This is a genomic window from Amycolatopsis panacis, assembly GCF_003600245.1.
GTDB lineage: Bacteria > Actinomycetota > Actinomycetes > Mycobacteriales > Pseudonocardiaceae > Amycolatopsis > Amycolatopsis sulphurea.
In genome coordinates, this window is record NZ_QZFV01000070.1 from 1 (window position 1) to 54862 (window position 54862).

58 protein-coding genes and 1 pseudogene (1 of these 59 cut by a window edge) are annotated in these 54862 nt (G+C 70.2%); 28 read left to right on the top strand and 31 right to left on the bottom strand.

Translation table 11 applies throughout. The features are described 5' to 3' along the window. Window positions 1–272: 272 nt before the first annotated feature. From D5S19_RS10145 to D5S19_RS10165, 5 genes are all read right to left on the bottom strand, one after another. Window positions 273–905, bottom strand: coding sequence for a PIN domain-containing protein (locus D5S19_RS10145; protein ID WP_120023096.1), 633 nt, complete (start codon window positions 903–905; stop codon window positions 273–275). Then, complete coding sequence (locus D5S19_RS10150) at window positions 902–1765, bottom strand: ImmA/IrrE family metallo-endopeptidase (protein WP_120023177.1); 864 nt, start codon at window positions 1763–1765, stop codon at window positions 902–904. Before D5S19_RS10150 ends, D5S19_RS10145 begins: the two co-directional genes overlap by 4 nt. A gap of 14 nt (window positions 1766–1779) precedes the next feature. Next, window positions 1780–2118: a helix-turn-helix domain-containing protein gene (locus D5S19_RS10155; RefSeq protein ID WP_120023097.1), complete on the bottom strand. Its 339-nt coding sequence runs from the start codon at window positions 2116–2118 to the stop codon at window positions 1780–1782. 112 nt (window positions 2119–2230) lie between these two features. Beyond that, the gene (locus D5S19_RS10160) at window positions 2231–2740 is read right to left on the bottom strand and encodes a putative immunity protein (protein ID WP_120023098.1); all 510 of its coding nucleotides are present in this window, start codon (window positions 2738–2740) and stop codon (window positions 2231–2233) included. Between the two features lie 6 nt (window positions 2741–2746). Then, window positions 2747–4984: a helicase-associated domain-containing protein gene (locus D5S19_RS10165; RefSeq protein WP_120023099.1), complete on the bottom strand. Its 2238-nt coding sequence runs from the start codon at window positions 4982–4984 to the stop codon at window positions 2747–2749. Between the two features lie 90 nt (window positions 4985–5074). Between D5S19_RS10165 and D5S19_RS10170 the strand changes: the two genes are divergently transcribed. The 4 genes from D5S19_RS10170 to D5S19_RS10185 all read left to right on the top strand — a co-directional run bounded on the left by D5S19_RS10170 (window position 5075) and on the right by D5S19_RS10185 (window position 8305). Further along, complete coding sequence (locus tag D5S19_RS10170; protein ID WP_120023100.1) at window positions 5075–5260, top strand: hypothetical protein; 186 nt, start codon at window positions 5075–5077, stop codon at window positions 5258–5260. Between the two features lie 106 nt (window positions 5261–5366). After that, window positions 5367–6761: an NAD-dependent malic enzyme gene (locus D5S19_RS10175; RefSeq protein ID WP_120023101.1), complete on the top strand. Its 1395-nt coding sequence runs from the start codon at window positions 5367–5369 to the stop codon at window positions 6759–6761. A 10-nt stretch (window positions 6762–6771) separates the two neighbouring features. Next, window positions 6772–7245: a cyclic pyranopterin monophosphate synthase MoaC gene (gene moaC / locus D5S19_RS10180; protein ID WP_120023102.1), complete on the top strand. Its 474-nt coding sequence runs from the start codon at window positions 6772–6774 to the stop codon at window positions 7243–7245. Between the two features lie 142 nt (window positions 7246–7387). After that, on the top strand, window positions 7388–8305 hold the full coding sequence (locus tag D5S19_RS10185; protein WP_120023103.1) for a molybdenum cofactor biosynthesis protein MoaE: 918 nt from the start codon (window positions 7388–7390) through the stop codon (window positions 8303–8305). A 116-nt stretch (window positions 8306–8421) separates the two neighbouring features. Here D5S19_RS10185 and D5S19_RS10190 read toward each other — a convergent pair whose 3' ends face one another. The 3 genes from D5S19_RS10190 to moaA all read right to left on the bottom strand — a co-directional run bounded on the left by D5S19_RS10190 (window position 8422) and on the right by moaA (window position 11114). Then, window positions 8422–9081 (bottom strand): transglycosylase family protein, encoded by a 660-nt coding sequence (locus tag D5S19_RS10190; protein WP_120023104.1) that lies wholly within the window; start codon window positions 9079–9081, stop codon window positions 8422–8424. Window positions 9082–9747: 666 nt separating this feature from the next. After that, window positions 9748–10053: a MoaD/ThiS family protein gene (locus tag D5S19_RS10195; protein WP_120023105.1), complete on the bottom strand. Its 306-nt coding sequence runs from the start codon at window positions 10051–10053 to the stop codon at window positions 9748–9750. Beyond that, the gene (gene moaA / locus D5S19_RS10200; protein ID WP_120023106.1) at window positions 10050–11114 is read right to left on the bottom strand and encodes a GTP 3',8-cyclase MoaA; all 1065 of its coding nucleotides are present in this window, start codon (window positions 11112–11114) and stop codon (window positions 10050–10052) included. Before moaA ends, D5S19_RS10195 begins: the two co-directional genes overlap by 4 nt. 224 nt (window positions 11115–11338) lie before the next feature. On the opposite strand from moaA, the gene D5S19_RS10205 reads away from it, so the two are divergent. The 7 genes and pseudogenes from D5S19_RS10205 to D5S19_RS10230 all read left to right on the top strand — a co-directional run bounded on the left by D5S19_RS10205 (window position 11339) and on the right by D5S19_RS10230 (window position 16188). Beyond that, the gene (locus tag D5S19_RS10205; protein WP_120023107.1) at window positions 11339–11743 is read left to right on the top strand and encodes a TOBE domain-containing protein; all 405 of its coding nucleotides are present in this window, start codon (window positions 11339–11341) and stop codon (window positions 11741–11743) included. Then, complete coding sequence (gene modA, locus D5S19_RS10210; RefSeq protein ID WP_120023108.1) at window positions 11740–12603, top strand: molybdate ABC transporter substrate-binding protein; 864 nt, start codon at window positions 11740–11742, stop codon at window positions 12601–12603. The genes D5S19_RS10205 and modA overlap by 4 nt, the downstream gene beginning before the upstream one ends. A 55-nt stretch (window positions 12604–12658) precedes the next feature. Further along, window positions 12659–13426 (top strand): ABC transporter permease, encoded by a 768-nt coding sequence (locus D5S19_RS10215; protein WP_120023109.1) that lies wholly within the window; start codon window positions 12659–12661, stop codon window positions 13424–13426. Beyond that, window positions 13423–13926 (top strand): annotated as a pseudogene (locus D5S19_RS34110) (sulfate/molybdate ABC transporter ATP-binding protein); the annotation flags it as partial. The gene D5S19_RS10215 and the pseudogene D5S19_RS34110, both read left to right, overlap by 4 nt. Window positions 13927–14268: 342 nt before the next feature. Then, window positions 14269–14511, top strand: coding sequence for a TOBE domain-containing protein (locus D5S19_RS34115; protein ID WP_407641740.1), 243 nt, complete (start codon window positions 14269–14271; stop codon window positions 14509–14511). Between the two features lie 50 nt (window positions 14512–14561). Continuing rightward, complete coding sequence (locus tag D5S19_RS10225; protein ID WP_120023110.1) at window positions 14562–15356, top strand: HAD-IIA family hydrolase; 795 nt, start codon at window positions 14562–14564, stop codon at window positions 15354–15356. Between the two features lie 37 nt (window positions 15357–15393). Continuing rightward, complete coding sequence (locus D5S19_RS10230; RefSeq protein ID WP_120023111.1) at window positions 15394–16188, top strand: metallophosphoesterase; 795 nt, start codon at window positions 15394–15396, stop codon at window positions 16186–16188. A 20-nt stretch (window positions 16189–16208) separates the two neighbouring features. Here D5S19_RS10230 and D5S19_RS10235 read toward each other — a convergent pair whose 3' ends face one another. From D5S19_RS10235 to D5S19_RS10245, 3 genes are all read right to left on the bottom strand, one after another. After that, the gene (locus D5S19_RS10235; protein ID WP_120023112.1) at window positions 16209–16583 is read right to left on the bottom strand and encodes a YccF domain-containing protein; all 375 of its coding nucleotides are present in this window, start codon (window positions 16581–16583) and stop codon (window positions 16209–16211) included. Continuing rightward, window positions 16583–17341 carry a PhzF family phenazine biosynthesis protein gene (locus D5S19_RS10240; protein WP_120023113.1) on the bottom strand — a complete coding sequence of 253 codons (759 nt, stop codon included), beginning with the start codon at window positions 17339–17341 and terminating at the stop codon, window positions 16583–16585. The genes D5S19_RS10235 and D5S19_RS10240 overlap by 1 nt, the downstream gene beginning before the upstream one ends. Window positions 17342–17406: 65 nt before the next feature. Further along, entirely contained in the window at window positions 17407–18159 is a 753-nt protein-coding gene (locus D5S19_RS10245; RefSeq protein ID WP_120023114.1) for an ESX secretion-associated protein EspG, read from the bottom strand. A 568-nt stretch (window positions 18160–18727) separates the two neighbouring features. Here D5S19_RS10245 and D5S19_RS10250 point away from each other — a divergent pair. Next, the gene (locus D5S19_RS10250; protein ID WP_120023115.1) at window positions 18728–19033 is read left to right on the top strand and encodes a hypothetical protein; all 306 of its coding nucleotides are present in this window, start codon (window positions 18728–18730) and stop codon (window positions 19031–19033) included. A 38-nt stretch (window positions 19034–19071) separates the two neighbouring features. Then, the gene (locus tag D5S19_RS10255) at window positions 19072–20730 is read left to right on the top strand and encodes an AMP-binding protein (protein WP_120023116.1); all 1659 of its coding nucleotides are present in this window, start codon (window positions 19072–19074) and stop codon (window positions 20728–20730) included. A 46-nt stretch (window positions 20731–20776) separates the two neighbouring features. Here the strand turns inward: D5S19_RS10255 and D5S19_RS10260 are convergent, their stop codons facing one another. Next, window positions 20777–21748, bottom strand: a complete 972-nt coding sequence (locus D5S19_RS10260; RefSeq protein ID WP_120023117.1) for a R2-like ligand-binding oxidase — start codon at window positions 21746–21748, stop codon at window positions 20777–20779. Next, complete coding sequence (locus tag D5S19_RS10265) at window positions 21745–22356, bottom strand: TetR family transcriptional regulator (RefSeq protein ID WP_120023118.1); 612 nt, start codon at window positions 22354–22356, stop codon at window positions 21745–21747. Before D5S19_RS10265 ends, D5S19_RS10260 begins: the two co-directional genes overlap by 4 nt. A 105-nt stretch (window positions 22357–22461) precedes the next feature. On the opposite strand from D5S19_RS10265, the gene D5S19_RS10270 reads away from it, so the two are divergent. Further along, window positions 22462–23082: an HAD family hydrolase gene (locus D5S19_RS10270; protein WP_120023179.1), complete on the top strand. Its 621-nt coding sequence runs from the start codon at window positions 22462–22464 to the stop codon at window positions 23080–23082. 44 nt (window positions 23083–23126) lie between these two features. On the opposite strand, the gene D5S19_RS10275 is transcribed toward D5S19_RS10270, so the two are convergent. Next, a complete protein-coding gene (locus tag D5S19_RS10275; protein ID WP_120023119.1) occupies window positions 23127–23372 on the bottom strand; it encodes a hypothetical protein in 246 nt (81 codons plus the stop codon). Window positions 23373–23505: 133 nt separating this feature from the next. On the opposite strand from D5S19_RS10275, the gene D5S19_RS10280 reads away from it, so the two are divergent. After that, window positions 23506–23892 (top strand): cold-shock protein, encoded by a 387-nt coding sequence (locus D5S19_RS10280; RefSeq protein WP_098515037.1) that lies wholly within the window; start codon window positions 23506–23508, stop codon window positions 23890–23892. A 242-nt stretch (window positions 23893–24134) separates the two neighbouring features. On the opposite strand, the gene D5S19_RS10285 is transcribed toward D5S19_RS10280, so the two are convergent. From D5S19_RS10285 to D5S19_RS10295, 3 genes are all read right to left on the bottom strand, one after another. After that, window positions 24135–24611 (bottom strand): DUF2771 family protein, encoded by a 477-nt coding sequence (locus D5S19_RS10285; RefSeq protein ID WP_233573811.1) that lies wholly within the window; start codon window positions 24609–24611, stop codon window positions 24135–24137. 10 nt (window positions 24612–24621) lie between these two features. After that, entirely contained in the window at window positions 24622–26391 is a 1770-nt protein-coding gene (locus tag D5S19_RS10290; protein WP_120023181.1) for an MFS transporter, read from the bottom strand. A 372-nt stretch (window positions 26392–26763) separates the two neighbouring features. Next, the gene (locus tag D5S19_RS10295; protein ID WP_120023182.1) at window positions 26764–27498 is read right to left on the bottom strand and encodes a glutaminyl-peptide cyclotransferase; all 735 of its coding nucleotides are present in this window, start codon (window positions 27496–27498) and stop codon (window positions 26764–26766) included. A gap of 90 nt (window positions 27499–27588) precedes the next feature. On the opposite strand from D5S19_RS10295, the gene D5S19_RS32995 reads away from it, so the two are divergent. Continuing rightward, window positions 27589–29442: a DUF3027 domain-containing protein gene (locus D5S19_RS32995; RefSeq protein WP_233573813.1), complete on the top strand. Its 1854-nt coding sequence runs from the start codon at window positions 27589–27591 to the stop codon at window positions 29440–29442. Further along, on the top strand, window positions 29439–32231 hold the full coding sequence (locus D5S19_RS10305; protein WP_120023120.1) for a sacsin N-terminal ATP-binding-like domain-containing protein: 2793 nt from the start codon (window positions 29439–29441) through the stop codon (window positions 32229–32231). The genes D5S19_RS32995 and D5S19_RS10305 overlap by 4 nt, the downstream gene beginning before the upstream one ends. Window positions 32232–32318: 87 nt before the next feature. Here D5S19_RS10305 and D5S19_RS10310 read toward each other — a convergent pair whose 3' ends face one another. Then, a complete protein-coding gene (locus D5S19_RS10310) occupies window positions 32319–32546 on the bottom strand; it encodes a DUF2530 domain-containing protein (protein WP_120023183.1) in 228 nt (75 codons plus the stop codon). Between the two features lie 260 nt (window positions 32547–32806). Here D5S19_RS10310 and D5S19_RS10315 point away from each other — a divergent pair, with 260 nt between their 5' ends. Both D5S19_RS10315 and D5S19_RS10320 read left to right on the top strand, forming a co-directional pair. Beyond that, window positions 32807–33238, top strand: coding sequence for a MarR family winged helix-turn-helix transcriptional regulator (locus D5S19_RS10315; protein ID WP_120023121.1), 432 nt, complete (start codon window positions 32807–32809; stop codon window positions 33236–33238). 131 nt (window positions 33239–33369) lie between these two features. Beyond that, a complete protein-coding gene (locus tag D5S19_RS10320) occupies window positions 33370–34566 on the top strand; it encodes an MFS transporter (RefSeq protein WP_120023122.1) in 1197 nt (398 codons plus the stop codon). A gap of 211 nt (window positions 34567–34777) precedes the next feature. On the opposite strand, the gene D5S19_RS10325 is transcribed toward D5S19_RS10320, so the two are convergent. The 5 genes from D5S19_RS10325 to D5S19_RS10345 all read right to left on the bottom strand — a co-directional run bounded on the left by D5S19_RS10325 (window position 34778) and on the right by D5S19_RS10345 (window position 39389). Beyond that, a complete protein-coding gene (locus tag D5S19_RS10325) occupies window positions 34778–35590 on the bottom strand; it encodes an arylamine N-acetyltransferase family protein (RefSeq protein ID WP_120023123.1) in 813 nt (270 codons plus the stop codon). 98 nt (window positions 35591–35688) lie between these two features. Beyond that, window positions 35689–36312: a superoxide dismutase gene (locus D5S19_RS10330; protein ID WP_120023124.1), complete on the bottom strand. Its 624-nt coding sequence runs from the start codon at window positions 36310–36312 to the stop codon at window positions 35689–35691. Window positions 36313–36487: 175 nt separating this feature from the next. Further along, window positions 36488–37153: a biliverdin-producing heme oxygenase gene (locus D5S19_RS10335; RefSeq protein WP_120023125.1), complete on the bottom strand. Its 666-nt coding sequence runs from the start codon at window positions 37151–37153 to the stop codon at window positions 36488–36490. 84 nt (window positions 37154–37237) lie between these two features. After that, window positions 37238–37843 (bottom strand): TetR/AcrR family transcriptional regulator, encoded by a 606-nt coding sequence (locus tag D5S19_RS10340; RefSeq protein WP_120023126.1) that lies wholly within the window; start codon window positions 37841–37843, stop codon window positions 37238–37240. Window positions 37844–37892: 49 nt separating this feature from the next. Beyond that, window positions 37893–39389, bottom strand: coding sequence for a glutamate-cysteine ligase family protein (locus D5S19_RS10345; protein ID WP_120023127.1), 1497 nt, complete (start codon window positions 39387–39389; stop codon window positions 37893–37895). Between the two features lie 216 nt (window positions 39390–39605). On the opposite strand from D5S19_RS10345, the gene D5S19_RS10350 reads away from it, so the two are divergent. The 3 genes from D5S19_RS10350 (at window position 39606) to D5S19_RS10360 (ending at window position 41590) form a co-directional block, all read left to right on the top strand. Continuing rightward, on the top strand, window positions 39606–40412 hold the full coding sequence (locus D5S19_RS10350) for a TrmH family RNA methyltransferase (RefSeq protein WP_120023128.1): 807 nt from the start codon (window positions 39606–39608) through the stop codon (window positions 40410–40412). A gap of 215 nt (window positions 40413–40627) precedes the next feature. Then, a complete protein-coding gene (locus D5S19_RS10355; protein WP_120023129.1) occupies window positions 40628–41218 on the top strand; it encodes a DUF2537 domain-containing protein in 591 nt (196 codons plus the stop codon). An 18-nt stretch (window positions 41219–41236) separates the two neighbouring features. Continuing rightward, entirely contained in the window at window positions 41237–41590 is a 354-nt protein-coding gene (locus D5S19_RS10360) for an MmcQ/YjbR family DNA-binding protein (protein WP_098513003.1), read from the top strand. 3 nt (window positions 41591–41593) lie between these two features. Here the strand turns inward: D5S19_RS10360 and sepH are convergent, their stop codons facing one another. Together sepH and serC are read right to left on the bottom strand one after the other, a co-directional pair. Beyond that, on the bottom strand, window positions 41594–42430 hold the full coding sequence (sepH, locus tag D5S19_RS10365; protein ID WP_120023130.1) for a septation protein SepH: 837 nt from the start codon (window positions 42428–42430) through the stop codon (window positions 41594–41596). A gap of 241 nt (window positions 42431–42671) precedes the next feature. Further along, complete coding sequence (gene serC, locus D5S19_RS10370; protein WP_120023131.1) at window positions 42672–43796, bottom strand: phosphoserine transaminase; 1125 nt, start codon at window positions 43794–43796, stop codon at window positions 42672–42674. A 66-nt stretch (window positions 43797–43862) separates the two neighbouring features. Between serC and D5S19_RS10375 the strand changes: the two genes are divergently transcribed. Beyond that, a complete protein-coding gene (locus D5S19_RS10375) occupies window positions 43863–45125 on the top strand; it encodes a hypothetical protein (RefSeq protein ID WP_120023132.1) in 1263 nt (420 codons plus the stop codon). On the opposite strand, the gene D5S19_RS10380 is transcribed toward D5S19_RS10375, so the two are convergent. From D5S19_RS10380 to D5S19_RS10400, 5 genes are read right to left on the bottom strand one after another with little or no spacing between them, the layout of a single operon-like run. Next, window positions 45071–46417 (bottom strand): serine hydrolase domain-containing protein, encoded by a 1347-nt coding sequence (locus D5S19_RS10380; RefSeq protein WP_120023133.1) that lies wholly within the window; start codon window positions 46415–46417, stop codon window positions 45071–45073. The genes D5S19_RS10375 and D5S19_RS10380 overlap by 55 nt on opposite strands. 22 nt (window positions 46418–46439) lie before the next feature. Further along, window positions 46440–47063, bottom strand: a complete 624-nt coding sequence (locus D5S19_RS10385) for a response regulator (RefSeq protein WP_120023134.1) — start codon at window positions 47061–47063, stop codon at window positions 46440–46442. Continuing rightward, entirely contained in the window at window positions 47060–48250 is a 1191-nt protein-coding gene (locus D5S19_RS10390) for a sensor histidine kinase (protein WP_120023135.1), read from the bottom strand. The genes D5S19_RS10385 and D5S19_RS10390 overlap by 4 nt, the downstream gene beginning before the upstream one ends. After that, complete coding sequence (locus tag D5S19_RS10395; RefSeq protein WP_407641739.1) at window positions 48229–49041, bottom strand: ABC transporter permease; 813 nt, start codon at window positions 49039–49041, stop codon at window positions 48229–48231. Before D5S19_RS10395 ends, D5S19_RS10390 begins: the two co-directional genes overlap by 22 nt. Next, entirely contained in the window at window positions 49038–49877 is an 840-nt protein-coding gene (locus tag D5S19_RS10400; RefSeq protein ID WP_120023136.1) for an ABC transporter ATP-binding protein, read from the bottom strand. Before D5S19_RS10400 ends, D5S19_RS10395 begins: the two co-directional genes overlap by 4 nt. A 226-nt stretch (window positions 49878–50103) precedes the next feature. Between D5S19_RS10400 and D5S19_RS10405 the strand changes: the two genes are divergently transcribed. Continuing rightward, a complete protein-coding gene (locus tag D5S19_RS10405) occupies window positions 50104–51828 on the top strand; it encodes an SDR family oxidoreductase (RefSeq protein ID WP_120023137.1) in 1725 nt (574 codons plus the stop codon). A 14-nt stretch (window positions 51829–51842) separates the two neighbouring features. Further along, window positions 51843–52415, top strand: a complete 573-nt coding sequence (locus tag D5S19_RS10410) for a TetR/AcrR family transcriptional regulator (protein ID WP_120023138.1) — start codon at window positions 51843–51845, stop codon at window positions 52413–52415. Window positions 52416–52482: 67 nt separating this feature from the next. Here the strand turns inward: D5S19_RS10410 and D5S19_RS10415 are convergent, their stop codons facing one another. Continuing rightward, on the bottom strand, window positions 52483–53622 hold the full coding sequence (locus D5S19_RS10415; protein WP_120023139.1) for a citrate synthase 2: 1140 nt from the start codon (window positions 53620–53622) through the stop codon (window positions 52483–52485). A 339-nt stretch (window positions 53623–53961) separates the two neighbouring features. Here D5S19_RS10415 and D5S19_RS10420 point away from each other — a divergent pair, with 339 nt between their 5' ends. The 3 genes in view from D5S19_RS10420 to D5S19_RS10430 are tightly spaced (at most 11 nt apart) and all read left to right on the top strand, a layout consistent with a single transcriptional unit that may run on beyond the window. Next, window positions 53962–54264: an urease subunit gamma gene (locus D5S19_RS10420; protein WP_120023185.1), complete on the top strand. Its 303-nt coding sequence runs from the start codon at window positions 53962–53964 to the stop codon at window positions 54262–54264. Window positions 54265–54275: 11 nt separating this feature from the next. Next, window positions 54276–54572, top strand: a complete 297-nt coding sequence (locus tag D5S19_RS10425; RefSeq protein WP_120023140.1) for an urease subunit beta — start codon at window positions 54276–54278, stop codon at window positions 54570–54572. Further along, on the top strand, window positions 54572–54862 hold the 5' end (the start) of the coding sequence (locus D5S19_RS10430; RefSeq protein ID WP_120023141.1) for an urease subunit alpha. The gene runs 1431 nt beyond the window's last position; 291 of the gene's 1722 nt are visible here — the first part of the coding sequence; the start codon lies at window positions 54572–54574; the stop codon falls past the right edge of the window. The genes D5S19_RS10425 and D5S19_RS10430 overlap by 1 nt, the downstream gene beginning before the upstream one ends.

The following is a 54862-nucleotide window of genomic DNA, read 5'->3' on the forward strand; positions in this document are numbered from 1 at the left end:
AGCCGTGGCTGCCCGACCGGTTTCGGGTCCGTGAGGGTGCCCCTGACGGACTCAGAGTCCGTGAAGGGGCCCTTCACAGCCCTCCGCAGCTGCGCAGGGCCCTCCACACCGACTTTGCCGACGCCCTGGACTCAGAGTCCGTGAAGGGTCCCTTCACGGACCTCTACACCGACTTTGCCGACACCCTGGCCTCAGCGTCCGTGAAGACATCCCTTCACGGCCTTCCCTCTCAGCGGACGCGGTGGAGACTGCCTGCGGGAGCGGCAAGGCGGTCAGGGTTGCAGCGAAGGCTGTGTCCACAGTGTCTTGGACAGCAGTCGCGTGCGCTCGACGGGCGGCAGGCCATCGTCCACGTCGCGCATGCGGCGATAGAGGTCGCGCATCGCGGCACGGTCGCTCACCAGTCCTTTTCGAGCGGCGAGTTCGAAAACGGTCAGCGTGCTCACCAGTTCGATCCTGCCGACGGGTTTTCCCTGACGCCGCAGGCGGTCGAGCCTGCCTGCCTCGGCGGTGGCGAGCTGCGCACCCCGCCCGTCGTCGATCAGAACCCGCATGGTCTTTCCGGACTCCGCGCCGACAACGGCATGCGCGACGACCATGAGTTCCCCCAAGTCCTGGGACTGCTGCATCCGCTGCGGCAGCGGAAGCCGCGTGATCCGCTCGATCACGGCCGCGAGATCGGGAGTGGGGTCGTCGGACAGCACCTGCAGCCATTTCGGCGTGAGTCTCCGCCATGTCGGTTCGACAGTGCGGAATCGACGGTCCTGCGCGGATTTCCGGAGCACCTCGTCCTCGACGGTCTCCGGTACCGAGAGCCGGCCCAGGACACCGATGAGCAAGCGCTGCTGGTTGATCGACAGGAAGGTGAGGCTGGGGCCGGCGTCGATGATCGGCCGCTCGGTCATCGGCCCTCGCGATCCCGCGTGCGGTTCCCATCCGCTCCATCCGGTGCGCCGAGGTCATGGTCCAGCTCGGCCAGGTCCACGTCGACGTCGGGCAGGTCGTCGGCATCGGTCCAGGAAATCCGCTGCGTGGGCGCAGCGATGCCGGCTGCGCGCAGTTCGGCTTCGGCTTGCCCGGCCGGGATGCCGCGCAGCGTGGCAATGGTCTGAACCGACACGACCGATTCCGCATAGCCGGCGACCGCACGAGCGAGCAGCCGTTGCGGTGCGCGGGTGTGGTCGGACTCGGCCTGCAATGACGCGTACTGGTCGCTCCAGCCGAATCGGGCCGCCAGTTGCGGTGTCGTCGACTCCCTCCAGTGATCCTTGGTGGCGGCATCGATGTGCCCGCCTTCGCACAGCTGGATCGCGGCCATAGCAGGCGAGGCGAGGAACCGCTGGACGATGTTCGACAGCGTGGCAGGCGTGACCGGCTGATCCGCGACGAACTGAGCGACCCCGTCCACCGGAAGCAGGAGGTGGCGGGCGAACGCATCGGCTCGCCGCTCGGCGTGCGTTCTTTCCGACCAGTCCCCGTCGTGGTCGTCGGCCCAGTCGCCGAAGAGAACGTGCGCGAGTTCATGGGCGAGGGTGCTGCGCTGCCGCATCGGATTGCGGGTGCGCGCGACGCCGATGAACACCGCGTCGCGCGCAGGGTCCCGCATGGTCAGGCCGTGCTGGTCCAGCCCGGCCTCGAGGACTGCGACGTCGACTCCTGTGGTCTGCTCGATGAGCGCGGCCAGATCCCCCAGAGGCTGTATCCCCAGGCGATAGCCGGTCCGGAACTCTTCGGCCGCGCCGCGGCCCTCGGTTTCTGCGGTCATCTCCGTGTCCGCGCTCACACCGTGGCCGGCACGGCCTGGTCATCCAGGTAGGCGTCCAGTTCCAGGTAGTGCAGCAGGGTCGCACGCATCTGCGACAGGTCCGAGCCATTTGTTGCCCGCGCGGCGCACTGCACCCGGGCGGCCACGGTCGGGGAACCGGTCAGCTCGGCGACCGTTGTCCCGGTGACGTGCGCGATCGCGGCGATCTCCGGAAGCTTCGCCGTACGAGCGCCCGAAACGATCCGCGACAGCGTGGACTGCGAGATGCCCGTCGCCGCCTCGAGGGCACGCTGAGTCAGCTTGGCCGTGTCGATGGCACGGGCGATCCGCGTGCCCGTGTGGTGTGGATGCATGGACCCTCCCTTCGGACTGAATCAAAGTCCATCCGACTGATTCAGTGTAGCCGACGCCTGCCCGTCACGCACCCCACAAGCCGCCATGACGAGGCATGCAGGGCATGACCTGTCAGCCGGAGAAGACCGACCAGCAGATGTCGTTGCGCCGAACCTGATCTTCGAGCACAAGCGCGCGTACCGGCGCGGGAAGCCGGTCCCGCTGCCAGTCACGCTCGGCACGGCCCGCCAGGGGATCGTCCGGCCGCGCGTTCGCCGCGGCCTTGATCGCGTAAGCCGCCGCCCCGAGGTCGTGTTCGGCGACGTGTCCTACGCACGCGGCCTGTCCGGCGGCGTAGGCGGCGAAGCGGGCCGCCCCGGCGAGCGGCCGGGCGGCGCCCATCGCATGTCCGCCCAGGGCGCGTGCCTGCATCATCGGCAGTTCGCCGCCTGCCCAGGCGCGGGCGGCGGCGATCGCTTCCCGGGGGCGCGGGTCGTGGGGCTGCTCGCGTTCGAAGCAATCCAGGACATGCTCCGCGCACGCCGCCGCCCACTCCGCGAGCAGCCGGTGATCCTCGTCGGTCAGCGAGCCGCCCCGGCGGATGGTCACCATGCGGGGGTCGCGCACCCTCGGCAGGATCATCGCCGGCTAGTCCTCCACCAGCGCGGCAGAAGTGATGCGGTGCAACGGATATCGCTCGTGATCCGCGCCTTCCAGCACACCGCCGCCCACGCGCAGGGGGCGTACGACGCGCTGGCTCGCCGTGCCGCGGGAGTCGACGAAGCCGATCCACACCTCACGGTGTTCCAGCGTCGCGCGGGACAGCAGATCCAGCGTTGCCGTCGTGTCCGCGCCGCCGCCTCGGGGCGCTTGGACCGTGGAGCCGCGCCGCCGTGCCGTCGCCTGGTCTCCGGCCCGGAGGTTGGACACGATGCGGGCAGCCTGTTCGTCGGTCAGCACCGCCTGTTCGCCCGCCCGCGCCCGCGCGGCCCGTGCGCGGCCGGGCACCCGGCGGCCGCTCGGGCGCAGGTCGACCACCCGGCCGTCCGGCCCCTCGGCGGCTGGGGCGAAACCCGCGCCCCGCAACGCTTCCAGCACTTCACCGAGTGGGGCGGTGCTGATCAGCACGGTCGGCGCGATCAGCCGCAGGTCGTACCCGGCGGCGACCGGGTGCGCCAGCACCTCGGCGAGCAGCGCCTCGTCGTCGCAGCGCAGGAACGATCCGGCCGCGCCGCCGCGGAGCCTGCCGTGGCGGCGGGCCACGTCGTCGATCAGGTAGGTGAGGCCCTGCGGCACCGGCGTCGCCGATTTGGCGCGGAACATCGCGTGCAACTCGTCAGCGGTACGGCCGGTGTCCAGCGCCCGGCGCACGGTGTTCTCGGTGACCCGGTAGACCGTGGCGTGCCCGGCCGATTCGACGTCGGCGACCGCGGCCATGTCGGCGGCAAGTTCCGGTTCCAGCGGACCCGGCGCGACCACGGTCAGATCCGCCTGCACGAGCACGTGGTCCACCGGGTCGGGCAACGCGTCGTGCATGGCTTCGACGGCGCCGACACGGTCGTCGGCCAGCAGCAGCCGGGTGCCGGTGGTCAGTGCGCCGAGGCCGATCAGCCCGAGCGCCGTCGCCTCTGCCATCGCCCACCGCACGGTCTCGTCACGCAGCCGCCCACCGCGCCGCGGCGCCCGCCAGGCCAGTACGCGCACCAGTTCGTCGACGCTCCGCACGCCCGCGCCGCCGGGCAGCGCGGCCAGCGCGGTGAGCACCCGCCGCCGTCCGACCGGCGCGAGTGGCCGCCGCAGGTCTTCGGACAGCGGCGCGATCGGCTTGTCCTTCGCGTCCCGTCCGCCGGCGAGGCCGGGCAGCCGCGGCAATTCCAGCCACGCCTGGGCGAGCGTCATCCAGCGCTGTACCGAAGGGGACGCGAGCCAGCTGTCGGTGAGCGTGGTGGGCACCCACTCCGGTGCGGTGTTCTCGCTGTCGGCGACCAGACCGGCGCCCACCACCAGCTCCGCCAGCAGCGTCGCGCGTGTCTCGTCCACCTCCAGGTCCTTGGCCAGCTTCTTCAGCTCGCGCACGCCGAGCCCGCCCGACTTCAGCACCGGCGGTGGCTGCTGCGACCACGCCCGCAGCAGGGATTCCACCTGCCGCAACAGTTCCATCGCCTCGCCGGCCGCGGTTTCGTCCACAGTGTCCGTCTGATGTGGATGGACGGGCAGCTCCGGCTCGGTCAGCGCGGCCGGCTCGAACGCGACCCCGCCCCGCAGCAGCAGGCCCAGCTCGCGGGGCAGCTCCACGGTCTGGTCGTCGCGGCGCAGCAGCAGCCCGCGGGCGAGCAGCTTCTGCACCGGGGTCTGGGCGTCGGCCAGCGCCAGATCGAGCCCCGCGTCCCGGGTGCGCCCGATCGGCGGACCGGCGGCGAGCGCGGTGAGCACCGCCCGTTCGTCCGCACCGACCTCGGCCAGCCGGGCCTCGGCGTCGGTGGCCAGCGCGGGTGCCGGGGCGCCGAGCCCGGCCGGGAACGGGCCGAGCGCGTCCCTGGCCGCGGGCGGCACGCGGAGGGCGTCGTCCCCGCCCCACGCGAGGATCCGCGCGCGAAGCCGGCCGAGCGCGTCCGTGACGTCGCGGCCGACCAGCGCGGTCACCTCGCCGATCGGCACGGCTGCCGTGTCGGCACCCGCGAGCAGCAGCGCGTCGAGCACCGCGAGCGTGAACGTGTCGAGGTCTTCGCAGGCCCGCGCGACCGACCCCGGCGTGCCGGCGCGGGTGGCGAGCACGGTGGTGTCGGACGGGGGTGGCGTGGACAGATCACGCCGCGTGCGCAGTAGCTCGGCGAGTGCCTCGTCGGGCTCCGCACGCAGCCAGTCCGCCAGGGAGGTCGCGGGCATAGAGGCCCAGGATACCGGGCGGGTGCGCGGGCGCAGGCGGTGTTCGGGCAGACTGTGTACCAGTAGTCGGACGAGGGCCTGGAGGAAACAGTGGCCAACGGTGCGCAGCGCAAGAGCGGCAAGGGCGTCGACCCGACCTGGCCGGGGGAACCGGGCGAGCACCCGGTCACCGAACTCTCCTCCGACCGGCAGGGCGCGCTGTCGCCCTTCGGCGACCTGACCTTCCCGCTGGACTCGGTGCCTTACGTGCACCCGGAGACCAAGATCAACCGCTGACCTCGCGGAGGTTACCGGCCAGTCACCCGGTTGGCCTCGGGTGGCGGCGATCACGGGACTAAATTCGGCACTGTCCTACCTGAACACACCAGCGGGGAGAAGTGCCATGCCGGTTCCCGGTCCCGGGTATTCCATCACCGTCCGGGTCGAGGCCCCGGCGTCGTCCAGCGCCGCCGGTGATCTCACCACCGCCGTCGGCCGGGTCGGCGGGGTGCTCACGGCGTTCGACGTGGTCGAATCGCACGCCGACACCATCGTGATCGACATCAGCGCCAACGCGTTGTCGGAGAATCACGCGCAGGACATCACCCAGGCGCTCGACTCGCTGCCGGGCGTGCGCGTGCGGAAGGTCTCCGACCGGACCTTCCTGATCCACCTCGGTGGCAAGATCGAGGTCAGCCCCAAGGTCGCGCTCCGCAACCGGGACGACCTCTCCCGTGCCTACACCCCGGGCGTGGCCCGCGTATGCCAGGCGATCGCGGCGAACCCCGAGGACGCGCGCCGGCTGACCATCAAGCGCAACACCGTCGCGGTGCTCACCGACGGCTCCGCCGTGCTCGGCCTCGGCAACATCGGCCCGGCCGCCGCGCTGCCGGTGATGGAAGGCAAGGCGGCGCTGTTCAAGAAGTTCGCCGACGTCGACGCCTGGCCGGTGTGCCTGGACACCCAGGACACCGAGGAGATCATCATGATCGCCAAGGCGCTCGCCCCGGTGTACGCCGGGATCAACCTGGAGGACATCGCCGCGCCGCGGTGCTTCGAGATCGAGAAGCGGCTGCGGGAGCAGCTGGACATCCCGGTGTTCCACGACGACCAGCACGGCACCGCGATCGTGGTGGTGGCCGCGCTGCGCAACGCACTGCGCGTGGTCGGCAAGAACATGGCGGACTGCAAGATCGTGGTCAGCGGGGTCGGCGCGGCCGGGTCCGCGATCATCCGGCTGCTGCTGCGCCGCGACCCGGGTGACATCGTCGCCGCGGACATCGACGGCATCGTGCATCCGGACCGCGGCAACCTGGACGAGAACCTCACCTGGATCGCGGAGCACACGAACCGGCACAAGCAGTCCGGCACGCTGCACGAGGCGCTCGTCGGCGCGGACGTGTTCATCGGCGTGTCCGCGCCGAACCTGTTCGGCGCCGAGCAGGTGGCCACGATGAACCCCGGCGCGGTGGTCTTCGCGCTGGCCAACCCGGACCCGGAAGTCGACCCGCTGGAGGCGCAGAAGCACGCCGCGGTGGTGGCCACCGGGCGCAGCGACTTCCCCAACCAGATCAACAACGTGCTGGCCTTCCCGGGGGTGTTCCGCGGTCTGCTCGACGCCGCCGCGAACAACATCGACGACACCATGCTGCTGGCCGCCGCGGACGCGATCTCGGACGTGGTGGACAACGGCAAGCTCAACGCGTCGTTCATCGTGCCCAGCGTGTTCGACAACGCGGTCGCCCCGGCGGTCGCGGAAGCGGTGCGTAACGCGGTGCGTGCGGAGAAAGCGCACTAACCTTTGCGGTGTGAGTGAATTCAGCCACGTCGACGAGACCGGGGCCGCCCGGATGGTCGACGTCTCGGGTAAGACGGCGACCGCGCGCACGGCGTTGGCCGGCGGCACGGTGCACACCACTGCGGAAGTGGTGGACCTGCTCTCGGCCGACGGCCTGCCGAAGGGCGACGCGCTGGCGACCGCGCGGATCGCCGGGATCATGGCGGCCAAGCGGGTGCCGGAGCTGATCCCGTTGTGCCACCAGATCGCGCTTTCCGGGGTCACCGTGGAATTCGAGCTGGCCGGTGTGGCGGTGCATATTTCCGCGACGGCCAAGACCACCGATGTCACCGGCGTCGAAATGGAGGCGTTGACCGCGGTCGCCGTTGCCGGGCTCACCCTGCACGACATGATCAAGGCCGTCGATCCGGCGGCGACGCTCGACGCGGTGCGGCTGATCCGCAAGGACGGTGGCAAGACCGGCACCTGGGAACGGCCGAAATGAGCCCCGATTTCTCCTGCGGAGGCGGCATGAACACCGCGGACGTACTCTTTTCCGCGGAGGCGGCCGTAAACCCCGCCGACGTACTTTTCCCGCGGAGGCGGAGATTGAACCCCGCTGACGCGCTTTTTCCCGCGGAGGCGGCATGAAAACGGCACGAGTGATCGTCGCGTCGAATCGCGCGGCCCGAGGCGTCTACGCGGACAAGACCGGTCCGGTCATGGTGGCGTGGCTGCGCGAGCGAGGGTACGAGGTGCCCGATCCGGTCGTCGTCGAGGACGGCGATCCGGTGGGCGTGGCCCTGCGGGAGGCGGTCGCCGAACCGGTCGCGGTGGTCTTGACCACCGGGGGCACCGGGATCTCCCCGACCGACCGGACCCCGGACGTGACGCGCGGGGTGCTGGACTACGAGCTGCCCGGGGTCGCGGACCTGATCCGGGCGGCCGGGTTGCCGAAGGTGCCCACGGCCGTGCTCTCGCGTGGGGTGGCCGGGGTGGCCGGTCGCACGCTGGTGGTGAACCTGCCGGGATCCAGCGGCGGGGTGAAGGACGGCCTGCGGGTGCTCGCGGACATCCTCGACCACGCCGTGGACCAGCTCGCCGGGGGCGACCATCCGCGGTCGCCGACGTCCGCCGCGCCTGCGCGCGTGCTGCGCGCCGAGGTGAGCGACCAGCCGCTGGACGTGGACGAGCATGCCCGGCTCGTGTCGGACGACGCGGCGGGCGCTGTGGTCACCTTTGCCGGGGTGGTCCGTGACCACGACGGCGGCAAGGGCGTGCGGGACCTGACCTACGAAGGACATCCCACCGCGCGGGACGTGCTCGCCGAGGTGGTCGCCGAACTGGCCGGCCGGTGGACCGGGGTCCGCGCGGTCGCGGTGAGCCATCGCGTCGGCCCGCTGACCATCGGCGACGTCGCGCTGGCCTGCGCGGTCGCCGCCGATCACCGCCGGGCCGCGTTCACCGCCTGCGCCGAACTCGTGGACGAGGTCAAGGCCCGGCTGCCGGTGTGGAAGCACCAGCACTTCACCGATGGCACGAACGAGTGGGTGAACTCGCCCTGAGTTCGCCGGCACGCCGCGAAGGGCCCCACCGCCAGGGGATTTAGGACGCGGTGGGGCCCTTCGCGTGAGTGGCCGCGGCTACGCCGTGGAACCGGCCTCCGCGCGGGAGGCCCGGATCACTTGGTGGCGAGCTTCTGGCCGACGGTGATCAGGTCGGCGTTCGGCACGTACTTCTCGTTCAGGTCCTGCAGCTTCTCGTAGCCGCCCTTGACGCCGAACTTCTGCGCGATCTTCGAGAGCGTGTCGCCCGCCACGACGGTGTAGTCACCGTTCGGGTTGGAGCTGCCCACCGCGGCGGCCGGAGCGGCCGGGACGACCTTCTTCGGCGCGGTGCTCTTCTTGGGGGCAGGGTTGGCCGACTTGGTGCTCTGCTTGGCCGTCGACTTCTTGGTGCTCTGCTTGGTGGACTGGTGCGAGGAGGACGACGCGCTGCCGGCCTTCTTGCTGCACACCGGCCATGCGCCGGGGCCCTGCCCCTGCATGACCCGCTCGGCCACGGCGATCTGCTGGTCACGCGACGCGCCCTGCGGGCTGCCGGTGCCGCCGTATGCCTTCCAGGTGCTCTGCGTGAACTGGAGGCCACCGTAGTAGCCGTTTCCGGTGTTGGTGCTCCAGTTGCCGCCGCTCTCACACTGCGCAATAGCGTCCCAGTTCGTCGCCGACGCGGGGGTCGCGGCGATCGCGAGGGGCGCGCCGACCGCGATGCCCGCGACAGCGACGCGGGCAATGGTGCGGGTGGCAGCGGACATCTTGCGGTGCTTGCCTCGGTACGACATTTCGAAACATCTCGGTTTCCTACGCCTACGAGCTGGTCGCTGCGGGTCGGGTTGGGAGCCCGTCCGCCCGTTGCCGGGCGGCAGACGCGGACGGCGCACGACGCGTCGTCTTCGTCCCCTCGTCCCTGTCCGGAAATGCTTTCGCTCGGGGTTGGGTCCGGGTATCCGCTGGACAGGGCTGGGCGCTACGGATTCCCGGTCGTGCATGGTCGGTCGGGGCCAACCGAAAAGCGACGGTACGTAACTACGGCCGTGATCGGAAATCATTCGACGTGTGACCTACGTCACAGTAACAAGCGCAACCTTCCCTCGATTCGGATATTTGCGCAGGTCAGCGGGCCGTTATCGGTCCGTTTTCTGGCCGAGATATTTCACAGATCGTGAGGCTTGGGTCACGTCGATATGGCGCCAAAGGGCCATTCGTATCGGTGAAAGGGGCAAGTACCTTAACGATTGCCGGACCGGCGCGCCAGTGCCGTCGGAGTGGTTTCGCGCAAACCCCGAATACGCCGTGAGCGAACTGCTTCGGAGAGTAGGGATAAGCGGAAATGGCTGCTGAGTGCGTCTGCGCCGCCGTTTGCCGCGATCCGGACCGAATGGCCGGATGATCGGGCTCGGCCGTCCTGTGTGCCACTCAGCCGGGTGAGCGGTGCTTCGCCGGGCGGCTCAGCCCCCGGCGAACGGGGGGAGGACATCCAGCCGGGATCCGTCGCCGAGGGTGCGGGACCGATCGCGGACCGCGATCTCGTTCACCAGGAAGCCCGCCGCGTCCAATACCCGCGCCAGCGGTCCGGGATGCCGGGCCCGGACGATCTCGATGGCGCCGGCCACCGTGGTGCCGGTGGACAGCTCGATCTTCTCCTCGTCCAGCCCGGCGGCGGCCCGCGCGGCGGCGAAATACCGGACGACGACCGTCACGAGCTCCGCGGAGCCGGTCTCCGGGGTGGCGCGCTGAGGAGCTGACATGGTCATCCGCCGATCGCACTCATCGGCCGGATCGGCTGCGCGAAGCCGGCCTCGTTGATTTCGTGGCCCGCGAGCTTGCCCCACATCGTGGCTCGCCAGGCGTCCGCCACCTCTTCATCACGCGCGCCCCCGCGCACCAGGGCACGCAGGTCCGTCTCGTCGTTGGAGAACAGGCAGGAGCGGACCGCGCCGTCGGCGGTCAGCCGGGTGCGCTCGCAGGCGGCGCAGAACGGTCTGGTCACCGAGGCGATCACGCCCACGTCGCCGGGGCCGCCGTCGACCAGCCAGCGTTCCGCCGGGGCGCCACCGCGGGCGGCCGGGAACGGCGACAGCGTGAACGCCTCGCCCAGCTTTTCCAGGATCTCCGCGGCGGTGATCATGTCCGCGCGGCTCCAGCCGTGCTGCGCGTCCAGTGGCATCTGCTCGATGAACCGCAAGTGGTAGCCCTCGTCGAGACAGAAGCGCAGCAACGGCGCCGCCTCGTCCTCGTTCAGCCCGCGCATCAGCACCGCGTTGACCTTCACCGGGCTCAGTCCCGCGTCGCGGGCGGCGGCGAGCCCGGCCAGTACGTGCGGCAGCCGGTCGCGGCGGGTCAGCTCGGCGAACCGCGCGCGGTCGATGGTGTCGAGCGAGACGTTGATCCGGTCCAGGCCGGCCGCGGCGAGCCCGGCCGCGCGTTTGGCCAGCCCGATTCCGTTGGTGGTCATCGATACCCGCGGCCGCGGCTGCAGCGCGGTGACCCGCCCGACGATGTCCTCCAGCCCCGCCCGCAGCAGTGGTTCACCGCCGGTGAGCCGGATGTCGGTGATGCCCAGCTGTTCGACCGCGATCCGCATCAGCCGCACCAGCTCGTCGTCGGTGAGCACCTGCTCGCCGGGCAGCCAGTCGAGCCCTTCGGCGGGCATGCAGTATGTACAGCGCAGGTTGCACCGGTCGGTGAGGGAGACTCGCAGGTCGGTCGCGACGCGGCCGAAGGAATCCAGCAGGCCGGGGTGCTCCGGGCGGGGCGCGCCGGTCTGACCTCGTGTACCGGGGACGCGAGGAAACCCGAGATCTACTGCGGTCATTGCGTTCAGGATAGCCCGGCCGGAGAGGAAAAGCAGAGGCCGGCCGTGGCGCAGGTCACCAGGGTTGCCGCGGGTGGTCCGCCACTTCGTGGAGCCGGGCCGGATTCCCTTGTGCCAGGCCGGTTCCCGCGGGCGTCGCGGGGTTACCGGCAATAGCCGAAGCGTTACCTGGAAAATTCGCACCCACATGGCTTTTCCGCATCTGCGGGGATAATGTTCCGGCCATGCCGCAATTTCGGTTGTCCGAGGCCGCCCGGCTGCTCGGCGTCAGTGACGACACGGTCCGCCGGTGGGTCCGGGCCGGTCAGCTGACCGCGTCCGAGGACGCCGTCGGCCGCAAAGTGGTGGACGGTGCGCAGCTGGCCGGGTTCGCCAGGGCGCAGGCCTCCGGCCCGGAGGATCCGTCCGCGGTCGGGCGCTCCGCGCGCAACCGGTTCGTGGGGCTGGTCACCGAGGTCGTCGCCGACAAGGTGATGGCCCAGGTCGAGCTCCAGTGCGGGGCACACCGAGTGGTGTCACTCATGAGCACCGAGGCCGTCCGTGAACTCGGGCTGCGCCCGGGTGTGCTCGCGGTGGCCGTGGTGAAAGCGACCACCGTCGTGGTGGAAACCCCAGAAGGAAGCAGATGAAGAAGCTCTCCCTGCGCTGGGTCCGTGAAGGGAACCTTCACAGCGCCCCCGTCGCCAAGGCGAAGGTCTCCTTCGTCGTCGCTGGGACAGCGGCGCTTGCCCTGTTCGCGGGTGCGTGCAGTTCGGGCGACGAACCCAGCACCGCGACCGGTTCGGGCCCCAGCGCGGCGCCCGCACCGGGCGGCGGCACGTTGACCGTCTTCGCCGCGGCCTCGCTGACCGAGTCGTTCAACGCGCTCGGCAAGCAGTTCGAGGCCGCGCACCCGGGCGTCAAGGTGTCCTTCGACTACGAGGGTTCCTCGGCGTTGGTGCAGAAGCTGGACAACGGCGCCAAGGCGGACGTGTTCGCCTCGGCGGACGAGGCCACCATGACCAAGGCCACCCAGGGCGGGGTGATCGACGGCCAGCCGACGGTGTTCGCCACCAACAAACTGGCCATCGCGGTGGCCAAGGGCAATCCGAAGGGCGTCAAGACCTTCGCCGATCTGGCCAAGCCCGGCCTGACCGTGGTGGTCTGCGCGAAGCAGGTGCCCTGCGGTTCGGTCACGCAGAAGGTGGAGAAGAACACCGGCACCACGCTCCAGCCCGCCAGCGAGGAGACCGATGTCAAGCAGGTGCTGGCCAAGGTCCAGTCCGGGGACGCGGACGCCGGGCTGGTGTATGTCACCGACGCCACCTCGGCCGCGGGCAAAGTGGACAAGGTCGACTTCCCGGAGTCCGCGGACGCGGTGAACAAGTACCCGATCGCGGTGGTCAAGGACGCGCCGCAGGCCGCGCTGGCCAAGGAGTTCACCGACTTCGTGCTCGGCGCGCAGGGCAAGGCCGAGCTGACCAAGATCGGATTTGGCCCGGCCGAGTAGGGGCGGCTCGAATGCGGTGGCCGGGGTTCGGCCACCGCATTCGCGGTTACCCCTCGTGCTCTGGTTCCCGGCAGTGCTCGCCCTCGCGCTGGTGGTGCTGCCGGTCGTCGGCCTGCTGATACGTACCGATCTCACCAGGTTTCCGTCGCTGCTGGTGACTTCCTCGTCACTGCAGGCGCTGAAGCTGTCCCTGATCACCGCCACACTGTCCACTGTGGCCTGTGTGCTGCTCGGCGTGCCGCTGGCGGTGGTGCTGGCCCGATCCCGGGTCCCCGGGATCCGGCTGCTGCGTTCGGTGGTGCTGCTCCCGCTCGTGCTGCCGCCGGTGGTCGGCGGGCTGGCGCTGCTGTATCTACTGGGCCGCAAGGGTTTTCTCGGGCAGCTGGTGGACTGGCTGACCGGTCAGCAGGTGCCGTTCACCACTGCCGCGGTGGTGATCGCGCAGACTTTCGTGGCGATGCCGTTCCTGGTGGTCGGCCTGGAGGGTGCGCTGCGTGGTTCGGGGGACCGCTACGAGCAGGTGGCGGCGACGCTCGGGGCGCGCCCGTGGACGGTGTTCCGCCGGGTCACGCTGCCGCTGCTGCTGCCCGCGCTCGGCTCCGGGATGGTGCTGAGCTTCGCCCGCGCGCTCGGCGAATTCGGCGCGACCATCACCTTCGCCGGGAGCCTGGAAGGGGTCACACGGACGTTGCCGCTGGAGGTCTATTCGCAGGCCGAAGTGGACATCGACAGCGCGGTGGCCCTTTCGTTGCTGCTCATCGTGGTGGCCATTCTCGTGATCGCGGTGGCGCGGCCGCGTTCGTGGGAAGGCGGCCTGCGGTGACCGGGGGGCCACTGTCCGCGCGGCTCGCGCTTTCCCGCGGCGCCTTCGCCCTCGACGTCGAGTTCACCGTGCCCGCCGGGACCGTGCTCGCCCTGCTGGGTCCCAACGGTTCCGGGAAGTCCACTGTGCTCGGCAGCCTGGCCGGGCTGCTGCCGGTGCGGACCGCCGAGGTGACCGTGGCCGGGCGGGAGCTGGTCGGCCACGGCGTCGATCTGCCCCCGCATGAACGCCGGATCGGCCTGCTGTCACAGGACTCGCTGCTTTTCCCGCATCTGTCCGTTGTGGACAATGTCGCGTTCGCCCCGCGCTCGACGGGAAAGAATCGGGTGCAGGCAAGGGAAATCGCGTTGGAGTGGCTGTCCGAAGTGGGCGCGGCGGAGTTCGCGAAACGGCGGCCGGGGCAGCTTTCCGGCGGACAGCAGCAGCGGGTCGCGATCGCGCGCGCGCTGGCTTCGTCGCCGGATCTGTTGCTGCTGGACGAACCGTTCGCCGCGCTCGACGTCGACTCGGCCCCGGCGATCCGCGGGCTGTTGCGGCGGGTGCTGCGCGACGGGCCGACGACGGTGCTGGTCACCCACGATCCGCTGGACGCGCTGGCACTGGCCGATCACGTCGCGGTGCTGTCCGAGGGCCGGATCGTGGAGCGCGGTCCGACCCGCGAAGTGCTCGGCGCGCCGCGTACCGCGTTCACCGCGCGGATCGCCGGGCTGAACCTGGTCGCCGGGGTGGCCACCGCGGACGGGCTGCGCACCGGATCCGGCGAAGTCCTCGCCGGGCTGCTCACGTCGGACGCGGTGGTCGGTGAAGCCGCGGTCGCGGTGTTCGAGCCGAGCGCCGTCTCGGTGTATCCGCACGACGGCGAGCACCACGGCAGCCCACGCAACACCGTGAGTGCCACGGTCGCCGGGCTGGAGCCACACGGGCCGGTGATCCGGCTGCGCGTGACCGGCGGGCCGCCGTGGGCGTCCGGGCTGTCGGCCGACCTCACCCCGGCCGCGGTCGCGGACCTGGCCTTGGAGCCTGGCTCGCCGGTCATGTTGTCGATCAAGGCCGCGACTGTGGCTGTGCACCCGGCGGCGGGCTGATACGGTGCGGAAAGCCGCGCTGGCGTGATCGAGAAAGAGGGCACGCGAAGGTGACCGAACGCCGCTGGACCTATCTGAGCGACATGGACGGGGTGCTGGTGCGCGAGGAGCACCTGGTGCCCCGCGCCGACGAGTTCCTGGCCGAGTTACGGGACAACGGCATCGACTTCCTGGTGCTCACCAACAACTCGATCTACACCCCGCGGGACCTGCGGGCCCGGCTGCTGCGCACCGGTCTGGACATCCCCGAGGAGTCGATCTGGACCTCGGCGCTGGCCACCGCGAAGTTCCTCGATTCCCAGCGGCCGAACGGCACCGCCTTCGTGATCGGCGAGGCCGGGCTGACCACCGCCCTGCACGAAGTGGGCTACGTGCTCACCGAACGCGACCCGGACTACGTGGTGCTCGGCGAGACCCGCACGTACAGCTTCAGCGCGATCACCAACGCGATCCGGCTGATCGAGCGCGGGGCGAAGTTCATCGCCACCAACCCGGACGCCACCGGCCCCAGCGTCGAGGGCTCGATGCCGGCCACCGGCTCGATCGCCGCGCTGATCGAGAAGGCCACCGGGCGCTCGCCCTACTTCGTGGGCAAGCCGAACCCGCTGATGATGCGGTCCGCGCTGCGCAGGCTGGGCGCGCATTCGGAGTCCACGCTGATGATCGGCGACCGGATGGACACCGACGTGCACTCCGGCATCGAGGCCGGGCTGCAGACCATCCTCGTGCTCACCGGCATCTCTGCCGCGGATTCGGTGGACCGCTACCCGTACCGTCCGACCATGGTGCTCGATTCGGTGGCCGACCTGATCGGGCGAACCGCTGATCCGTTCGGCCAAGGCTGACCACCACGAGGTCGGGAATAGGGCCTATCGTCGAACGATGAGCTTGTACGTGGTGGGGGACGTCCACGGACACCGTGACGCGCTCCTCGACGCGCTGCGCGCCGAGGAGCTCGTCGACGGCGAGGGCGCGTGGACCGGCGAGCAGGACCGGCTGTGGTTCCTCGGGGACTTCACCGACCGCGGGCCGGACGGGGTCGGCGTCATCGATCTGGTCCGGGATCTGCAGCAGCAAGCCGCCGATGCGGGCGGATCAGTGGAGATGCTGCTCGGCAACCACGAGATCCTGCTGCTGGGTATGTACCACTTCGGGGACCGCCCGGTGCCGTCCGACTTCGGCCCGCGCAGCTTCGCCCGCAGCTGGGAGATCAACGGCGGGCTGCTCTCGGATCAGGACCGGCTCACCCCCGAGCACATCGCCTGGCTCACCGAACGCCCGCTGGTGGCGCTGGCCGAGGACCACCTGCTGATGCACTCCGACACGCTGGAGTACCTCGACTGGGGGACCGACCTGGCCGCGGTCAACGCCGCCGTGCACGAGATCCTCACCGGCAGCGACCTGGCCGCCTGGTGGGACGTGTGGCGCCGGATGACCACCCGCTACGCCTTCCGCGGCCCGGAAGGCGAGGACCACGCACAGCGTCTGCTCGACGCCTTCGGCGGTTCGCGGATCGTGCACGGTCACAGCGTGATCGCCGACCAGCTGGGCATCCACCCGACCCAGATCGAGGCGCCGTACCTGTACGCCGGCGGCAAGGCGCTGGGGATCGACGGCGGCCTGTTCGTCGGCGGCCCGTGCCTGGTGGTGCAGCTGCCCTTCGTGCCGGTGGACTGATCGGCCGCGGCCAGTCGATATCAGTGGATGTCGACGATCTCCTTGCCCAGCGGCATCAGCGACACCGGGATCAGCTTGAAGTTCGCCACCCCGAGCGGGATCCCGATGATCGTGAGGCACAGCAGTGCGCCGGTCACGAGGTGCACGAGGGTGAGCCACCAGCCGGCGAACACCAGCCAGATGATGTTCCCGAGCAGTGAGCCGAGCCCGGCGTCCCGCCGGTCGACCACGGTTCGCCCGAACGGCCACAGCGCATAGGCCGCGATCCGGAACGAGGCGAGACCGAACGGGATGGTGACGATCAGGACGCAGCAGATCACGCCGGCCACCAGGTGACCGATCGCCATCCACAACCCGGCCAGCACGAACCAGATCAGGTTCAGCAGCAAACGCATCAGACGTGCAACTCCCCGCTCACGACGGTGACCGCCTGGCCCCGCAACCGCACCCGGTCGCCGTCGACGACCGCCGCGACAACGCCGCCTCGCCGGGAGACCTGTGCGCCGACCAGTTCGGTCTTGGTCCGTTTCTTCCCCCAGTACGGCGCCAGGCAGCAGTGCGCGGAACCGGTCACCGGGTCTTCGTCCACCCCGACGCCCGGCCCGAAGAACCGGCTGACGAAGTCGTGTTCGCGGCCCGGCGCGGTGATGATCATTCTTCCGGTCCAGGTGTCCCGCAACGCCGCCAGGTCCGGTGCAGCCTGCTCGACCTCCTCGGCGCTGCTCAGTTCGACGAACAGGTTCTCCTTGGCCCGTCCGACGTACGCCGGGGTGTGCCCGGGCAGGATCCGGCTGACGTCGTCCTCGGTCCGGTGTGGCGCGTCGGCGGGAAAGTCCAGCTCGATCCAGCCGTCGTCGTGCTTGGTGCAGTGCAGCAGCCCGGAACGCGTGTCGTAGACCTGCGCGCCGCCGAGCACCTGTGTGGCCGCGACGGTGGCGTGCCCGCAGAGGTCGACTTCGGTGGCCGGGGTGAACCACCGCAGCCCGGTGACACCCCCGCCGGAGGGCAGCACGAACGCGGTCTCGGAGTGCTTCATCTCGGCAGCCACCTGCTGCATCCATCCGGGGTCCGCGGGCTCGGTGAGGAGCACGACCCCGGCCGGGTTCCCGGCGAACGCGTCCCCGGTGAAGGCATCGACGACATAGAACTGCATACCGCGCACGGCACTGGTGGGGGATTTGCCGGACGTCAGGGATTTTCCCGGGTTTTCGCCGTCGTTCAGCGAAGGCCTTCCTCGATCGTCTCCACCAGCCACTTGCGCAGATGCGTCCCGCTGGACGGGGTGAACCGGAGCCGGAAGCCGCCGTCCGGCAGCGGCTCGGAAAAGGTCAGGTAGCGCCCGCCCGCGGTGTCCACGAAGGTCGTGGTCGAGATCGCGTGCAGCGGCCCGTGGCGGCGGCGCAGGGAAAGCTCCACCGTGCCGTGCCGATGCAGGGGCCAGCGGGTGTAGCCGGCCAGCGCGTCGCGTTCGCGGCGGGCGGGGGTGCCGGTGGGGAAGTCCTCCTCCTCGGCCGAACCGCGGCGCGAGGCGGGCTGGGTCACCGCGACCGGGTCGACCGGCAGCGCCGGGTAGTCCGGGAACATGCTCATCAGGGTGTCCACCAGCCGGTCCGGCCGGACCTGCCGGAAGTGCAGGCCGTCCTCCATCTGCAGCGAGAACACGCCCAGCCCGTCACCGACGCAGGCGCGGTAGAGCACCGTGCCGGACGGGGGTTCCGCGGCCCGCACGATGATCAGTACCTCGGGCCGGGTCCAGGCCCGCAGGGTGGCCGCGACGTCCGGGTCGAGCTTTTCCGCATCGGCGAGGCCGCGGTCGCGCAGGGCCTGCCAGGCCTGCTCGGCGAGCTGCCGATGCTCGGTCATCGTCCGTCCGGCGCTGCGGATCTCGAACGGCTGCCACGCCGCGGGCAGCCCGCTGCGCTGGACCGCGACGTCGGTCTCGGTCCAGCCAAGGGAGAACTCCTCCGGCAACGTTTCCGTCCCCTCGTATGCGAAACAACCGCACCGAGGGTAGCGGAATCGGCACAGTGATCCGGGCTACTCGGGTCCGGAGCCGGGCTCGGCCGGGTCGCCGGCGACACCGTGAACGTGCGCCGGTTCGTGCGGCGACTCAGCCGTCGCCACCGGCGAACGAAATAGCCGCTTGCGACGTCGCTGACCGGCGAGCGGTGCCCGATCTACGCGCGTACGCGTATCCCCGCTCCGACCTGGGGCTTCTGCCGTCCCGCCATCCGTGCTGCCCCGAACACAAGGTGCGATGCTCGCACGTCAAAGGTGTGATGCACCATACTGTCCACCTGAGCGGAGGTGTCACATGGTCACGTTCACGAATGTGAAGGTCGGCCTGAGACGTATCACCCGGACCGAGGCGAGTCGCGGCGCCGGCCGGCCTCGGGATCAGCATCGGCGTCCCGCACGCGCTCGGCAAAGGACTTCTCATGACACACCGAGTGTTGCATTTCTGCGGCTCGCTCCCACCGGGGCTGGGCGATACGACCTCGACGCGCCGAGTTGGTTCCACGCCCAGACCAGGGGACACGTGCTCACCGGCCTGCCGGTGCGCCAGGACTCCGACTGGACCCTCGACCACCTGAAGGATCGGCTCGGCAACCACGACGACTTCGGTAGCTACGACGTGGTCCCGGGCGCGCAACTACGACCCGAGCACGTCGCGCACCGCTCCGTGGCCGGCGCACAGGCGCTGCACCTGTTCGAGACCGCCGCACGGCGGCAGGCCGTCGCCGTAGCGTGCGCGTGCGGCCTCGGCCGGTTGCGTGAGGAACAGGCCAAGCCGTCTGTGGACGCGATGATCGCCGGCGCCGAGTCGGCGCCGTACGCGGTCTGAGACGGTCGTACCGACGGAAACTCAGGACAGGAGTCCCCATGCCCGAAATCCCAGCCCTGCCCAGCTACGCCTCCGGGATCTCCGATGTTCCCCTGCTGGGCGACACGATCGGCGACAATTTCGATCGCACGGTGGCCGCTTTCGGCGACCGGGACGCACTGGTGGACCGGGAAGCGGGCAGCCGCTGGACTTACCGCGAATTGGCCGCCGAGGTGAACACGCTGGCGCACGGCCTGGTCGCGACCGGGATCGGCAAGGGCGAGCGGGTCGGGATCTGGGCGCCGAACCGGGCGGAATGGACACTGCTGCAGTACGCGACCGCGAAGATCGGCGCGATTCTGGTCAACATCAACCCCGCCTATCGCGCGCATGAGCTGGAGTATGTGCTGAACCAGGCCGGGGTGCGGATGCTGGTCGCCGCGGAACGGTTCAAGACCTCGGATTACGCGGGCATGATCGAGCAGGTCCGGCCGAAATGCCCGGGCCTGGAACACGTGGTGCTGCTCGGGACCGATTCCTGGACCGGGCTGAGGGAATCCGGCCGTGGCGGGGATCCGGCGGTCCTGGCCGGGCTGCAGGCGTCGTTGTCCGCGGATGATCCGATCAACATTCAATACACCTCGGGGACCACGGGTTTCCCGAAGGGCGCCACGCTGTCGCATCACAACATTCTGAACAACGGGTTCTTCGTCGGGGAGCTGTGCAACTACACCGAGCAGGACCGGGTGTGCATTCCGGTGCCCTTTTACCACTGTTTCGGCATGGTCATGGGCAATCTGGCGTGTACGAGTCACGGCGCCTGTATGGTGATCCCGGCGCCGGGTTTCGATCCGAAAGCGACGCTGGCCGCGGTCGCCGCGGAGCGGTGCACGTCGTTGTACGGAGTGCCGACGATGTTCATCGCCGAGCTGAACGATCCGGATTTCGCCACCCACGACCTGTCCTCGCTGCGCACCGGGATCATGGCGGGCTCGCCGTGTCCGGTCGAGGTGATGAGGCAGGTGATCGATCGGATGGGCATGACCGAGGTGTCCATTTGCTACGGCATGACCGAGACCTCCCCGGTGTCCACGCAGACCCGCGCGGACGATTCGGTGGCGCGGCGGGTGTCCACGGTGGGGCGGGTCGGTCCGCATCTGGAGTCCAAGGTGGTCGATCCGGAGACCGGGCTGACGGTGGGGCGGGGTACCCCGGGCGAGCTGTGCACGCGGGGCTATTCGGTGATGCTCGGGTATTGGGAGGAGCCGGAGAAGACCGCGGAGGCGATCGATGCCGCGCGCTGGATGCACACCGGCGATCTGGCGGTGATGGACGAGGACGGCTACGTCAACATCACCGGCCGGATCAAGGACATGGTGATCCGGGGCGGGGAGAACGTGTACCCGCGGGAGATCGAGGAGTTCCTCTACACCCACCCGGACATCCTGGACGCGCAGGTGATCGGGGTGCCGGATGTCAAGTACGGCGAGGAACTCATGGCCTGGGTCCGGATGCGCGAGGGCGCCGAGCCGCTGACGGCCGAGGCGGTGCGGGAATTCTGCCAGGGCAAGCTGGCGCACTACAAGATCCCGCGTTACGTGCACGTGGTGGCGGAGTTCCCGATGACCGTAACCGGGAAGGTGCGCAAGGTCGAGATGCGCCGGCAGTCGGTGACGCTGCTCGGGCTGGAGCAGGTAGCCGAGCAGCGGCACGCCTGACCGAAGTGGACGTCCATTGAGGACGTCCACTTCGGACAAGACGGGATCAGGCGCCGGCTGCGGCGGCGGCCTCGGCCAGCGCCTTCTCGTCCTCCTCGCCGAAGGTGTCCTCCAGCTGCTCCGGCGAGTAGTCGAGGTCGATCTGCTCGACCGGGGTGCCCCGCGCGGATTCGATGGCGCCGAGCCTGCGCTGCGCGCGGTCGGCCGCGTAATTGAGCAGCTCCTGCGGGTCGTTGTCGAAGGGGCTCTCCTCGAACTGGCCGTTCACCCACTCGATCATGCCGAGCGCGCTCGGCAGCAGCTCGCCCATCCGCTGTTGCACCGCGTCCCACAGGGAGTCGTCCGCGGCGACGTGCCGGCGGCAGGTGAAGGTGCCCCAGGCCATGTGCCGTCGCTCGTCGTCGCCGATGTGGCGCACCAGTTCCTGCATGCCGGGCAGGACCTGCTTCTGCGTGCAGATCAGCTGCCACGAGTAGTAGCCGGTGAGCGCCAGGCTGCCCTCGACCACATGGTTGTAGGTGACGCTGGCGCGGATCTGGTTGAGCGGGCTGGGGTCGTCTTCCAGCGCACGCAGTGACTGCGGCAGCTCTTCGTAGAATAGCTTGCGGTAGTGCGGGTTCTCCGCGACGTAGGGGTGCAGATCGGTGGTCAGCCCGACCGCGTCCATCCAGCGCCGGAACACCTCGACGTGCTTGGCTTCCTCGAAGCAGAACTGGGTGAGGTACATCTCGTCGCCGAATCGGCCGGTCGCCGACATTGCCCGCAGGAACGGCAGGATGTCCTCGGTGACCGCCTCCTCACCCGCGATGAACTGGGCGACCAGGTAGGTGGCGGAGCGCTGCTGCTCGGGAGTGAGCGTCTCCCAGCCCTCGCGCTCCCGGCTGAAGTCGAGGTCCGCCGGGTTCCAGAACTTCTTGTTGCCCTTGACGAACAGGCGCAGGGGGAAGGAATCCCAGTGGAGCCCGCCCTCGCGCAGCGAGGAGAATCCGCTGCGCAGCTCGGGAAGTGTCTCGGTCATGACTGGCCCTTCGGTTTGGCTCCATTGTGGACAAACAGGTCGATCGCGGGGGTGACCACGGCCACCACTGCCTCCGCCGCCTCGGCCGCGGAATGCGTGGGCAGCACTAGGTGACTCAGCGAGAGCCGCACCACCGTCTCCGCCAGCAGTGCGGCGGATTCGGCGGACAGCTGCGGCGCGAGCTTCAGGTAGTGCCGGGTCCCCAGTTCGACCGCGGCGGTGAGGATCGGTTCGCCGCGGGAGGTCAACAGCGGGAGCAGGTCTTCCCCGGCGTCGGTGCCGAGCGCCGCGGCGACCAGACGGTTCTCCCGGGCGTGTTCGATTGTATAGACCACTGCGTCGCGGATGCCCGCGGGCAGGCTTTCGGCGTTTTCGAACCTCAGGTGGATGCCGTCGAGGAATTCCGCCGCGGTGCGCAGTGCGACCGCCTGGGTGAGCGCGGCCTTGCTGCCGAATTCGTTGTAGACGGTCTGCCTGCTCACGCCGGCCCGCGCGGCGACGTCGGCCATCCGCAACGCCCGGTGCCCGTGGTCGGGGAGTAGTTCGGCCGCCGCGTCGAGCAGGGCTTCGCGCAGCGAAGCCCTGGTGCGCTCCGTGAAACTGGTCACGCTCCTACTTTGACACGGCCTGGCAGTGCGTCAAGGAACTTTACCTGATTGGCCACTGTGTACAGCGCTGCCGGGATTGTCGGTGCGGCCGGTTACCGTGGCCTCGTGGGAGTGACTGTGGGGTTCGACCTGGACATGACACTGATCGATCCGCGCCCGGGGATGGCCGCGGCGATGGACGCACTGGGCGCCGAAGCCGGTCTCCCGTTCGACGGTGCGCAGTTCGCCGCGAATCTCGGCCCGCCGCTGGATGACACGTTGCGTGGGTTCGATGCGCCCGAGGAGCGGATCCCGTGGCTGATCGACCGGTTCCGGGCGACCTACCCGGAGATCGTCGTACCGGTCACGATCGCGCTGCCCGGCGCGGCCGAGGCGCTGCACGCGGTGCGGGAGGCAGGCGGCCGCGCGATCGTCGTCACCGGGAAGTACGCCCCGAACGCGCGGCTGCACCTCGACGCGCTGAACTTGGCGGCCGACGAGGTGATCGGCGAACTGTGGTCCACAGCCAAGGCGGAAGCCCTGCTGAAACACCAGGCGAAGGTCTACGTCGGTGACCACGTGGGCGACATCCGCGGCGCCCGCGCGGCAGGCGCGATCGCGGTGTCGGTGGCCACCGGCCCGTGCGCCCGCGCGGAGCTGGCCGCGGAGGGCGCCGAGGTGGTGTTCGACTCGCTGGCGGAGTTCCCGGAGTGGTTCGCCGCCCGCTTCACCGGCCGGGCCGCCTGACGGCTTGCTCTACCGGGTGACGCGGTGAATCGCCGGCGACCGGGTCAGCCGGTCTCGGCGGTCTTGGGGGTCTTGGCGGTGCGGGCCTCGCGGACCAGCGCGATCAGCCCGAGGAGCAGCCCGAGCGGCGTGATCACCCCGGCGGCCGCGCTCAGCCAGATCGGCAGGTTCTCCATCCCGGCGGCGAACAGCACGAACACCGCCAGTACCGCGGCCATGCCGATGGCGAACAGGCCGATGCCGATCCGCATCAGTAACGGCTTGCCGGTCTGCGTCCCTGCATTTTCCATGAGGCCGAGGGTAACCGCCGTATCCGCTTCTCCCCAGAGCATGTGGCGAGATAGGCTGGGGGTGAACGCGCGCCTCGGGTACGCCCGGGGCGCGTTCGTCGTGAGCAGCACAGCAGAAGGATTGGTGAGGGAAGTGCCGACCGGCAAGGTCAAGTGGTACGACGCGGAGAAGGGGTTCGGGTTCGTCACGCAGGACGGCGGCGCGGACGTCTACATCCGCAAGGCCGCGCTGCCCCAGGGCGTCGAGGGGCTCAAGGCCGGCCAGCGGCTCGAGTTCGGCGTGGCCGACGGACGCCGGGGGCCGCAGGCACTCTCCGTCCGCTTGCTCGATCCGCCGCCGTCGGTGGCGGAGGCGCGCCGTCGTCCGGCCGAGGAGCTGCACGGGCTCGTCGAGGACATGATCAAGCTGCTGGAGCTGAAGGTGCAGCCCGACCTTCGCCGCAACCGGTACCCGGATCGCAAGCACACCAAGCAGATCGCCGAGATCATGCGCGCCGTCGCGCGCGACCTCGACCCGTGATCACCCGGCTTCAAGGCTGTGAAGGGAACCTCCACGGTCGCTGAGGCCAGGGTGTCGGCAAAGTCGGTGTAGAGGTCCGTGAAGGGACCCTTCACAGACCCGAAACCGGTCCGGCGCACGCCACGAGGTGGTCGCACACACCTCCGCATCGCCCACTGCCGGGCCCCCGACCAACTTTGCCGGGGCCCTGGTCGCTGAGGCTGTGAAGGGTCCCTTCTCAGCCCTTCAGCGCGGGGAAGTGGTCAGTTCGGGCGGACTTGCAGGGACCAGAGTGCGGTGGTGATCGGCTCGGCGTCGTTCGGGTCGCCGGTGCGGCTGATCACCGAGGCCTGGGCGATCTCCACGACCACGATCTGGTCGTCCTTCGCGGGCGGGGTCGCGGTGTAGGCGTACCGGTCGCCCGAGGTGATGATCGCCTCCTGCAGCGGCTGGGGCTGACCCTTGCTGTTCACGTACTGCACGGTGACCTTCCACGGCGTCTCCGCGACCTCCTTGGGCACCGAGATCTGCACCGACCGGCCCGGCCGCACCTTGAGCGTGCCCGCCGCGCCAGGATTGGCCGAGCAGACGCCGGTCTTCAGGTCGCAGTTGCCGATCGGGGCGGTGCGGATGGTGTGCCCGTCGCCGTAGAAGGTCACCTCGGCCGGTCCCGGCGCGGAGCAGCCGGCCACCGCCAAACCACCGGCCGCGAGCATGGCCACCACACGGGAACGTCGCATGCCCCGAAGATTACCGGCGGCCCGGTGCGGCGAAGCTGCCGGTCGGCTCCGGCCGCAGCGGGCGGTTCCCGCCCAGACCCGGCACCAGCGAACCACCGCGGCGCACCAGGAAGGTCTGCCCGAGCCCGACCGCCAGCAGCAGCGTGACCACCAGGAAGCCGATCCAGTAGGTGGGCGGCAGCAGCAGGCCGACCGCACCGCCGAAGCACCAGGCCAGCTGCAGCACCGTTTCCGAACGGCCGAACGCGGACGCCCGCGACTGCTCCGGCAGGTCCTCCTGGATCACCGCGTCGAGGCTGACCTTCGCCAGCGCACTGGCCGTCGACCCGACGAGGCCGACGATCGCGGCGGTGATCAGGCTGGGCAGCAGGGTCGCGACGAGCGTGCTGAGAGTGGTGGCCGCCACACAGCCGAGGACCACTTGGTCCGGCGCCCCGAACTGCAGCCGCGAGCCCAGCGCGTTGCCGATGAACCCACCCACCCCGGCCGCGACGCCGATCACGCCGAGCAGCAGCAGCTGCACGAACGGGCTGTGCCCGCTGCCTTCGGTCTGTGCCTTGACCGCGAAGGCCGCGAACATCATCAGGAATCCGGTGAGCACGCGCACCGAACCGTTGCCCCACAAGGAGACCACGATGTGCCGCCCCATCGGCTGGCGTTGCCTGCGCTGCTTCGGCTCGGGATGCGCGGACAGCGAGGTGGGCACCTCGCCCTCGGTCACCTCGACCCATGCCGGGATCCGCATCGACAGCACGGCGGCGGCCACACAGATCGCCGCGGTAAACCACAGCGCACCCGAGGAATTGGTGAGTGCGCTCACGCCGCTGGCGATGGCGCCGAAAACCCCGCCGGCGATCAATCCGAACACGGTGACCCGCGCGTTGGTCTTCGACAGCGTGATCTCCGGCGGCACGACCCGCGGGGTCATCGCGGCCTTCAGCACGGTGAAGGACTTGGACAGCACCATCATGCCGAGCGCGGCCGGGTAGAGCAGCCAGTCGTCGAAGTGCAGCGCCATCACGACGGCCATCAGGCCCTGCCCGATCGAGGCGAGGCACATGGCCAGCCGCCGTCCGCGCTGGATCCGGTCCAGCGCGGGGCCGATGACTGGCGCGACGAGCGCGAACGGTGCGATCGTGATCAGCAGGTACAGCGCCACCTTGCCCTTGCTCTCCCCGCTCGCGGCGGCGAAGAACAGGGTGTTCGCCAGTGCGACGGCCATTGCCGCGTCGCTGGCGTAGTTCAGCATCACCGCGTACATCAGCGAGGTCAGCCCGGACTCGTCCGCGCCGTCGGCCTTGGTGGCCCGCTGGAACATGCCGACGGCCTTACCGCTCAGCTGACGGCCGCGCAGCGCGGCCACCCGCGTGACGGTGAGCTTCTTCGGCAGTTTCGGCACCGACCCGGCGCCCGGGATCGCCGTGGTGGGTGAGTCTTCTTCCACGTCCGGCCCGACCCTCGGCTCACTGGCGTAGCCACCGGTGCCGTAGTGCTCGTACTCGCCGCTGCCGGGACGGTCGTCGACCGGCCGCGGACGGGCCGGCTCGGTGCGGTAGTCACGCGGCGGGTAGGGCCGGGCCCCACGCGGTGGCGTCGTCCGGCGGCCCATCGGGACCTCATCGGTGGGTGCTTCGCCGGCGGTGGTCTCGTATGGGTGGTCGTCGTAGAACGGACTGCGCGACTCCGGTCGCACGCGCTCGGTACGGCCCGGGCTCGCCGCGGCGACCTGTGTTTCGGCGGCGAACTCCGCGGGGCTGCCGGGCGGCGGGTCCGCGGGGATCCGCTCCGGCCGGGCGCGTGGCTGCTCGGCGGCGACGTTCCCGGAGCGCGATTGGTTCGGCTCGGCGGGTGCGCGGTCGGGTTCGGGGCGCTGCACGTATCTCGGCTCGGCACGGGGACGCTCCGGCGGCAGGTGCTCGTCCGGCCGCACTCGCCGCGTGCGCGGGTCGACCGCCTGGTCCAGCTTGGCCGGGTGGGATGCGTCGCGCCAGGAGCGGGCCTGCGGGGAGTCGGGCTCCGGGGTCCAGCGGCGTTTGCCCTTGCGGCCACGGCCTTTGCCCGGCCGCCCACCGAGGGGGCCGCCGGAGCCGGAGCGCGAACCGAAGAGAGCCACGGGTTCAATCCTGCCTCATCGGGGTGCCGTTCCGCCCGCTCACGTGCCGGTTTGCCGATTTTCCGGGAGGAACTTCACGCGGAAAGCCGTTGGCCACAGCTTCCCGGTGAGCAGGAACTCGTCCGTGCCGGGGATCGCGGCGATGCCGTTGAGCACGTCTTCGTCGGGGTTGACCGGGGTACGCAACCGGCTCGCGTCGATCCGGCCGGTGATCCGCCCGGTCGCGGCGTCGATGCGCAGGATGGTGCCGGTGCGCCATACGTTCGCATACACCGTGTCACCAACGCAGTCGAGTTCGTTGAGCTGGTCCTGGCCGACCTCGACGGAGCCGGTCACCGCAAACGTTTGCGGGTCACGGAACGTCAGCTCCGCCGACCCGTTGCTCATGACCAGTCGGCCGTTCGGCTGGTGACACAGGCCCCAGCCTTCGCCCTCGTAGGAGACCCGGCGCAGCTCGGCGAGCGTCTTCGAGTCGCGTTCGATGGCCACGCCGTCCTGCCAGGTCAGCTGCCACAGCGTCGGGCCGAGCACGGTGATGCCCTCGGCGAACAGCGGCGATGGCAGTGCCGCCTGTGCGACCGGCTGCCCGCCTGCCGGCCCGTAGGTCAGCGCGGAGCGGCCGGCCAGACCGCGGCTTTCGTACAGCGTGCCGCCGGAGAATTCGAGGCCTTCGGTGAACGCGGTGGGGTCGTGCGGCAGCGTCCCGAGGACCTCGACCGTCAGCTGTTCGGGTGGGGTGGGCGCGGCCTGCGTCCCGGCACAACCACCGAGCATCGCGATGGCCAGCAGCGGCAGGACGTTCCGGGTGTGCACGAGCAACAGCCTGGCACGGGTGCCGCGGATGCGTGCGGCACAATTGACGGTATGACGCTGCTGTTGACCCTGGACGACGGCTCTCTCCACCGGAAGCTGGCCGAGGCCGGCGATGTCGCGCGGGCAGCCGTGCTGGCGGACGCGCCGGCTGATCAGGTCGGCGAGCACGTCGGCGTGGAGCGGGAAGACGCCGTTTCGGCGAGCCACCTGTTCGAGGCCGCGGTGCCCGGGTACCGCGGCTGGCGCTGGTCGGTCACGGTCGCGGTGGCCGGCCCCGACGAACCGGTCACGGTGAGCGAGCTGTGCCTGCGGCCCGGCCCGGCGGCGCTGGTGGCGCCCGCCTGGGTGCCCTGGGACAGGCGGGTGCGGGCCGGTGACCTAGGGGTCGGCGATCTGTTCCCGACCGGCAAGGACGACCCGCGGATCGTGCCCGGGTACCTCGCGTCGGACGACCCGGCGGTGGAGGAGGCGGCGCTGGAGGCGGGCCTCGGCCGCGTGCACGTGCTGTCCCGGCCCGGCCGGCTGGACGCCGCCGCCCGCTGGCACGACGGCGAGTTCGGCCCCCGCTCCGACATGGCCCGCAGCGCCCCCGCGACCTGCGGGACCTGCGGTTTCTTCGTCCCGCTCGCCGGTTCCCTGCGCGCCGCCTTCGGCGCCTGCGCGAACGACATCGCGCCCGCCGACGGCCACGTCGTGGACGTCCAGTACGGCTGCGGCGCCCATTCCGAGATCGAGGTCGAGGTCACCTCCTCGGTCCCGGTGGCCGAGCTGGTGTACGACGATTCGCTGATCGACTTCAGCCCTGCTCCGGAGCCTTCGGTGGAGTCGGGTGCGGGGTCGGCCGGGGAGTCGGTAGCTGAGCGTGGGCCGGAAGGGGCTGCCGGGGGTGCTGCTGCGGCTTTCGGGGCTGACGTTGCCGGGGCTGAGGCGTCGGCTGTTGCCGCCGCTACGGCGGGTCCGACTGAAGCGTCGGCTGCTGCTGTGGATGCGGCTACGGCGGATGCGGCTGAGGTTGTGGCGGGTACCGAGTCGGGTGTTGCGCCGGTTCCGGCTGATGCGGCAGGCGCTGAGGGGACAGAGGTTGCTGCTGGGGCTTCCGACGCTTCGGCCGGATCGGCTGGTGCTGAGGGGTCCGCTGTTACTGGTGTGACGCCGGTGGCCGGTGAGGCAGAGGCTGCAGCGCCGGCGGGTGCTTCCGGGGCCGCTGCGTCGGCTGCGGTTGCGGTGCCTGCTGCGGGCGAAGTGCCCGGAGTTGCCGCCGGGGTTCCGGTGAGTGACATCGAAGAGCCTGCGATCGGGGAGCAGTCGACGACTGGTGAGGCTCCGGTGGCTGAGGCGCCGGTGCGTGACGCTGAGGTACCCGTGGCTGGTGAGACATCTGGTGCCGGTGCGGAGTCCGGCGATGCCGAGGAAGCCGCAGTGGCTGAGACCCCCCGTGGTGCCGAGGAAGCCGTGGTGGCGGTGGAGCCTGGCGGTGCCGCGGTGGCGGAGACATCTCGCGGTGCCGGGGAAGCGTTGGCGGCGGATGCGCCCCAGAGTGCCGGGGAAACCTCCGTGGCGGAGGGATCCGACGTCGCCGGGGACATCTCGGCGGCGGAATCCAGCGGTGCCGCGGAAGCTTCAGCGGCGAAATCCGGCGACGCGGGCGAAGCACCTGCCGAATCCGCGGGGACGGAAGCCGGGCAAGGCGTCGGCGCGCCGGAGGGTGGCGTGCGTGGGTCGCAGGGCGGCGAGAGCGCTTTCGGGCAAGGTGTTGACGCGTCTGCGGGCGCGGAGAGCGGCGCCTCCGCGGGCACGCCGGACAGCGATGACGTGGCTACTGGTTCCGAGGGCGCGTCGGCGGGTAGCGGCGTGTCCGAAGTGGAGCGTGCGCCGGGCGCTTCCGGTGACGACGCCGCCCGGTGAACGGGGCTGATCCGTTCGGGACGGAGCGGTTGCGGGCGGCCGTACTGGCGGCCTGGCGGGATTCGCCGACGCGGTTCACCGAGGACGCCAATGCCGAGCGGGACCTGCGGGTAGGCGCTTACCGGGATCGGCTGTTCGTCGAGCTGGCGCAGAACGCGGCCGACGCGGCGCAGGCCGCGGGGGTGCCGGGGCGGATTCGGGTGTCCGTTGTGGACGGTGAGCTGCGGTTCGCCAACACCGGGGCACCACTGGACGCGCGCGGGGTCGAGTCGCTGGCCTCGTTGCGGGCGTCCGGGAAGGACCGGCTCGGGGCGGTCGGACGGTTCGGGATCGGGTTCGCCGCGGTCCGCACGGTGACCGACGAGCCGCGGGTGGTCTCGACCACCGGCGGGGTCGGGTTTTCCGCTCGCCGCACTCGGGAGGAGTCCGGCCGGGACGGGGACGTGCCGGTGCTGCGGCTGCCGTTTCCGGTCGAGGAAGAGCCGCCTGCCGGGTACGACACTGAGATCCGGCTTCCGTTGCGCGAGCCGGCACCGGCGCTGCTTGACGAACTCGCCGGAGAGATCGGCGATCTGCTGCTTGCTCTTCCGTGGCTCGCCGAGGCCGAAGTGGACGGTCGCGTGTGGACCCGATCGGGTGCGGAGACGGTACGGATCAGTGGGCCGCAGGGGGCTGAGCACTGGCTGACCCACGGTCCGTGGGCGGTGCCGGTGGACGACGACGGAATCCCGCTTCCCCGTGCCGAAGACGTGCTGCATGCGCCGACTCCCACGGACGAAGGGCTTTCTCTACCTGCCCGGTTGATCGCGGCGGTACCGCTGGAGCCGTCGCGGCGCCGGGTGCTGCCCGGGCCGGAACTCGACGAAGCCCTGCGCACAGCGGCTGGGGAGTACGTCGGTCTGGTCCGCGCCGTGGCGCCGGAGCGGCGGTTCACGTTGGTGCCCGCGGCCGGGTTCCCAAGATCCACTGTGGACGCCGAGCTTGGCGAGCTGGTCGTCGCGAAGCTTGCCGAGGAGTCTTGGCTGACCACTGTGGACGGAGAGCTGGTTTCCGGTCGCCAGGCCAGGATGCTCGACGTCGACCTGCCGGGGTTGCCCGGGTTGCTTGCCGACGTCGTGCCGGGCCTGGTTGCCGCGCCCCCGTCGGTTCTCCGTCTGCTGAAGCCGATTTCCGTGCAGGCGTGGGGAATCAGTGACGCGCTGGAGCTGTTGACCGGAATCGATCGTGAACCGGAGTGGTGGCGCAAGGTCTACGCGGTGCTCGCCGAGGGAGTGGAGAGTCACGCGCTCGCGCCGGCGCAGCTCGAAGGTCTGCCGGTGCCGCTGTCGGACGGACGTACCCTCCCCGGCGTACGTGGTGCGCTGCTGGTCGAAGGCAGTGGGGAACTACTCGAACTTATGTCCGATGTGGACGTTCCGGGGCTGCGCCTGGTGCATCCGGACGCGGCGCACCCGTTGCTGGAACGGCTGGGCGCCAAGCATGCCGACGCGAAGCAGCTGCTCGAATCGGAACAGCTGAAGTACGCGGTGGAAAACAGCGTCGCCGACGTTCGGTCCGGTTTGGACGGAATAGTGCTGGCCGGCGCTGTCCTCCGGCTCATCGCCGATTCCGGTGACCAGGCACCATCTTGGGCGGGTGCGCTCGCACTGCCCACTGAGGACGGTTGGCGCCGGGCGGACGAGGTAGTGCTGCCCGCCTCCCCGCTGCTCGACGTGTTCGACCCCGAGGTGTTCGAATCCGAGGGCGCACTTTCCGTGCTGGACGAGGAATTCGCCGGGGACTGGCCATCCGGCACGCTCGTGGCCACCGGGGTGCTCGATTCGTTCGCCGTGGTCGGTGACGAGGAGCCGCACGAGCCGGACCATGATCTGCCGGACGAGGACCTGTGGTGGGAAGCCGCCGAACCGGCCACCGTCGTCGCGGTGCGGGATCTCGATCTGGTCGCCGACGACGCTTGGCCCGCCGCCCTGCGCTTGCTCGCCGCACGCCCCGAGACCTGGCAGGCGCTGCACACCCCGGACGGGCACGCGGCGTGGTGGCTCGCCCGGTACGCGCTGCTGGCCGGGGAACCGCCGAGCGCCTGGCGGATGCCTTCGGCCACCGGGCTGACCGGCCTGTACGACGTGGTCCCGGATCTCGGCCTCACCGACGATCTGCTGCTCGTCACCGGGGTGCGGACCGGACTCGAACTGGCCACCCCCGAGGACGTCACCGACCTGCTCGACCGCCTCGGCGACCCGGCCCGCACCCTCGCACCCGGCCTGATCGCCCGCGCGCACGCCGCTTTGGCCGCGGCGCCGGTCGACGTGGCCGAACTCGACGCCCCGGCCCGGGTCCGGGCCGCGGACGGCACGGTGACCGAGGACGCCGTGGTGCTCGACGCGCCGTGGTTCGCCGCGGCGCTCGAACCCGGCCGGATGGTGGTCGCCCCCCAGGATCCGGAGCGGCTGGCCGAGCTGCTCGACCTGCCCCTCGCGAGTGGCCTGCCGGCCGAGGTGACCAGCGAGGGTGAATACGTGGCGTGGGCCGACCTGCCCGCGCTCGGGCTCGTCGCCGACCTGCTCGGCCTGCCCCTGCCCGACGGCGGGCTGATCCTGCACGACCCGCTGACCGTGACCGTCGACGGCGTCCGCCACGAAGTCCCCTGGTGGTCCGACGATCGCCTGCACGCCGCGGACACCTCGGAAGGGCTGGCCAGAGCATTCGCCTCGGCGACCGGGCGATGGGCCGATCGCTACCGGATCACCGCGCTGCTGGAGGACCCGGCACCGCACACACTGCTGAACTGAACCGGCGGTGGGCTGAACGGAGCTGAACCGGCCACCGCGATTCCGCGAGGGTGTGCGGCCGACCGGAATGCGGGGAACCGGCCCGAGCTAGAGGCGCTGAGCCGACTTCGACCCGCGCCGAGCCGCTGCGCGCTGCCAGAAGATGATGCCGAAGCCGATCAGCCCGAGCACGACGCCGGCGAGCGCGGTCTGCACCCACACCCCGTGTGTGACGAAGAACAGCACGATCAGGGCGCCGAGCCAGAGCGCGGTCCCCACCATCACCACCGGGGTCAGGTCGGTCAGCCGCTTGGGCAGCTCCGGCGTGTGCCGCAACGAGTCCGTAGCGTCCGGGGCGCCGGTCGGTTCATCCACGGGTGCAGCCTACCCGGACCGGCCGCGAGGCAGGCAGGGAAATGGTGGAGCAGCGCGCGCGGCAGGCGGCGCCGGTTCTTCAGGATCGGCTGACGCGGGTCGAGCACCGGCCGGGAGATCCGCGGCGGCGTGGTCGGCCCGATTCCGTCCGCGTTGTCCTGACCACGGCGGATCCGCTCACTCGCGGATGATCTCCACTGTTCGTGAGGTATGCTAACTATATGTCCGGCGATCCGCACGAGCGCTCCCTGGCGGGCCGCCTGCGCCTCGCAGTGGTCCGGCTCAACCGCCGGCTGCGGGCACAGCGGGTGGGCGACGACGTCTCGCTGACGCAGATCGCCGCGCTGTCCACCCTGTACAAATGCGGTCCGCTGACCCCGGGTCAGCTGGCCGCGAAGGAAGGCGTCCAGCCGCCCTCGATGACGAGGGTGATCGCCGCGCTCGAGGCCAAGGACTTCCTTGAGCGCCGCCCGCATCCGACCGACGGCCGGCAGGCCATCGTCGAGCTTTCCGCGGACGGGCTGGCCTACGTGCGCGAGGCCATCTCGGTGCGGGAGGTGTGGCTGGACCGGCAATTGGCCGAACTGGGTGAGGACGAGCGCGAAGTGCTCGCCCGGGCCGCGGAGATCATCGACAGGATGGCGGGGAACTAGCACAGGTGACCACGACGGGTAGCGAAACAGGACGTCCGGCCGAAACCAACGCTACCCGGGAGGCGGCACCGCCGTCCGCGCCACCCGGCCACCCCCGATCCGCCGAACCACCGGATCTCCGCCGCCACGGCATGTTCTCCTCGCTGCGGGTGCGCAACTACCGGCTGTTCTTCAGCGGCCAGGTCATTTCGAACATCGGCACCTGGATGCAGCGCATCGCGCAGGACTGGCTGGTGTTCACCCTCTCCGGCAACGACCCGGTGGCGCTCGGCATCGCGGTCGCCTGCCAGTTCACGCCGACGCTGCTGCTGTCGCTGTGGGCCGGGGTGCTGGCCGACCGGGTCGACAAGCGGCGCTTGCTGATGATCATCCAGTCGGCGAACTGCGTGCAGGCCGTGCTGCTCGGCGTACTCGACTTGGCCGGGGTGGCGCAGCTGTGGCACGTGTACGTGCTGTGCGTGCTGCTCGGCATCACCTCCGCGATGGAGGTGCCGACACGGCAGTCGTTCGTGGCCGAGATGGTCGGCCGCGACCAGGTGGCCAACGCGGTGGCGCTGAACTCGTCGATCTTCGACATGGCGCGCATCGTCGGCCCGGCGATCGCCGGGTTCGCGATCACCTGGGTGGGCACCGGCTGGCTGTTCATCGCCAACGCGGCCAGCACCGTCGCGGTGATCAGCGGGCTCGCGCTGATGAATCCGGCGAAGCTGTTCCGCGGCCCGGCCGTGCCGCGGGGGAAGGGGCAGCTGCGCGAAGGCCTGCGCTACGTGCGCCGCCGCCCCGATCTGATCACCGTGATGGTGCTGATGTTCTTCGTCAGCACGTTCGGGATCACCTACTTCACCTCGCTGCCGATCGTCGCCGCGAACGTGTTCCACACCGAGGCCGACGGCTACGGCCTGTTGTCCACGCTCGTCGCGGTCGGCACGTTCACCGGCGCGCTGGCCTCTGCCCGGCGCGGGACCAGGGGCCGTCCACGGGTGCGGTTGCTGGTGCTGTCCGGCGCACTGCTCGGCCTGTTCGAGGTCATCACCGCGTTCATGCCGACCTACCTCGCCTTCGGCATCGGGCTGATCCCGCTCGGCTTCGCCACGATCACCTTCCTGAACACGGCGAACACCCTGGTGCAGACGTCCGTGTCGCCGGAGATGCGGGGTCGCGTGATGGGTCTCTACGTGCTCGTGCTGATCGGCGGCAACCCGATCGGCGGCCCGATGACCGGCTGGATGGCCGAGACCTTCGGCGGCCGTTCGCCGTTCTACCTCGGCGGCGGGCTCTCGCTGATCGCCGCGGTGGTCTGCGCTCTGGTGCTGATCCGCCGCCGCTGAACGGCTGTGAAGGGACCCTTCACGGACGCTGAGGCTGTGAAGGGTCCCTTCACAGCTTTGATCGATCATCGACTTGCGGAACGTATGAGGTTAGGCTAACCTTATGGGTATCCGCTTCGTGGTGGGAGCGGCAGTCAGTTCGGGAACGGACGGAGCCCCGGTACCTGGGAACCCCCGGGTGCCGGGGCTCCGTTCATGCACGGGTGCCGGGTCAGGACGGGTTCATGGTCGGGTTCGGCGCCGGGGCCGTCAAGGGGTGTTCGCGGGGTGGTACCGGCAGCCGGGTGAGCCGGATGCCGAAGTACACGCGGTAGGCCAGCCGCACCGCCTGCTCGTCGGGCAGGTCCAGTTCGTGCCGCTCGCCGTCGACGGTCTCGATCAGGTGAGTGCCGGACAACGTCACGCGGCCCTGCGTGGTCAGGCGGGAGCAGGTGAGGTTCTGCGTGAAGTGCGAATCCGGCGAGGTCGACTGCCACCAGGCCATCGGGAGGAAGTCGGACAGCCGGCGCGGGCGGCGTTCCAGCCGGTACAGGAGCTGACCGTCCTGGAGCACGTCCACGTCGCCGTGCTCCGCGTCGAGCAGCAGGTACTCGCACTCGCCGTCCGGCTGTGGTTCCACCGCGGACAGCCGCAGCGGCTGCTTGCTGAACCGGCCGAAGCCGACGTCGGCCAGCCACAGTTCGCCGTCGAGGTGGGCGAGCACGCAGGCGTGGTCCAGCGGCGGCCCGGGTGTCCCGTCCGGGCCGTAGACCTGGGCCGCGTGCAGCGTCGCCTCGAAACCGAGCGCCCGCAGCAGCGCGGCGAACAGGCCGTTCAGCTCGTAGCAGAACCCGCCCCGGCGGCGGAGCACGATCTTGTCGAACAGCGCGGCCTCGGTGAGTTCGATCGTCTCGCCGAGGTGCAGGCTCAGGTTTTCGAAGGGGACCCGGGTCAGGTGTCGCTCCTGTAGCACGCGCAGGGCGGCCAGGTCGGCCGCGGCGGGCACCGGCAGGTCCAGGCGGGCGAGGTAGGCGTCGACATCCATGGCCCCACTCTCACACCTTGAGTGCACTGGAGGTCAAGCGAAATACGAACGGGGCCCCTCCGGCGCGGAGGAACCCCGTTCGGTGCAAACTGCTGTGCTCAGCCCAGCAGCAGGCCGTTGCCGCCGGCCACGGCGTTCTCGAACCGCTTGCTGATCTCGGCCCAGTTGAAGATGTTCCAGAGGGCCTTGACGTAGTCCGGCTTCACGTTCTTGTAGTCCAGGTAGAACGCGTGCTCCCACACGTCGACCAGCAGGATCGGCGTGGTCGGCAGGATCAGGTTGTTGTGGTGGTCGCGCAGCTGCTGGGTGATCAGCGTCTTGCCGATCGGGTCCCAGGACAGTGCGCCCCAGCCGTTGCCCTGAATCGTGGTGGACACCGCGGTGAACTGGGCCTTGAACTTGTCGAACGAGCCGAATGCCTCGTCGATCGCGGCGGCCAGCTCACCGGTCGGCTTGTCGCCGCCTTCCGGGGACAGGATCTTCCACCAGATCACGTGGTTGGCGTGCCCGGCCAGGTTGAACGCCAGCGTGGTCTCCAGGCCGACGATCGAGCCGAAGTCGTTCGCCTCGCGTGCGGCCGCGATCTTGTCCAGCGTGTCGTTCGCGCCCTTGACGTAGGCGGCATGGTGCTTGCTGTGGTGCAGCTCGTTGATCTCGCCCGAGATGTGCGGCGCGAGGGCGCCGTAGTCGTAGTCGAGTTCGGGCAGCTCGTAGCGGGCCATGGGCCCTCCTAACTGTCTTCGACGCAAGTTCGTACGGTCGAACCTAGTAGCACACCGGTGTTCCCGGCGAACGGGGGCGACATCGTGGGACAAGGTCGGCTTACCCGGGCGCGGGTGGTGTCAAACCGAGCCTCATACCTCCACCTGGCACGAGGTCAACGGTCTGTGACCCGGTTCATGCGCCGGTCAGCTCCAGCTCGGCGGCCAGTTCGTCGAAGACGGCGATGTTGTGTTCGAACGCCACGGTGCACTCGCCGATCACCCGTGCGTGGTCCTGTTCGCTCCACGGCGCCTGGTCCAGTTTCGCCCGGTACCGGTCGCGGAACGCGGGCGCGCTGCCGATCAGGTCGAAGTGGTAGAAGTGCGCGCCCTCCTCGGCGAGGTCGAACTTCTTCTCCAGCAGCCGCCGGATGGCCTGGCCGCCGGCGATGTCGCCGAGGTAGCGGGTGTAGTGGTGGGCCACGTAGCCGCCGGCCCAGCCGGAGGCCTCGGCTATCCGCGCGGTGTAGGCCTCGGTGGCCGGCAACGGCCGGATCGTGTCGCGCCAGTCCGGGCCGGCCAGGTACCCGAGGTCCCGTTCCAGCGAAGGCAGCCGGCGCAGCTCGTCGAACACGAATTCGCGGCCGACCGCGTCCGTGGCCATCGCGTCGCTGGCACGCTCGATCGCCCGGTAGATGAAGTAGTACTGGACGGCCAGCCGGGTGTAGCCGGCCAGCGGCAGCTCCCCGCCGAACAGGGCGCTCATGTACCGGGAATGGTTGGCCCGCTGGTGCACCGGCCAGGTGGAGGCGCGCAGGCGCTGGGAGAACGGGGATGCGTCGACGTCTGCGGTCACCTGCATGGCGGCCCCTCCGGCGGTCGATCTGACAAGCTGTCAGAAAGACTGTAGGCCGGAATCCCGGCTTAGGCCAGCCTGAATCGGGGATCAGCCGGGAAGTTCCGCCGAGCCGATCGCCTGCCGCACGAACCGGATCGCGGTGTCGATCACCTCGGCCAGCCGGCCGGGGGGCACGTCGATCACCTGACGGCTGCCCAGCGCAGCGGTGATCATGGGGATCACCACGTCCACATCCTGGGCGGGCCAGCTGCCCGCGTCGACCCCGGCGAGCAGCACCGTCCGCAGCACTCCGGCGATCGGATCGCCGTGCGCGCTGATCCGCCGGTAGGCCGACGGGGCGAGCGCGGATTCCAGCGCGGTGCCCGGTGGCAGATGGTGCTCGGCGAGCACGCGCAACTGCAACCGGACGAAGGCGGCCAGCTGCGCGACCGGGTCCGTCTCCGCTTCCACGGCCTCGCGCAGCCGCTCGACGTACCGGGCCGATTCGTCTTCGACGAACGCGACGAGCAGGCTTTCCTTGTCCGGAAAGTGGTTGTACAACGCACTCCGGCCGACGCCCGCCGCCGCGGCGACGCCGGCCAGAGTGATCGCGTCGAACCCGCGCTCGTAGAGCTGAACGCGCAGCACCTCGAACACCCGCGTGCGCACCTCGCGGCGGTGCGCTTCGAGCGATCCGCCGAGCACCTTGGGCATTCGGGTCACTCCCTTCCGGAGACACTGTAGGGGAAGGGGCGCGGTGGGTTCAGTCCGCGAGCGGCCAGGTGTGTACCGGCTCGCCGATCTCCGACAGTTCCAGGTACCGGCCGAGCATCCGGTTCAGGGCGGTGTCCCGGTCGGCGCCACGGGCTTCGGCGCGCTGGACGTACTCCCGTTGCCAGCTCGCGCCGTTGCGCCTGGCGAGGCACCGGCGTTCGATGATGCCGAGGTAACGCACGCGTGCCTCGTCGGAGACGTCGGAGCGGCGCAGGCCCTCGTGCGCCAGGGGGAGCAGCACGCGCAGGGCCAGCTCGTCCGGCGGCACCCAGCCGATGCCCGGCCAGTACAGCTGCGCGTCGAAGCCGTTGCGTGCGCCCGAATACAGGTTCTCTTCCGCGGCTTGGAAGGACATCTGCGTCCAGATCGGGCGCTCCTCCTCGGCGAGCGCGCGTTGCGCGCCGTAGAAGAACGCGGCGTTCGCGACCACGTCGGCCACCGTCGGCCCGGCGGGCAGCACGCGATTCTCCACGCGCAGGTGCGGCAGGCCGTCGACCACGTCGTAGACCGGACGATTCCAGCGCCAGATCGTGCCGTTGTGCATGCGCAGCTCGGAAAGCCGGGGCGCCTGCCCGGATTCCAGCGCTTCGAGCGGATCCTCGGTGTCGGTTTCGGGCAGCAGGCCGGGGAAGTAGCGGACGTTTTCCTCGAACAGATCGAAGATCGAGGTGATCCAGCGCTCGCCGAACCAGACCCGCGGCCGCACGCCCTGGTTCTTCAGCTCCTCGGGCCGGGTGTCGGTGGCCTGCTGGAACAACGGGATCCGGGTCTCGTGCCACAATGCCTTGCCCAGCAGGAAAGGCGAGTTCGCGGCGAGCGCGATCTGGGCGCCCGCCAGGCATTGCGCGGCGTTCCAGTGCGCGGCGAACTCCTCGGGAGCCACCTGCAGGTGCAGCTGCACCGACGTGCAGGCGGCTTCCGGAAGAATGGATTCCGCATAGCTGCGCAGGCGTTCCGGCTGCGCGCCGGGTAACGCGGCGCCGTCCATCACCAGCGCCATCCGCTCACCGCGGGCGGCGAAGATCTCGTCATTGAGCGTCGAGTAGCGGGCCTTGTTGGTGAGCCATTTCTGGTCGAAGTGCTCCTGCCCGAGCGTGGGCAGGATGCCGATCATGGCCAGCGTGACGCCGGTGCCGCCCGCCGTGCCCGCCGCCTTGCCGAGGTAGGCGTGCAGATCATTTTCCAGCTGCAGCGCCGAATCCCCGGCCAGTGGCCGCGGCGGCACGTTCAGTTCCAGGTTGTGCTGACCGAGTTCGGTGGTGAACGAGGGATCGTCCAATGCGTCCAGTACCGCCGAGCTGCTCATCGACGGGCGCAGTCGCTGGTCCACCAGATTCAGCTCCACCTCGAGACCGATATTCTTGCGAGGAAAGGAAAAACTGCCATCGGTGAGCATGCGGGCAAGGGTGTCCAGACACCGTTGCACCTTGCGGCGGTACCGGCCGCGGTCGAGAAGGCGAGGAGTGGCCGATAGATCCGTACCCATGTGTGACGCGCTCCTAGACTGCTGTCCGCGGATGTTCCTGGGCGGGGACTGCCAGGCCGACCACGGTTGCACAGCGCGTACGCCGGGGCTAGCGGCCAAACTGGTGCTCTCTGTCACGCCGGGTTGACCGTCCGCGAAAATCCGCCGTTCGTACCACCGCGCGCGAGACGTTCGGACCAGCCGGCACCGCTGTGCGCGGATGGGACACTGTCCGTTGTGGCTGAACTGATCTTCACCGACGACCGCACGCATCCGGGGCTCGACGATTTCCGCGACCTGTCCACAGCGGACCGACGCCCGGACCGCCCCGGCGGACGAGGCCTGGTGATCGCCGAGGGCACGGTGGTGGTCGGCAGGCTGCTCGCGTCGCGCTACCCGGTGCGGGCGCTGCTCGGCGTCGAACGCCGGATCCGGGAACTGGAAGACGATCTCGCCGCGCTGGCCGTGCCGGCGTACGTGACCTCCGCGGAGACCATGGCCGACGTGGTGGGCTTCCATCTCAACCGCGGGGTGCTTGCGGTGGCGGACCGGCCGTCGCCGCCCGGGGTGGCCGAAGTCGTGGATCGCGCGGAAGTGCTTGCTGTGCTGGAAGGTGTGGGCGATCACGAGAATCTCGGCGCGCTCTTCCGCAACGCGGCCGCGCTCGGCGTGGACGGGGTGCTGCTCGGCCCCGGCTGTTCCGATCCGCTCTACCGGCGCAGTGTACGCGTCTCGATGGGGCACGTGCTGCGCGTGCCGTTCGCGACCTTCGACAGCTGGCCCGGCGGGCTGGCGGTGCTGCGCGATCATGGTTTCCGGGTGGCCGCGCTCACCCCTCGGCCGGATTCGGTGCCCCTGCGCGGCCTGCGGTCGAAGGTGCCCGGCCCGATCGCGCTGATGCTCGGTGCGGAGGGACCGGGCCTGAGCGAGGAGGCGATCGCGGCGGCCGATCTCGCCGTGCGGGTCGAGATGGTGTCCGGGGTCGATTCGCTGAACGTCGCCACCGCGGCGGCCGTCGCCTTCCACGAGGTGACCACGGCCTGAACCCTGCCTTGCCGTGGTGCCCGCTTTCGCCGACGCTTTCGCTCTGGGGGCGCGGGAAGGGCTGTGAAGGGTCCCTTCACGGACCCAGAGTCCGTGAAGGGACCCTTCACCGCCGCCACACCGGCCGAGCCGCGAGCCGCCCCACCTTCCGACCTGCCTCTGCCGAGCGGCCCCACTAAGCTGTCCGGCGACGATTCCCGGCGCGGAAGGACACCATGGAGCTGCGGATCCGGGGCGATCGCGCGGTGCTCGCCAGGCCTGGCGGGGCAGACCTGCAGGAGGTCGATCCGGGGCGGCTGGCGATCGGTGCCGATCTTGCGCAGGCGCTGCACGAGTGGGCGCGGGTCGCGTCCGCGGTGGCGCGGGCCGAGCCGGGGATGGACGCCGCCCACGTGGTGGTCACCCAGCGCGGACGTCAGCTCGCCGCGCGGCTGTCCACGGTGCTGGGCACCCCGGTGCGGTTCGCCGATCCGGTGACCGGGGCCGAGATCGTGGTCGAGCCGCCACTTCGTCCGCCGATGGTGCGCCGTCCTCCGCGCCGCCGCGAGCCGACGCCGTGGTTCACCGGGCTGACGGTCTCGTTGTTCTCCGCTGTCGTGGTCGTCGTCGGCATGCTCGCGCTTGCCGGCACGCTCGCCCGTGAGACGAACGGCTGGCTCGCGACCATAGCCGCGCTCGTGGTGACCGGTGGTGTCGCGCCCTCGCTGTGGCTTGGCCGTCGCGTGCTGATCCTGCGCTGGGCCGTGTTCGGCGCGGCCGGTGGGCTCGTGCTGGCCTGGGTCGGGGTGCTGGCGACGGTGCTCTGAGCCACCGATACTGGGCCGATGGCACCGCTGGACGAACTGCGCGCCCTATGCCTCGCGTTGCCCGAGGCCACCGAACGGCTCAGCCACGGCGAGCCGACCTGGTTCGTGCGGGACCGCAAGACGTTCGTGATGTTCGCCGACCGGCATCACGACGACCGGCTCGCGTTCTGGTGCCCGGCACCGCCCGGGGCGCAGGAGGAACTGGTGCGCACCGAGCCGGACCGGTTCTTCCGCCCGCCCTACGTGGGCCACCGCGGCTGGCTCGGCGTGCGCCTCGACGTGGACGTCGACTGGACCGAGGTGGCCTCGATCGTGCGCGAGGCCTACCGCCAGGTGGCGCCGAAATCGCTGGCCGCCCTCGTGGACGGCTGACGCTCAGCCGCGCTGGGTGCGGACCCCGAGCAGCACGTCCTCCCAGGACGGCACGATCGGATGGTTCTTCTTCGGCTTGACCGGCGGCTGCTCGGCGCCGTCCTCGTCGCTGGGCACACGCGGGAGTTCGCGCGTGTCGGCCTCCCCGTTCGGCTTTTCGGGGGCCTCGATGGCCAGTACTTCCTCGGCCGAGTCGAGGGTCGGCTGCACGACCGCCTCGCGAGCGGGCTCCAGCGCGCGCACGGTGCGTGGCGGCCGGTAGGAGTTGGGGTTGAGCAGGACTTCGGCGTTCTCGTCGAGCGCGTGCACGGTGCCGCCGTGCGCGCCGGGGGAAAACGACCAGTGCGCCCGGTTGTCCGACCGCCCGGCCTTCCAGCGCAGCACCACGACCCACTTGCCGTCGTCGCCGCGCCAGGCGTCCCACTGGGCCTGGTTGTAGTCGTGCCCGCGCACACCGAAGGCGTAGGCGATGACCTCGCCGAGCGTCTGCACGTCCGGGCCGTCCTCGCGGACCGGGTGCGCGCTCTGGGCCAGCTCCGCGGTGCGCGAACGCTCCAGCAGCACCGGATAGGCGAACCGCTCCACCCGCTGCACCGACACGCCCGCACTGCTCGCGACCTGGTCGACGGACTCGCCGGCGCGGATTCGCGCCTGGATCTCGCGTGGCCGCATCTGGCTCTCCAACTCGATCTCGATCTGGCCCAGCCGGGCGATGTCCCCCCTCGCCGCTGCCCGTAGCCGCTCGTCCGCGGGGAGCAGGAAGCGGGTCCGGCTCGCCGGGTCTTCGAGCACGATGGACTTCCCGTCCTCGTGCAGCCCGACCACCCGCAGTGCCCGCATTTCTCGCCTCCCCGGTCTTCACCTTTGTGGGTGTCCACGGTAGAACGGCGCGTCGGCTTGACGTGCGAGGCGCGCCGAGGCGTCCGCGGTCTGCCACCGCCAAGGGTTATCTTCCAGCCCCATCGCTATGCCCCGGTCGTGACACGCCGAACACGTTCCGTCACGAAAGGCTGAAAGCTGAAGGCTGTGAAAGGCACCTTCACGGACGCAGAGTCCGTGAAGGTGCCCTTCACAGCCTTGATCAGGACTGGTGGTCGACGACGTATTCGATGCAGCGGGTGAGCTGGGTGATGTCGTCCGGGTCGATGGCCGGGAACAGGCCGACGCGCAGCTGGTTGCGGCCCAGCTTGCGGTACGGCTCGGTGTCCACGATCCCGTTGGCACGCAACACCTTCGCCACCGCCGCGGCGTCCACCTCGTCGGTGAAGTCGACGGTGCCCACGACCTGCGAGCGCAGCGCCGGGTCGGTGACGAACGGGGTGGTGTAAGAGGTCTTCTCGGCCCATTCGTAGAGCCGGCCCGAGGACTCCTTGGTGCGCGCCGTGGTCCAGGCGAGCCCGCCCTGGCCGTTCATCCACTCGATCTGCTCGGCGAGCAGGAAGAGCGTGGCCACCGCGGGGGTGTTGTAGGTCTGGTCCTTGCGCGAGTTGTCCAGCGCGGTGGTGAGCGAGAGGAACTCGGGGATCCAGCGGTCCCCGCCGCCGACCTCGCCGATCCGCTCGATCGCCGCGGGCGAGGCGAGCGCGATCCACAGCCCGCCGTCGGCGGCGAACGACTTCTGCGGCGCGAAGTAGTAGACGTCGAAGTCCTCGGCCTTGACCGGCAGACCGCCGGCACCCGAGGTGGCGTCGATCGCGACCAGCGCGCCCTCGCTGCCCGCCGGGCGGCGGACCGGCACCGCGACGCCGGTGGAGGTCTCGTTGTGCGCCCAGCCGACCAGGTCCGCCCCAGCCTGGTAGGCGATCTCCGGCGCGCTGCCCGGGTCGGCCTTGACCACGACGGAGTCCTTGAGGAACGGCGCCTTGTTCGTCACGGTCGCGAACTTCGCGGAGAATTCACCGTAGGTGAAGTGCTGCGCCTGCTCGCGCACCAGCCCGAAGGCGGCCGCGTCCCAGAACGCGGTGGTCCCGCCGTTGCCGAGGATCACCTCGTAGCCCTCGGGCAGCGAGAACAGTTCGGACAGTCCGGTCCGCACGCGGCCGACCAGCGACTTGACCGGCTTCTGCCGGTGCGAGGTGCCCAGATAGGTGGAACCGGATTCGGCAAGCCGGACGAGCTGCTCTTCGCGGACCTTCGAGGGTCCGCAGCCGAAGCGGCCGTCGGCCGGCTTGAGGTCTGCGGGGATGGTCAACTCGGCGTCGGTCATGCGGCCAGTCTCTCAGGTCGGGATCGGCCAGGTAACAGCGGCGGGTGGGCGTCGGATAGTGAGATCGTGACTGAGCCGCCGCACCCGGACGAGACCTCCCGCTACCGGCCCCGGTGGGGCTGGCTGGCGCTGTTCGGCTTGCAGGCACTGATGCTGCCGTGGAATTCCGAGGCACGCATCGGTGCGCCCGTCGGGCTGGCTGTGACGCTGGTGCTGGTCTTCATGCCGTGGCGTCCGCGGTGGCCATGGCCGCACCTGCGGCGCTGGCTGCGGCCGATTTCCTTTTACCTTTGCGCGTTGTTCGCGGGAGGCATCGTCGTGGCCTTGTTCGTCGAGCCGCCGGATGCCGGTGAGGTCGCCGACGCGGTCTCCGTGACCCTGATCGCTGCTGTGCTGGTCCTCGGCTCGCTGATGTGGTGGCGGCCCTGGCGCCGTCCGGTCCGCCTCCGCGCGGGGCCGATGGCCGAAGTCCGCGCGGTTTTCGACCGGGATACCACGCAGTGGGACCACGGGCAGGCGATCCCCCGCCTCCTGTGCCTCACCACATACCCGCGCCGAGGGCGCCGTCGTTACCTCACGTTGCCGGACTGTCCACCGGAGCTGGCACTCGAACTGCGCAGGAGCGGTCGGCTACGACACGACGAACCCGACGCGCGAGGGCGGGTGGTGGTGCGGATCGGTGCGGGCACGACGGCGGGGCTGTGCACTGCCGACCCGGTCGGCTTGCCCTCGCGGGGGAATTCCCTCCGAAGTCTGGGCCGGCGGGCGCGGCTGGCGCTGCCGGGGATGATCCTGGCGCCGGTCATCGCGGCAGGCGGGAGCTTCGCGGCGTTCTGGTTCGGGGGCGGGTCCGCCTGGCCGATCCTGATCCCCGCATTCGTCTTCGGAGGGGTCGCCGTGGCCTGGTGTGCGAACACCAGGTCCGACTCGCATGCGGTCCGGGGCCAGCTCACCCCCCGTTGGGCCGCTGTGGTTGACGGCCACGTGTGGCCGGCCGCACCGGTGCACGGCTGGCTCGTGCTCGAACCGGGATATTCCGCGCGCTTGCTCGTACCGCGGTGCCCGACGGAGATCGCGGCCGAACTCCTCACCCACCGGCGGGTATGGGTTTTCGGAACCCCGGAGGCGGACACCATCGCTGTCGGGCTGCCCGGCCGGGACGTGTACGCGCGAGCCTATGTCACCCCGGCGAGGCGGCCGGTATACGAGCCCGAACCGCTGTCGGAGTGGGACGAGTTACCGGAGGAGCCCTTCTCGGAGGCCGACGACGAGGATCAGCGCCAGCCCGACTCGTGCACCCCGCCCGGGATCGGGGCGGCCGGGTCGTAGGGCGTGCGGCTGAAGATGAACGTCGCCAGGTTCAGGTGGGTCGCGGTGCCGGTGGCGTCGCGGCCGACGGTCAGGGTTTCGCCCGCGTAGTAGCCGTCCAGGCCCAGCCAGCGGTCCTCGCCGAGCGGGTGGAAGCGGGAGGCGCGGCCGGCGCCGTCGGCGGGATTGAGGGTCAGCCGGCCGTCGCCCTGCACGCGCAGCAGATACGGGGTCGGGCCCCAGTGCCAGAGGCCGGTCAGAGCGAGCAGGTCCGGGTCCACAGTGGACGGCCGCCATTCCGCGGGCACGGCAGGCTCGCGTTTCCCGACGATCTCGACGAGATCGAGGCACAGGGTGGTGATACCGACGCCGGCGGTGGCGTTGGCCAGGCACAGCGCACCGGTGCCGGAGGCCGGGTCGATCAGGGTCGCGGCCAGGAAGCCCGGCATCGAGCCGGTGTGCCCGGCCAGGTGCCTGCCCTGGTGGCGCACCACCATCAGGCCCAGCCCGAATCCGGTGGTCCAGACCTCGGTGTCGTCGACGGTGTTCATCGTGCGCATTTCGGCCAGCGTGTCCCCGGACAGCACGCCGCCGGTGTGCCCGCCGAGGAACGCCGTCCAGCGGCCGAGGTCGGTGATGGTGGACCACAGCTGCCCGGCCGGGGCCATCGCGCCGGCGTCCGGCGTGGGTTCGGGCAGCAGCACGTCGGCGAACGGGTGCACGGCGAATCCCTCTGCGTGCGCGCCTTCCGGGTGCGGGGTCGTACGGTGCATGCCCAGCGGGATGAGGATTTCGTCACGCACTACGTCGAACCATGGGCGGCCGCGGTGCCGGGCCACCAGTTCGCCGAGCACGCCGAAGCCGACATTCGAGTAGTGGAACTTGAAGCCGGGCCGCAGTTTCGTCGCGTCCTCGCCGAGGCTCGCCACGAGCGCCGCCCAGTCCGCGCCCGGCGCGCGCTCCCACCACACACCCGGTGATTCGGAGGTCAGCCCGGAGGTGTGCGAGAGCAGCTGCGCGATGGTCGCGGATCCGAACGCGGTACCGGGCAGGTGCCGCTCCACCGGATCGGTCAGCGCGAGCCTGCCCTCGTCGCGCAGGCGCATCACCAGGGTCGCGATCATGGTCTTGGTGATGGATCCGAGCCGGTACTGGGTGTCGGGGGTCGGCCGGGCGTCGCCGACGCGGCCGCGTGCGCCGGACCAGACGAGTTCGCCGTCCCGCACCACGGCGGCGACCAGTGATGGGGCGCGGCCCGCCGACTGTTCACGGGCGAGCCTGCGGTACAGGGCGAGTGCGGTCGAGTCCAGCATGCGGCCATTCTGCCGCGCTTGATCAGTCCAGCAGTCGCCGGGCCAGCGCGGTCGTCACGGCCGCGGTACGGTCGGACACCCCGAGCTTGGCGAACACCCGTAGCAGATGCGTTTTCACGGTCGCCTCGCCGATGTGCAGCGCCCGGCCGATGTCCGCGTTCGTCAGGCCTTTCGCCACCAGCCGCAGTACCTCGACTTCGCGCGCGGACAGCGGGGACGCCGGTTCCGGATTTCGCATCCGGTGCACCAGTTTTCCCGCGACAGAAGGAGAGAGAACGGTCTCACCGCGCGCCGCCGCGCGGATCGCTCCGGCCAGCTCGACTCGCGACGCGTCCTTCAGCAGGTACCCGGCCGCGCCCGCTTCCACGGCGCGCAGGATGTCCGCATCGGTTTCGTACGTGGTGAGTACGACGATCCGCCGCGCCGGTGTGTCCGCGAGGATCGCGCGAATCGCGCCGACCCCGTCCAGTCCTGGCATCCGCAGGTCCATCAGCACCACGTCCGGCTGCTTCACGCGGTCGAGCGCCACTGCCTCGTCGCCCGAACCGGCTTCGCCGATCACGGTCAGATCCGCCTCGGCTTCGAGCATCCCGCGCAGGCCTTCGCGCACCACGGGATGGTCGTCCACGAGCATGATCGTGATCACGCGGGCACCTCCAGTTCCAGTTCGGTGCCGCCGCCCTCGCCCGGCCGCACGGTCAGCTTGCCACCCACTTGTTCGGCACGTGAACGCATCCCGCGCAACCCGAAGCCGGAGGTGGTTGCCTGTGGGGAGAAACCGCGGCCGTTGTCGGTCACCTGCAACCGTACTGATCCGTCTACGGCGGACAGTCGCAGTCGGACGGTGGATGCGTTCGCGTGCTTGCGTACGTTTGCCAGCGCCTCTTGCGTCGCCCGGAGCAGTACCACTTCGACCGCGGTACGCAATGGTGGCAGCTCGTCGTCCACTTCGCACCCGACAACGATCCCGGTCTCGTCGGAGAGGCGTTTCGCCTGTCGCCGCACGGCATCCGGTAGCGATCCGGTGGCCAACGCGGACGGGGTCAGCGCGGCGACCATCGCCCGTGCCTCGGCGAGGTTCTCGCGTGCGGTGTGCCCGGCCAGCGCCAGGTGCTTGCGCGCCGCTTCCGGATCGGTGTCCACTTCGGACTCTATCGCCTGGGTCAGCGCGACGATGCTGGTGAAGCCCTGCGCCAGGGTGTCGTGGATCTCGCGGGCCAGCCGCTCCCGTTCGACCGCGGTGCCCGCCTCCCGGGAGAGCCGTTCGACCTCGGCCTGACTCTCTTCGAGTTCGAGAATCAGCCGAGCCCGCGCGTTGCTTTCCCGCACCACGTCGCTGGTGAACTTCCCGGCAAGGATGCTGAACACCACCAGAATCGCGGTCATCGGCAGCAGGATGCGCAGGCTCGGGTTGTGCCAGCCGCCGTTGAGTACCGCGGACGCCGATTCCCACAGGATCAGCGCGGTGGTCGAGACCACCGCCGGGCGCCGCTCCAGCACCATGAACAACAGCGGGATGGTGAAGAACAGCACGAAGCTCGCCGTGGTGTCGGCGAGGATCGCGATGGCGGTGCACAGGACCAGCGCGGCCGAGGCGAGCACACGGGCGGCGCCATTGCCCTCGCCGTGCACGATGCGGCGCCCGAGCACCAGGTAACCGACCGCCATCAGCCCGATCAGGCCGTCGGCGATCGCCTTCGCCACCGGCCCGGAATCGCTGAAGAACACCAGGAAGGCGGTCGCCACGCAGGCGACCGCGAACAGCACTTCCCAGGCCCAGTAGGACTGTCCCCATGCGTCGTCGGTGCGGTTCACCGTGCTTCGTTCGTCCATCGGAAGCTCACCCTCGCGAGCACGAGCCCGACCACGCACCAGACCCCCAGGACCAGTGCGACCGTCGGCAGTTCCCATGCTCCTGCCATCTCCTGCGTTGCGGCCTCCGGCGGCAGGAACACCGACCGGAAACCCTGGCAGATCCATTTCAGCGGGAAGAAGGACGCGATGTCGACCATGATCTTGGGCAGATGCGTGATCGGCGTGACGAACACCCCGGAAATGAACTGCAGCACCAGGTACACCAGCTGCACCACGGCCACCGTGCCGGTAGTCGTGCGGGTGAGCGAGGTGATCGCGATGCCGAGCAGGGTCGAGGACACGATCCCGAGCAGCAGCACCCACAGCAGGGTCAGCCACTTCGACGGCGCGTCCGGCAGCTTCAGCCCGAACAGCAGCGTCGCCACCACGGCCATCAGCACCATCTGCGCCAGGCTGGTCACCGCGACCATCACCATCTTGCCGACGAAGTAGGACGCGGCCGGCATCGGCGTGCCGCGCAGCCGTTTCAGCGCGCCCAGTTCCCGGTCCGAGGCGATCCCGATGCCCACGCCGTTGAACGAGGTGGACACGATGCCGGAGCCGATCATGCCGGCCGCGAGCAGCTGTCCCGAGGACAGCCCGGCCTGCGCGGTCGGCCCGTTGAGGATGGAGCCGAGCAGCACCATCAGCACCGCGGGGAGGGCGAAGGTGAACACCACCTGCTCCCGGTTGCGGAAGAACTGCCGCAGCTCGAACGAGCCACGGGCGAGGCCGAGACTCAGCGTTCCCGGCAGGGCGATGGTGGTCACGATTTCTCCTCGATCAGGTTCAGGTAGATGTCCTCCAGGCTGGGCCGGGTCACGGTCAGGCCGGCGAGCTCCCTGCCCGCGCCGGACAACTGCGTGACGAGTTTCGTCGGGAACGGGGTCCGTTCCTCGTGGCTCCCGCGTTCGTCGCGCCACCGCACGATGGCCTCGGCTCGTTCGCGCCCGCCGAGCGTCGCCGGGGTCCCCTCCGCGACGATCTTCCCGCCGGTCAGTACGGCGAGCCGGTCGGCCAGCGCCTCCACCTCTTCCAGGTAGTGGGTGGTGAGCAGGATCGTGGTGCCCTCCTGGGCCAGCCCCTCGATCAGCGTCCAGAACTGCCGCCGGGCCGCTGGATCGAAACCGGTGGTCGGCTCGTCGAGGAAGAGTAGCTCCGGCCTGCCCACGATGCCCAGGGCCACGTCCACCCGCCGGCGCTGCCCGCCGGAGAGCGACTTCACCCGGGCACCCGCCTTCTCGGTGAGCCCGACCTGGTCGATCACCTCCTCCGGGACCCGTGGGTCCGGGTAGTACTTCGCGAAGTGCCGCACGGTTTCCAGCACGGTCAGCTCCGCCGCGTCGGTGGCCGTCTGCAACACGATGCCGATGCGGGCCCGCCACGCGTGGCCCGCCGTGCCCGGGTCCTCGCCGAGCACCTCCGCCGTACCGGCGGTGCGCCGCCGGTGCCCCTCCAGGATTTCCACCGTGGTCGTCTTGCCCGCCCCGTTCGGGCCGAGCAGGGCGAACACCTCGCCGTGCCGGATGTCCAGCTCGATCCCCGCCACGGCGGCCTGGCTCGGATACTCCTTGCGCAGTCCGCGCACTCGCACTGCTGTGCTCATGAGGCCATCCTGCGTCCGCGGCGGCGGTCCCGGGACGTCCGGGCGGTGGAATCCCGGTGTCCACCGAACGGTGGACAGCGACGCAGTGGTTTCCCGTGGAACCAGCGAAAACACTGTCATGAGCGGCAAATCCGGCGGTGGCGCGAACACCGGCGAAAGGGCAACCGCCGTCGAGGTGAACTCGATTGACTCCGGGTGCTATTGACTAGTTGTCTAGCATGACACCATGTCTCACAAGCAAGTGACGGCCAGCGACGGTGTCCGGCTCTCCGTCCGGGTGCGCGGGGTGCCGGAGGGACCGACCGTGGTGCTCGTGCACGGCTATCCGGACAACAGCTCGTTGTGGGACGGGGTCGTCGCGGAGCTGGGCCGCCACCACTGTGTGGTGACCTACGACGTGCGCGGGGCGGGTGAGTCGGACAAGCCGCGCGGACGCGGCGCGTACCGGCTCGATCAGCTCGTCGACGATCTGGCCGCGGTGGTGGACGAGGTGCAGCCGACCGGCAAGGTGCACCTGGTCGCGCACGACTGGGGCTCGATCCAGGCCTGGCACGCGGTCACCGGCGACCGGCTGCGCGGCCGGATCGCTTCCTACACCTCGATTTCCGGCCCCAGCCTCGATCACGCTGCGGCCTGGTTCCGCGATCAGCTCACCCGGCCGACGCCGAAACGGCTCGCGCACGCCATGCGGCAACTCCTGCATTCGTACTACATCCTGTTCTTCCAGCTGCCAGTGCTGCCGGAGCTGATGTGGCGCACCGGCGCGATGCGGGCGTTGATGTGCCGTCTCGAACCGGATGTGAACGCGCCCAAGACTTCCGACGGAGTCCACGGGCTCAAGCTGTACCGCGCCAATATGGGGCCGCGGATGGCTCGACCTCAGCCGCGCCCGGCGGACGTGCCGGTGCAGGTACTCACGCCGAGCGGCGACGCATACGTGACCGCTCCACTTCAGACGGAAGTGCAACGCTGGGTGCCGGATCTACGGGTACGGCGGATCATCGGCTCGCACTGGGTCGCCTGCGGTAAACCGGGCGTGGTCGCTGCGGCGGCGGCCGAGCTGATCGCCTATGCGGAGAGCGGCGAGGAGAGTCGTGCGTTGAAGCGTGCCAGGGTAGGCACGCCGGCGCGTGGCCGGTTCCCGCACCGGCTCGTCGTGATCACCGGCGGGGGCAGTGGGATCGGCCGGGAGACGGCGCTGGCCTTCGCTGCCGAGGGAGCCGACGTCGTGGTCACCGATGTGCACGAGGACGCCGCTGAAGAGACTGCGAAGATGGTGCGGGACAAAGGCTCTGCTGCTGGTGCGTACACAGTGGACTCATCCGACGGTGCGGCGATGGCGCGGTTCGCCGAACAGGTGGCGCGCGAGTTCGGGGTGCCGGACATCGTGGTGAACAATGCCGGCATTGGGCTGTCCGGATCCTTTGTGGACACCAGCGTGGAGGACTGGGAAAGGGTCGTGGACGTGAACCTGTGGGGAGTGATCCACGGGTGCCGCGCCTTCGTGCCGATGATGCAGGCGCGGGCCGAAGGCGGACAGGTCGTGAACCTCTCGTCGGCCGCCGCCTACCTGCCGTCGACGACCCTGGGCCCTTACGGCACCACGAAAGCGGCGGTGCTGGCGTTGAGTAACAGCCTGCGGGCGGAACTGGCGGCCGACGGCATCGGAGTCACCGCGGTCTGTCCCGGCATCGTGCGTACCAACATCACCGAAACCACCCGGTTCGTCGGCGTGACCGAAGCCGAACAGCGGCGTCGGCAACAGGCTTCCACGAAGCTGTACGCGCGGCGAAACTTCGGCCCGGAAAAAGTCGCGCGCGACATTCTGCGTGCGGTGGAAAAGAATGCCGCGGTACAACCGTCCACTCCGGAGGCGAAAGTGACCTATGTCCTTTCGCGACTTACTCCGGGATTGCTTCGGGCAGCGGCGAAACTGGACGTCACGCCGTGAACAGGCCGCGCCGGATGACCCCGCAGGCCCGGCGCGACGATCTGATCTCCTCGGCGCTGGACCTGTTCGGCAGCAGAGCCCCGGAACTGGTCACAGTGGACGACATCGTCGCGCACGCCGGGGTTTCACGGCCGCTGTTCTATCGCTATTTCCCCAGCCTCCGCGAGCTGCAGGAGCAGGCTCTCCGGACGGTGACCGACAGCCTCGTCGAAGGACTCGCGACGCTGGAGGAAGGGCCGCCCGCCGTCCGTGTGCGCGCGGCCGTCCGGGGATTGATCGATGTGGTCGCGCACTACCGGGCCGGGTATGTCGCCTTGCTGCGCAGCGGTTCGGTGATCGCCACCTCGGACACGGACGCGGCGATCGACGAGGTGCGCAACCGGGCGGTGCGGCTGATCCTCGAATCGCTGGGGATCGCGGAGCCCTCGCCGCTCGTCCTGCTCACCCTGCGTTGCTGGACGGCCGTGGTCGAGGGCTCGCTGCTGTCGTGGCTGCAGGAAGGCACGGTGCCGCGAGACGACCTGGAGAGCTGGCTCTGCGACCAGCTGACCACCATGCTCGCCACGACCAAGGCACACGAAGGCTGAAAGCTGTGAAGGGCACCTTCACGGACGCTGAGTCCGTGAAGGTGCCCTTCACAGCATTTCGGTGGGGTCAGTGCTTGGGGACGTTCGTCCAGCCCTCGACGGCCTCCGGCTTGCGCGGGCCGGGACCCACGTACTTGGCCGACGGACGGACGAGGCGGCCGGTCTGCTTCTGCTCCAGGATGTGCGCCGCCCAGCCCGCGGTGCGGGCCGAGGAGAACATCGAGGGCATCATCCGCGGCGGGACCTGCGCGAAGTCCAGGATCACCGCGGCCCAGAACTCCACGTTCGTTTCGATCGGGTGATCCGGGCGGCGCTCCCGCAGCTCGGTCAGCGCTGCCTGCTCCAGCGCGGCGGCCACCTCGTAGCGCTCGGCGCCCAGCTCCTTGCAGGTGCGGCGCAGCACCCTGGCCCGCGGGTCCTCCGCGCGGTAGACGCGGTGGCCGAAGCCCATCAGCCGTTCCTTGCGGTCCAGGATGCCCTTGACCAGGCCGGTCGCGTCGCCGGTGCGCTCGACCTCCTCGATCATCGGCAGCACCCGGGCGGGCGCCCCGCCGTGCAGCGGCCCGGACATCGCACCGATCGCGCCGGACATCGCGGCGGCCACGTCTGCCCCGGTGGAGGCGATCACCCGGGCGGTGAAGGTGGACGCGTTGAGCCCGTGCTCGGCGGCCGACACCCAGTACGCGTCGAGTGCCTTGACGTGGTCCGGGTCCGGCTCGCCGCGCCAGCGGACGAGGAACCGCTCGGTGATCGACGACGCCTGGTCCACCCGCGCCTGCGGCACCGCCGGCCGGTCCAGCCCGCGCGCGGACTGGGCGACGTAGGACAGCGCCATCACCGAGGCACGGGCCAGCTGCTCGCGGGCCTGCTCGTCGGTGATGTCGAGCAGCGGCCCGAAGTCCCAGATCGGGGCGAGCATGGCCAGCGCGGACTGCACGTCGACCCGGACGTCCCCGGTGTGCACCGGCAGCGGGAACGGCTCGGCGGGCGGCAGCCCGTGGCCGAACCGCCCGTCGACCAGCAGGCCCCAGACGTCCCCGAAGGTCACCTTGCCCGCCAGGTCCTCGATGTCCACGCCGCGGTAGCGCAGCGCCCCGCCGTCCCGATCGGGCTCGGCGATCTCGGTGTGAAACGCGACGACGCCTTCGAGCCCCGGCCGGAAACCGTCGTCGGCCTGTTCGGTCTTGCTGGTCGTGGAGGTAGTCACTCTCGCGAAACCCTTTCGGTGCGCATTTCCCCGGCTGTAGTTCTCACGCGGACGGGATACACGCTGGCTCCTGGCGCGCCTCATCGCACGGTGGACAAACCATGCTCCTTCCACCCGCCTCGGGGCAACGGAAGATGTGGTGGTTTCGGTCACGATTCCGAGAACGATTCAGTCAACCCGGCACTCGGGCGGCAAGTTCTCCGGCGATCGGGGGTGAACGGCGGGTTGCGCAGGGGTGCCCGTGGTGCGGGTGCCCGGCTACTGCGAACGAGTCCTTTTGGCTCGGATCGCCGCGGCCACCCACGCGCTCGTCGCGCCACGGTGGTAAGACAAATGATCATGCATCTGAGTCCACAAGAGCGGGACAAGCTGCTCGTGCACGTCGCCGCCGAGGTTGCGCGGCGCCGGCTGGCGCGGGGCGTTCTGCTCAACTATCCCGAAGCGGTCGCGTTGATCACCGATCATGTGCTCGAAGGGGCGCGGGACGGGCGGACGGTCAGTGAGCTGGTGGCCGGCGGGCGCACCGTGCTCTCCCGCGGGCAGGTGCTCGGCGGGATCGCCGAAATGGTCGATTCGGTGCAAGTCGAGGCTACTTTTCCGGACGGGACCAAGCTCGTCACCGTGCACGATCCGATCGTTTAGGGGAGCCGGCTGTGCGTCCTGGTGAGATCCTCGCCGGCAGTGCGCCGGTGCCGCTCAATCCCGGGCGGCCGCGGGTTCGGGTGTTCGTGCGCAATCTCGGTGACCGGCCGGTTCAGGTCGGGTCGCATTACCACTTCGCCGAGGCCAACCCGGGGCTGGAGTTCGATCGCGAGGCGGCCCGCGGGCATCGGCTCGACGTGCCGGCCGGGACCTCGGTGCGGTTCGAGCCGGGGGTGGAGCGTGAGGTGGACCTGGTGCCGTTGGCGGGTCTCCGGCGGGTGCCGGGGCTGCGGAAGCGGGCGGGCTGATGCCGGAGATCGATCGCGTCCGCTACGCCGAACTGTTCGGGCCGACCACGGGGGACCGGATCCGGCTCGCGGATACCGATCTGCTCGTCGAGGTCACCGAGGACCGGTCACGCGGGCCCGCGGGCAGCGGCGACGAGGTGCTGTTCGGCGGCGGCAAGGTGATCCGCGAGTCGATGGGGCAGAGTGTGGCCACTCGCGCCGAGGGCACCCCGGACCTGATCATCACCGGTGCGGTGATTCTCGACCACTGGGGCGTGGTGAAGGCCGACGTCGGCATCCGGGACGGCCGG

What these genes read in the sequence shown, in the direction of transcription:
- D5S19_RS10405 (WP_120023137.1), top strand. Translation starts at nt 50,104, where the DNA reads ATGTCTCACAAGCAAGTGACGGCCAGCGACGGTGTCCGGCTCTCCGTC.
- D5S19_RS10340 (WP_120023126.1), bottom strand. Translation starts at nt 37,843, where the DNA reads ATGCCCAAGGTGCTCGGCGGATCGCTCGAAGCGCACCGCCGCGAGGTG.
- D5S19_RS10165 (WP_120023099.1), bottom strand. Translation starts at nt 4,984, where the DNA reads ATGCCCGCGACCTCCCTGGCGGACTGGCTGCGTGCGGAGCCCGACGAG.
- modA (WP_120023108.1), top strand. Translation starts at nt 11,740, where the DNA reads ATGAAGAAGCTCTCCCTGCGCTGGGTCCGTGAAGGGAACCTTCACAGC.
- D5S19_RS10260 (WP_120023117.1), bottom strand. Translation starts at nt 21,748, where the DNA reads ATGACCGAGACACTTCCCGAGCTGCGCAGCGGATTCTCCTCGCTGCGC.
- D5S19_RS10155 (WP_120023097.1), bottom strand. Translation starts at nt 2,118, where the DNA reads ATGCATCCACACCACACGGGCACGCGGATCGCCCGTGCCATCGACACG.
- D5S19_RS10335 (WP_120023125.1), bottom strand. Translation starts at nt 37,153, where the DNA reads ATGCAGGTGACCGCAGACGTCGACGCATCCCCGTTCTCCCAGCGCCTG.
- serC (WP_120023131.1), bottom strand. Translation starts at nt 43,796, where the DNA reads ATGACCGACGCCGAGTTGACCATCCCCGCAGACCTCAAGCCGGCCGAC.
- D5S19_RS10255 (WP_120023116.1), top strand. Translation starts at nt 19,072, where the DNA reads ATGCCCGAAATCCCAGCCCTGCCCAGCTACGCCTCCGGGATCTCCGAT.
- D5S19_RS10420 (WP_120023185.1), top strand. Translation starts at nt 53,962, where the DNA reads ATGCATCTGAGTCCACAAGAGCGGGACAAGCTGCTCGTGCACGTCGCC.
- D5S19_RS10390 (WP_120023135.1), bottom strand. Translation starts at nt 48,250, where the DNA reads ATGGACGAACGAAGCACGGTGAACCGCACCGACGACGCATGGGGACAG.
- D5S19_RS10230 (WP_120023111.1), top strand. Translation starts at nt 15,394, where the DNA reads ATGAGCTTGTACGTGGTGGGGGACGTCCACGGACACCGTGACGCGCTC.
- D5S19_RS10360 (WP_098513003.1), top strand. Translation starts at nt 41,237, where the DNA reads ATGGCACCGCTGGACGAACTGCGCGCCCTATGCCTCGCGTTGCCCGAG.
- D5S19_RS10175 (WP_120023101.1), top strand. Translation starts at nt 5,367, where the DNA reads ATGCCGGTTCCCGGTCCCGGGTATTCCATCACCGTCCGGGTCGAGGCC.
- D5S19_RS10320 (WP_120023122.1), top strand. Translation starts at nt 33,370, where the DNA reads ATGTTCTCCTCGCTGCGGGTGCGCAACTACCGGCTGTTCTTCAGCGGC.
- D5S19_RS10400 (WP_120023136.1), bottom strand. Translation starts at nt 49,877, where the DNA reads ATGAGCACAGCAGTGCGAGTGCGCGGACTGCGCAAGGAGTATCCGAGC.
- D5S19_RS10315 (WP_120023121.1), top strand. Translation starts at nt 32,807, where the DNA reads ATGTCCGGCGATCCGCACGAGCGCTCCCTGGCGGGCCGCCTGCGCCTC.
- D5S19_RS10410 (WP_120023138.1), top strand. Translation starts at nt 51,843, where the DNA reads ATGACCCCGCAGGCCCGGCGCGACGATCTGATCTCCTCGGCGCTGGAC.
- D5S19_RS10345 (WP_120023127.1), bottom strand. Translation starts at nt 39,389, where the DNA reads ATGGGTACGGATCTATCGGCCACTCCTCGCCTTCTCGACCGCGGCCGG.
- D5S19_RS10185 (WP_120023103.1), top strand. Translation starts at nt 7,388, where the DNA reads ATGAAAACGGCACGAGTGATCGTCGCGTCGAATCGCGCGGCCCGAGGC.
- D5S19_RS10330 (WP_120023124.1), bottom strand. Translation starts at nt 36,312, where the DNA reads ATGGCCCGCTACGAGCTGCCCGAACTCGACTACGACTACGGCGCCCTC.
- D5S19_RS10205 (WP_120023107.1), top strand. Translation starts at nt 11,339, where the DNA reads ATGCCGCAATTTCGGTTGTCCGAGGCCGCCCGGCTGCTCGGCGTCAGT.
- sepH (WP_120023130.1), bottom strand. Translation starts at nt 42,430, where the DNA reads ATGCGGGCACTGCGGGTGGTCGGGCTGCACGAGGACGGGAAGTCCATC.
- D5S19_RS10235 (WP_120023112.1), bottom strand. Translation starts at nt 16,583, where the DNA reads ATGCGTTTGCTGCTGAACCTGATCTGGTTCGTGCTGGCCGGGTTGTGG.
- D5S19_RS10190 (WP_120023104.1), bottom strand. Translation starts at nt 9,081, where the DNA reads ATGTCGTACCGAGGCAAGCACCGCAAGATGTCCGCTGCCACCCGCACC.
- D5S19_RS10380 (WP_120023133.1), bottom strand. Translation starts at nt 46,417, where the DNA reads ATGCTGGACTCGACCGCACTCGCCCTGTACCGCAGGCTCGCCCGTGAA.
- D5S19_RS10355 (WP_120023129.1), top strand. Translation starts at nt 40,628, where the DNA reads ATGGAGCTGCGGATCCGGGGCGATCGCGCGGTGCTCGCCAGGCCTGGC.
- D5S19_RS10195 (WP_120023105.1), bottom strand. Translation starts at nt 10,053, where the DNA reads ATGACCATGTCAGCTCCTCAGCGCGCCACCCCGGAGACCGGCTCCGCG.
- D5S19_RS10275 (WP_120023119.1), bottom strand. Translation starts at nt 23,372, where the DNA reads ATGGAAAATGCAGGGACGCAGACCGGCAAGCCGTTACTGATGCGGATC.
- D5S19_RS10295 (WP_120023182.1), bottom strand. Translation starts at nt 27,498, where the DNA reads ATGCTCGGTGGTTGTGCCGGGACGCAGGCCGCGCCCACCCCACCCGAA.
- D5S19_RS10150 (WP_120023177.1), bottom strand. Translation starts at nt 1,765, where the DNA reads ATGACCGCAGAAACCGAGGGCCGCGGCGCGGCCGAAGAGTTCCGGACC.
- D5S19_RS10160 (WP_120023098.1), bottom strand. Translation starts at nt 2,740, where the DNA reads ATGATCCTGCCGAGGGTGCGCGACCCCCGCATGGTGACCATCCGCCGG.
- D5S19_RS10285 (WP_233573811.1), bottom strand. Translation starts at nt 24,611, where the DNA reads ATGCGACGTTCCCGTGTGGTGGCCATGCTCGCGGCCGGTGGTTTGGCG.
- D5S19_RS10240 (WP_120023113.1), bottom strand. Translation starts at nt 17,341, where the DNA reads ATGCAGTTCTATGTCGTCGATGCCTTCACCGGGGACGCGTTCGCCGGG.
- D5S19_RS32995 (WP_233573813.1), top strand. Translation starts at nt 27,589, where the DNA reads ATGACGCTGCTGTTGACCCTGGACGACGGCTCTCTCCACCGGAAGCTG.
- D5S19_RS10145 (WP_120023096.1), bottom strand. Translation starts at nt 905, where the DNA reads ATGACCGAGCGGCCGATCATCGACGCCGGCCCCAGCCTCACCTTCCTG.
- moaA (WP_120023106.1), bottom strand. Translation starts at nt 11,114, where the DNA reads ATGACCGCAGTAGATCTCGGGTTTCCTCGCGTCCCCGGTACACGAGGT.
- D5S19_RS10325 (WP_120023123.1), bottom strand. Translation starts at nt 35,590, where the DNA reads ATGGATGTCGACGCCTACCTCGCCCGCCTGGACCTGCCGGTGCCCGCC.